57 protein-coding genes, 1 pseudogene and 1 riboswitch (2 of these 59 cut by a window edge) are annotated in these 54,266 nt (G+C 71.0%); of the genes and pseudogenes, 23 read left to right on the top strand and 35 right to left on the bottom strand.

The window, feature by feature from the left end:
• A protein-coding gene (locus tag EDF46_RS17985; RefSeq protein ID WP_158614163.1) for a LacI family DNA-binding transcriptional regulator crosses the window boundary here: on the top strand, positions 1-891 show its 3' portion. 141 nt of this gene lie to the left of the window's left edge; 891 of the gene's 1,032 nt are visible here — the last part of the coding sequence; its start codon lies off the left edge, out of view; it ends in the stop codon at positions 889-891.
• Between the two features lie 48 nt (positions 892-939).
• On the opposite strand, the gene EDF46_RS05525 is transcribed toward EDF46_RS17985, so the two are convergent.
• From EDF46_RS05525 to EDF46_RS05500, 6 genes are all read right to left on the bottom strand, one after another.
• Complete coding sequence (locus EDF46_RS05525; RefSeq protein ID WP_123505302.1) at positions 940-1,440, bottom strand: glutathione peroxidase; 501 nt, start codon at positions 1,438-1,440, stop codon at positions 940-942.
• A gap of 158 nt (positions 1,441-1,598) precedes the next feature.
• Positions 1,599-2,477, bottom strand: a complete 879-nt coding sequence (locus EDF46_RS05520) for an ABC transporter permease subunit (RefSeq protein ID WP_123505301.1) — start codon at positions 2,475-2,477, stop codon at positions 1,599-1,601.
• On the bottom strand, positions 2,474-3,430 hold the full coding sequence (locus tag EDF46_RS05515; RefSeq protein WP_123505300.1) for an ABC transporter ATP-binding protein: 957 nt from the start codon (positions 3,428-3,430) through the stop codon (positions 2,474-2,476). The genes EDF46_RS05520 and EDF46_RS05515 overlap by 4 nt, the downstream gene beginning before the upstream one ends.
• A gap of 136 nt (positions 3,431-3,566) precedes the next feature.
• Positions 3,567-5,249 carry a class I adenylate-forming enzyme family protein gene (locus EDF46_RS05510; RefSeq protein ID WP_123505299.1) on the bottom strand — a complete coding sequence of 561 codons (1,683 nt, stop codon included), beginning with the start codon at positions 5,247-5,249 and terminating at the stop codon, positions 3,567-3,569.
• A 145-nt stretch (positions 5,250-5,394) separates the two neighbouring features.
• On the bottom strand, positions 5,395-5,589 hold the full coding sequence (locus tag EDF46_RS05505) for a hypothetical protein (protein ID WP_123505298.1): 195 nt from the start codon (positions 5,587-5,589) through the stop codon (positions 5,395-5,397).
• 119 nt (positions 5,590-5,708) lie between these two features.
• Entirely contained in the window at positions 5,709-7,001 is a 1,293-nt protein-coding gene (locus EDF46_RS05500; protein ID WP_123505297.1) for a M18 family aminopeptidase, read from the bottom strand.
• Between the two features lie 34 nt (positions 7,002-7,035).
• Between EDF46_RS05500 and EDF46_RS05495 the strand changes: the two genes are divergently transcribed.
• A complete protein-coding gene (locus EDF46_RS05495) occupies positions 7,036-7,683 on the top strand; it encodes a histidine phosphatase family protein (RefSeq protein ID WP_123505296.1) in 648 nt (215 codons plus the stop codon).
• A gap of 92 nt (positions 7,684-7,775) precedes the next feature.
• On the opposite strand, the gene EDF46_RS05490 is transcribed toward EDF46_RS05495, so the two are convergent.
• Entirely contained in the window at positions 7,776-8,582 is an 807-nt protein-coding gene (locus tag EDF46_RS05490) for an alpha/beta fold hydrolase (RefSeq protein WP_158614162.1), read from the bottom strand.
• Between the two features lie 48 nt (positions 8,583-8,630).
• Here EDF46_RS05490 and EDF46_RS05485 point away from each other — a divergent pair, with 48 nt between their 5' ends.
• Complete coding sequence (locus EDF46_RS05485) at positions 8,631-9,374, top strand: NAD(P)H-hydrate epimerase (RefSeq protein ID WP_123505294.1); 744 nt, start codon at positions 8,631-8,633, stop codon at positions 9,372-9,374.
• A gap of 21 nt (positions 9,375-9,395) precedes the next feature.
• Here the strand turns inward: EDF46_RS05485 and EDF46_RS05480 are convergent, their stop codons facing one another.
• From EDF46_RS05480 to EDF46_RS05470, 3 genes are all read right to left on the bottom strand, one after another.
• A complete protein-coding gene (locus EDF46_RS05480; protein ID WP_233579890.1) occupies positions 9,396-10,841 on the bottom strand; it encodes an MFS transporter in 1,446 nt (481 codons plus the stop codon).
• 112 nt (positions 10,842-10,953) lie between these two features.
• Positions 10,954-11,247 carry a DUF4193 family protein gene (locus EDF46_RS05475; protein ID WP_199738217.1) on the bottom strand — a complete coding sequence of 98 codons (294 nt, stop codon included), beginning with the start codon at positions 11,245-11,247 and terminating at the stop codon, positions 10,954-10,956.
• Positions 11,248-11,385: 138 nt separating this feature from the next.
• Positions 11,386-12,816 (bottom strand): family 20 glycosylhydrolase, encoded by a 1,431-nt coding sequence (locus EDF46_RS05470; protein ID WP_158614161.1) that lies wholly within the window; start codon positions 12,814-12,816, stop codon positions 11,386-11,388.
• A 421-nt stretch (positions 12,817-13,237) separates the two neighbouring features.
• Between EDF46_RS05470 and EDF46_RS05465 the strand changes: the two genes are divergently transcribed.
• Both EDF46_RS05465 and EDF46_RS05460 read left to right on the top strand, forming a co-directional pair.
• On the top strand, positions 13,238-13,762 hold the full coding sequence (locus EDF46_RS05465; protein ID WP_123505292.1) for a GNAT family N-acetyltransferase: 525 nt from the start codon (positions 13,238-13,240) through the stop codon (positions 13,760-13,762).
• A gap of 29 nt (positions 13,763-13,791) precedes the next feature.
• Entirely contained in the window at positions 13,792-14,103 is a 312-nt protein-coding gene (locus tag EDF46_RS05460) for a cupin domain-containing protein (RefSeq protein ID WP_158614160.1), read from the top strand.
• Between the two features lie 76 nt (positions 14,104-14,179).
• Here EDF46_RS05460 and EDF46_RS05455 read toward each other — a convergent pair whose 3' ends face one another.
• Positions 14,180-14,542 (bottom strand): MerR family transcriptional regulator, encoded by a 363-nt coding sequence (locus EDF46_RS05455; protein ID WP_123505880.1) that lies wholly within the window; start codon positions 14,540-14,542, stop codon positions 14,180-14,182.
• A gap of 319 nt (positions 14,543-14,861) precedes the next feature.
• On the opposite strand from EDF46_RS05455, the gene EDF46_RS05450 reads away from it, so the two are divergent.
• Positions 14,862-16,379 carry a SulP family inorganic anion transporter gene (locus EDF46_RS05450; protein WP_123505290.1) on the top strand — a complete coding sequence of 506 codons (1,518 nt, stop codon included), beginning with the start codon at positions 14,862-14,864 and terminating at the stop codon, positions 16,377-16,379.
• Between the two features lie 255 nt (positions 16,380-16,634).
• Here EDF46_RS05450 and EDF46_RS05445 read toward each other — a convergent pair whose 3' ends face one another.
• On the bottom strand, positions 16,635-17,270 hold the full coding sequence (locus EDF46_RS05445; RefSeq protein ID WP_123505289.1) for a PadR family transcriptional regulator: 636 nt from the start codon (positions 17,268-17,270) through the stop codon (positions 16,635-16,637).
• Between the two features lie 163 nt (positions 17,271-17,433).
• On the opposite strand from EDF46_RS05445, the gene EDF46_RS18690 reads away from it, so the two are divergent.
• Positions 17,434-18,465, top strand: coding sequence for an alpha/beta fold hydrolase (locus EDF46_RS18690; protein WP_233579889.1), 1,032 nt, complete (start codon positions 17,434-17,436; stop codon positions 18,463-18,465).
• Here the strand turns inward: EDF46_RS18690 and EDF46_RS18685 are convergent.
• Genes EDF46_RS18685 through EDF46_RS05435 form a run of 3 tightly spaced genes read right to left on the bottom strand, consistent with a single transcriptional unit; the run spans position 18,462 to position 20,252 of the window.
• Positions 18,462-19,076, bottom strand: coding sequence for a hypothetical protein (locus EDF46_RS18685; RefSeq protein ID WP_233579888.1), 615 nt, complete (start codon positions 19,074-19,076; stop codon positions 18,462-18,464). The genes EDF46_RS18690 and EDF46_RS18685 overlap by 4 nt on opposite strands.
• Positions 19,077-19,081: 5 nt before the next feature.
• Positions 19,082-19,357, bottom strand: coding sequence for a hypothetical protein (locus EDF46_RS18680; protein WP_233579887.1), 276 nt, complete (start codon positions 19,355-19,357; stop codon positions 19,082-19,084).
• Between the two features lie 37 nt (positions 19,358-19,394).
• Positions 19,395-20,252 carry a CoA ester lyase gene (locus EDF46_RS05435; protein ID WP_123505288.1) on the bottom strand — a complete coding sequence of 286 codons (858 nt, stop codon included), beginning with the start codon at positions 20,250-20,252 and terminating at the stop codon, positions 19,395-19,397.
• Between the two features lie 203 nt (positions 20,253-20,455).
• Between EDF46_RS05435 and EDF46_RS05430 the strand changes: the two genes are divergently transcribed.
• The gene (locus tag EDF46_RS05430) at positions 20,456-22,102 is read left to right on the top strand and encodes a hypothetical protein (protein ID WP_123505287.1); all 1,647 of its coding nucleotides are present in this window, start codon (positions 20,456-20,458) and stop codon (positions 22,100-22,102) included.
• Between the two features lie 37 nt (positions 22,103-22,139).
• Here EDF46_RS05430 and EDF46_RS05425 read toward each other — a convergent pair whose 3' ends face one another.
• Positions 22,140-22,721, bottom strand: a complete 582-nt coding sequence (locus EDF46_RS05425; RefSeq protein WP_123505286.1) for a hypothetical protein — start codon at positions 22,719-22,721, stop codon at positions 22,140-22,142.
• 15 nt (positions 22,722-22,736) lie between these two features.
• The gene (locus EDF46_RS05420; RefSeq protein WP_148061149.1) at positions 22,737-22,940 is read right to left on the bottom strand and encodes a hypothetical protein; all 204 of its coding nucleotides are present in this window, start codon (positions 22,938-22,940) and stop codon (positions 22,737-22,739) included.
• A gap of 320 nt (positions 22,941-23,260) precedes the next feature.
• On the opposite strand from EDF46_RS05420, the gene EDF46_RS05415 reads away from it, so the two are divergent.
• Together EDF46_RS05415 and EDF46_RS05410 are read left to right on the top strand one after the other, a co-directional pair.
• Positions 23,261-24,922: a S53 family peptidase gene (locus tag EDF46_RS05415; protein ID WP_123505284.1), complete on the top strand. Its 1,662-nt coding sequence runs from the start codon at positions 23,261-23,263 to the stop codon at positions 24,920-24,922.
• 49 nt (positions 24,923-24,971) lie between these two features.
• Entirely contained in the window at positions 24,972-26,339 is a 1,368-nt protein-coding gene (locus tag EDF46_RS05410) for a glucose-6-phosphate dehydrogenase (protein WP_123505283.1), read from the top strand.
• 22 nt (positions 26,340-26,361) lie between these two features.
• Here the strand turns inward: EDF46_RS05410 and EDF46_RS05405 are convergent, their stop codons facing one another.
• Positions 26,362-27,168: a nucleotidyltransferase domain-containing protein gene (locus EDF46_RS05405; protein WP_123505282.1), complete on the bottom strand. Its 807-nt coding sequence runs from the start codon at positions 27,166-27,168 to the stop codon at positions 26,362-26,364.
• A gap of 111 nt (positions 27,169-27,279) precedes the next feature.
• Between EDF46_RS05405 and EDF46_RS05400 the strand changes: the two genes are divergently transcribed.
• Together EDF46_RS05400 and EDF46_RS05395 are read left to right on the top strand one after the other, a co-directional pair.
• Complete coding sequence (locus EDF46_RS05400; RefSeq protein ID WP_123505281.1) at positions 27,280-27,993, top strand: SDR family oxidoreductase; 714 nt, start codon at positions 27,280-27,282, stop codon at positions 27,991-27,993.
• 2 nt (positions 27,994-27,995) lie between these two features.
• Positions 27,996-28,607 (top strand): alpha/beta hydrolase, encoded by a 612-nt coding sequence (locus EDF46_RS05395; protein ID WP_123505280.1) that lies wholly within the window; start codon positions 27,996-27,998, stop codon positions 28,605-28,607.
• Positions 28,608-28,679: 72 nt separating this feature from the next.
• Here EDF46_RS05395 and EDF46_RS05390 read toward each other — a convergent pair whose 3' ends face one another.
• Positions 28,680-30,581, bottom strand: a complete 1,902-nt coding sequence (locus tag EDF46_RS05390; protein WP_233579946.1) for an amino acid transporter — start codon at positions 30,579-30,581, stop codon at positions 28,680-28,682.
• A 127-nt stretch (positions 30,582-30,708) separates the two neighbouring features.
• On the bottom strand, positions 30,709-31,305 hold the full coding sequence (locus EDF46_RS05385; RefSeq protein WP_123505279.1) for a DNA-3-methyladenine glycosylase I: 597 nt from the start codon (positions 31,303-31,305) through the stop codon (positions 30,709-30,711).
• Positions 31,306-31,358: 53 nt separating this feature from the next.
• Between EDF46_RS05385 and EDF46_RS05380 the strand changes: the two genes are divergently transcribed.
• Complete coding sequence (locus tag EDF46_RS05380) at positions 31,359-32,318, top strand: amidohydrolase (RefSeq protein WP_123505278.1); 960 nt, start codon at positions 31,359-31,361, stop codon at positions 32,316-32,318.
• Positions 32,319-32,336: 18 nt separating this feature from the next.
• Here the strand turns inward: EDF46_RS05380 and EDF46_RS05375 are convergent, their stop codons facing one another.
• Positions 32,337-32,618: an acylphosphatase gene (locus EDF46_RS05375; RefSeq protein WP_123505277.1), complete on the bottom strand. Its 282-nt coding sequence runs from the start codon at positions 32,616-32,618 to the stop codon at positions 32,337-32,339.
• A 142-nt stretch (positions 32,619-32,760) separates the two neighbouring features.
• Here EDF46_RS05375 and EDF46_RS05370 point away from each other — a divergent pair, with 142 nt between their 5' ends.
• Complete coding sequence (locus EDF46_RS05370; RefSeq protein WP_123505276.1) at positions 32,761-33,027, top strand: hypothetical protein; 267 nt, start codon at positions 32,761-32,763, stop codon at positions 33,025-33,027.
• A gap of 99 nt (positions 33,028-33,126) precedes the next feature.
• On the opposite strand, the gene EDF46_RS05365 is transcribed toward EDF46_RS05370, so the two are convergent.
• Together EDF46_RS05365 and EDF46_RS18525 are read right to left on the bottom strand one after the other, a co-directional pair.
• A complete protein-coding gene (locus EDF46_RS05365) occupies positions 33,127-34,572 on the bottom strand; it encodes a carboxypeptidase regulatory-like domain-containing protein (protein WP_123505275.1) in 1,446 nt (481 codons plus the stop codon).
• Between the two features lie 92 nt (positions 34,573-34,664).
• Positions 34,665-34,802 (bottom strand): hypothetical protein, encoded by a 138-nt coding sequence (locus tag EDF46_RS18525; protein WP_199738216.1) that lies wholly within the window; start codon positions 34,800-34,802, stop codon positions 34,665-34,667.
• Positions 34,803-34,941: 139 nt separating this feature from the next.
• Between EDF46_RS18525 and EDF46_RS05360 the strand changes: the two genes are divergently transcribed.
• A complete protein-coding gene (locus tag EDF46_RS05360; protein WP_123505274.1) occupies positions 34,942-35,358 on the top strand; it encodes a DNA glycosylase AlkZ-like family protein in 417 nt (138 codons plus the stop codon).
• A 128-nt stretch (positions 35,359-35,486) separates the two neighbouring features.
• On the opposite strand, the gene EDF46_RS05355 is transcribed toward EDF46_RS05360, so the two are convergent.
• Positions 35,487-37,568: an MMPL family transporter gene (locus EDF46_RS05355; RefSeq protein ID WP_233579886.1), complete on the bottom strand. Its 2,082-nt coding sequence runs from the start codon at positions 37,566-37,568 to the stop codon at positions 35,487-35,489.
• A gap of 83 nt (positions 37,569-37,651) precedes the next feature.
• Between EDF46_RS05355 and EDF46_RS05350 the strand changes: the two genes are divergently transcribed.
• Together EDF46_RS05350 and EDF46_RS05345 are read left to right on the top strand one after the other, a co-directional pair.
• A complete protein-coding gene (locus EDF46_RS05350; protein ID WP_158614159.1) occupies positions 37,652-38,137 on the top strand; it encodes a MarR family winged helix-turn-helix transcriptional regulator in 486 nt (161 codons plus the stop codon).
• Between the two features lie 73 nt (positions 38,138-38,210).
• Positions 38,211-39,566 (top strand): L-serine ammonia-lyase, encoded by a 1,356-nt coding sequence (locus EDF46_RS05345; RefSeq protein WP_123505272.1) that lies wholly within the window; start codon positions 38,211-38,213, stop codon positions 39,564-39,566.
• A gap of 36 nt (positions 39,567-39,602) precedes the next feature.
• Here the strand turns inward: EDF46_RS05345 and EDF46_RS05340 are convergent, their stop codons facing one another.
• The gene (locus tag EDF46_RS05340) at positions 39,603-40,463 is read right to left on the bottom strand and encodes an aminodeoxychorismate lyase (protein ID WP_123505271.1); all 861 of its coding nucleotides are present in this window, start codon (positions 40,461-40,463) and stop codon (positions 39,603-39,605) included.
• A 22-nt stretch (positions 40,464-40,485) separates the two neighbouring features.
• Between EDF46_RS05340 and EDF46_RS17980 the strand changes: the two genes are divergently transcribed.
• The 4 genes and pseudogenes from EDF46_RS17980 to ribH all read left to right on the top strand — a co-directional run bounded on the left by EDF46_RS17980 (position 40,486) and on the right by ribH (position 43,340).
• Positions 40,486-41,151: a pentapeptide repeat-containing protein gene (locus tag EDF46_RS17980; RefSeq protein ID WP_158614158.1), complete on the top strand. Its 666-nt coding sequence runs from the start codon at positions 40,486-40,488 to the stop codon at positions 41,149-41,151.
• 138 nt (positions 41,152-41,289) lie between these two features.
• Positions 41,290-41,439, top strand: a riboswitch (FMN riboswitch).
• Positions 41,440-41,548: 109 nt separating this feature from the next.
• Positions 41,549-42,181 carry a riboflavin synthase gene (locus tag EDF46_RS05325; protein WP_123505877.1) on the top strand — a complete coding sequence of 211 codons (633 nt, stop codon included), beginning with the start codon at positions 41,549-41,551 and terminating at the stop codon, positions 42,179-42,181.
• Positions 42,178-42,816 (top strand): annotated as a pseudogene (ribB, locus tag EDF46_RS05320) (3,4-dihydroxy-2-butanone-4-phosphate synthase); the annotation flags it as partial. The gene EDF46_RS05325 and the pseudogene ribB, both read left to right, overlap by 4 nt.
• A gap of 35 nt (positions 42,817-42,851) precedes the next feature.
• Positions 42,852-43,340, top strand: coding sequence for a 6,7-dimethyl-8-ribityllumazine synthase (ribH, locus tag EDF46_RS05315; RefSeq protein WP_123505268.1), 489 nt, complete (start codon positions 42,852-42,854; stop codon positions 43,338-43,340).
• A 43-nt stretch (positions 43,341-43,383) separates the two neighbouring features.
• On the opposite strand, the gene EDF46_RS05310 is transcribed toward ribH, so the two are convergent.
• The 3 genes from EDF46_RS05310 to EDF46_RS05300 all read right to left on the bottom strand — a co-directional run bounded on the left by EDF46_RS05310 (position 43,384) and on the right by EDF46_RS05300 (position 45,307).
• On the bottom strand, positions 43,384-44,169 hold the full coding sequence (locus EDF46_RS05310; RefSeq protein WP_123505267.1) for a dienelactone hydrolase family protein: 786 nt from the start codon (positions 44,167-44,169) through the stop codon (positions 43,384-43,386).
• Positions 44,170-44,198: 29 nt separating this feature from the next.
• Complete coding sequence (locus EDF46_RS05305; RefSeq protein ID WP_158614157.1) at positions 44,199-44,786, bottom strand: TetR/AcrR family transcriptional regulator; 588 nt, start codon at positions 44,784-44,786, stop codon at positions 44,199-44,201.
• Between the two features lie 80 nt (positions 44,787-44,866).
• Entirely contained in the window at positions 44,867-45,307 is a 441-nt protein-coding gene (locus EDF46_RS05300; protein ID WP_123505876.1) for a GNAT family N-acetyltransferase, read from the bottom strand.
• Between the two features lie 86 nt (positions 45,308-45,393).
• Here EDF46_RS05300 and EDF46_RS05295 point away from each other — a divergent pair, with 86 nt between their 5' ends.
• A complete protein-coding gene (locus EDF46_RS05295) occupies positions 45,394-46,308 on the top strand; it encodes a carbohydrate kinase family protein (RefSeq protein WP_123505265.1) in 915 nt (304 codons plus the stop codon).
• A gap of 139 nt (positions 46,309-46,447) precedes the next feature.
• Here the strand turns inward: EDF46_RS05295 and EDF46_RS05290 are convergent, their stop codons facing one another.
• The 6 genes from EDF46_RS05290 to upp all read right to left on the bottom strand — a co-directional run bounded on the left by EDF46_RS05290 (position 46,448) and on the right by upp (position 52,715).
• Positions 46,448-47,887 carry a serine hydrolase gene (locus tag EDF46_RS05290; protein ID WP_158614156.1) on the bottom strand — a complete coding sequence of 480 codons (1,440 nt, stop codon included), beginning with the start codon at positions 47,885-47,887 and terminating at the stop codon, positions 46,448-46,450.
• Complete coding sequence (locus EDF46_RS05285; RefSeq protein WP_123505263.1) at positions 47,884-49,257, bottom strand: deoxyribodipyrimidine photo-lyase; 1,374 nt, start codon at positions 49,255-49,257, stop codon at positions 47,884-47,886. The genes EDF46_RS05290 and EDF46_RS05285 overlap by 4 nt, the downstream gene beginning before the upstream one ends.
• Positions 49,258-49,836, bottom strand: coding sequence for a MarR family winged helix-turn-helix transcriptional regulator (locus EDF46_RS05280; RefSeq protein ID WP_123505262.1), 579 nt, complete (start codon positions 49,834-49,836; stop codon positions 49,258-49,260).
• Between the two features lie 76 nt (positions 49,837-49,912).
• Complete coding sequence (locus EDF46_RS05275; RefSeq protein ID WP_123505261.1) at positions 49,913-50,638, bottom strand: hypothetical protein; 726 nt, start codon at positions 50,636-50,638, stop codon at positions 49,913-49,915.
• Positions 50,639-50,913: 275 nt separating this feature from the next.
• A complete protein-coding gene (locus EDF46_RS05270) occupies positions 50,914-51,612 on the bottom strand; it encodes a winged helix-turn-helix domain-containing protein (RefSeq protein ID WP_123505260.1) in 699 nt (232 codons plus the stop codon).
• 467 nt (positions 51,613-52,079) lie between these two features.
• Positions 52,080-52,715 carry a uracil phosphoribosyltransferase gene (upp, locus tag EDF46_RS05265; protein ID WP_123505259.1) on the bottom strand — a complete coding sequence of 212 codons (636 nt, stop codon included), beginning with the start codon at positions 52,713-52,715 and terminating at the stop codon, positions 52,080-52,082.
• 72 nt (positions 52,716-52,787) lie between these two features.
• Here upp and EDF46_RS05260 point away from each other — a divergent pair, with 72 nt between their 5' ends.
• Positions 52,788-53,219, top strand: coding sequence for a nucleoside deaminase (locus EDF46_RS05260; RefSeq protein ID WP_123505875.1), 432 nt, complete (start codon positions 52,788-52,790; stop codon positions 53,217-53,219).
• 173 nt (positions 53,220-53,392) lie between these two features.
• Here the strand turns inward: EDF46_RS05260 and EDF46_RS05255 are convergent, their stop codons facing one another.
• Positions 53,393-54,266 carry the 3' portion of a cation diffusion facilitator family transporter gene (locus tag EDF46_RS05255; protein WP_123505258.1) on the bottom strand. The gene runs 89 nt beyond the window's last position, so 874 of the gene's 963 nt are visible here — the last part of the coding sequence; its start codon lies off the right edge, out of view; its stop codon occupies positions 53,393-53,395.

The following is a 54,266-nucleotide window of genomic DNA, read 5'->3' as shown; positions in this document are numbered from 1 at the left end:
CGGCTCCTCGACTACGCCCCGACGACGCGAGCGCCGGAGTCGGGCGGACGTCGTCGCATCCTCGTGCTCTTCGACACGCTCGCGAACCTGTACTCGCTGCGGATGCTCGACGCGCTGCTCGCCGGGGGCCACGCCGCCGACGTCGAGATCGTCGCCGACGTCATCGCGCCGCTCGACCCGGGGCCCGCGTCGCGCCTCGAGCCGCACCGGATCCGTGCGCTCTGGCAGCGCGGCTACGCCGGGCTCCTCGTCGTGACGACCCAGCTCTCGCGCGACGCGCTCCGGGTGTGCGCCGAGCTGGACCTCCCGGTGGTCTCGATCGACCCGCCCAACGCGCTCGATCCCGACGTCGCAAGCGTCGGCTCCAACAACTGGTCGGGAGCCATGCAGGCCACCGAGCATCTGCTGGGCCTGGGGCACCGCCGGATCGGCTTCGTCGGAGGCCTGGCCACGCACGCCGGGCTCCGCGAGCGGCGCGCCGGCTACCGGTCGGCGCTCGAGGCGGCGGGGCTCGACGAAGACTCGGCGCTCGTCTCGGAGGACGGCATGGTCAGCGCCGGGCCCGAGGCGGTGCGGATGATGGACCTCGTCGACCCGCCGACCGCGTTCTTCGTGTCGAGCGATCCGGGCGCGCTCGCCGTGATGCGCGAGCTCGCGCGCGCCGGACTCCGCGTGCCCGACGACGTCAGCGTCGTCGGCTACGACGACACGTACGCGGCCCTGCCGGCGCCGGTCCTGCTCACGACCGTGCACACGCCGCTCGACGAGATCGGCCGGACGGCCCTGTCGACGGTCCTCGCCATGATCGAGGGCTCGGCGCCGCTCTCCCACCACCTGCAGCTGGCCACGTCGCTCGTGGTGCGCGAGTCGACGGCGGCGCCCCGGGGCTAGTCTCTGCGGCGCTGGGGAGGGTCACGGCCCCGCGGGGCGGCGGCGGCTCTAGCCGACGACCGGCACTGGCAGGTTGGCCTCGACGAGGGCGACGAACTCGTCGGCGGCCGGGCTCTCCTGCGGGCGGACGCGCGCGACGACTCCGCCGCCGGGCGCGACGAGGTACTTCTCGAAGTTCCACTTCACGTCACCGGCCTCGCCCGAGGCGTCCTCGACGGCGGTGAGCTCGTCGTAGATCGCGTGCCGGTCGTCGCCGTTCACGTCGACCTTCGCGAACACCGGGAAGTCGACGCCGTAGGTGGCGACGCAGAATTCCTGGATCTCCTCGTTCGAGCCGGGCTCCTGCCCGTTGAACTGGTTGCACGGGAAGCCGACGACCTGGAGGCCCTGGTCGCGGTACTTCTCCTGGAGCTGCTGGAGGTCGCCGTACTGAGGGGTGAGGCCGCAGCGGCTGGCGACGTTGACGACGAGCAGCAGCTTGTCGCTGTACTCGGCGAGGGAGGTGGTGGTACCGGACGCGGTCTCGACGGGGATGTCGTACAAGCTCATGCGCCAGATTCTACGTCCGACAGCCGTCGTTTTGGCGGGTCGGCTCGGCGCGTGCACCCTGGGGTGTCGAGCGAGACCTCTCGGACGTACGCGAGATGGCCGCCGCCGTCGCCTCCGGGCGGGGAGGCGACGGCGGCGGCCATCTCGGGGAGCGGACGCTACGCGTCGCGGCGCTTGACCAGGATCACGGCGAGGATGCCGGTGACGACGACCCAGCCGATCATGACCAGGAACCCCAGGCCCTGGTCGAGCGAGACGATTCCGTCCGTGATGCCGGCCTTGCCAGCGCCGTAGCCGTACATGAGCCCGCCGGCGTTCGAGGGCGTGAAGGCGGCCACGTTGGCGGCCCACTTGGCGTTCGTCAGGCCGGTGAAGATCGACAGCACGATCGGGACGACGAACAGGAGTCCGATGCCGGCGGCGATGCCGCCGGCGCTCGAGCGGATGATCGCGCCCAGGAAGTACGAGATCAGCCCGGCCAGGGCGAGGAAGCCCGCGCCGCCGACGAGGGCGAGCCAGAACGTGCCGTCCGACCAGTCGATCGAGATGTTGCTCGACGAGTCGAGGAGCGGTGTCGCGACCAGCGAGGCGACGATCAGGGAGACGAGCCCGACGATGAACGTGACGACGCCGAACACCAGGGCCTTGCCGAGGAGCGCTCCGAGTCGTCGCGGGTCGGCCGTGAAGGTCGACTTGATCATCCCGGTGCCGTACTCGCCGGTGATGACGAGCGCACCGAGGACGGCGGCGATCAGGACCGTGAAGTTGATGCCGAGCGTCACGGCCGTGGTCGCCGCGCTCATGCCGGCTTCGCCCGCAGCCGCATCGGCGGGGCCCTGGGAGGCGCCGCCGGTGAGGTCCTGCGCGGCGATGAGGGCAGCGAACCCGATGTTGAGCACGAAGATCAGCGCGAAGCACCAGAACGTCGAGCGGAGGCTGCGGAGCTTGATCCACTCCGAGCGGAGGAGCCCGGCGAAGGTGAGGTGCGAGAGGCTCGCGTGGCTGGTGAGACGGGCGGGTGCGGTCGCGGTGCTCATCGGACTGCCTCCTTCTGGGTGTCGGTGGAGACGGCGGCGGCGTCAGGCACCGAGGTGTCGCGGTACTCCACCTCGTCCTGGGTGAGGCTCATGTAGGCGTCCTCGAGGGAGCCGGAGAGGGGGGTCAGCTCGTGCAGGACGACGCCGGAGGAGGCGGCGAGCTCGCCGATGCGGGAGGCCGGCAGGCCGTGGACCTCGAGGAGGTCGGCCGCGGTCCCGGTGACCGTGATGCCCTGGCCCTGGAGGAGTGGGGTGAGGGACGAGGCGTGCGGGGTGCGGACGCGGACTCCGTCGCCTTTGGCTCGGGCGAGGATCGTCTCGACCGACTCGTCGGCGATGACCCGGCCGCGGCCGAGCACGATGATGTGGTCGGCGGTCTGGGCCATCTCGCTCATCAGGTGCGACGAGAGGAAGACGGTGCGGCCCTCGCGGGCCAGGTGCCGTGCCAGGGTGCGGACCCAGACGACGCCCTCGGGGTCGAGGCCGTTGACCGGCTCGTCGAGGATCAGCGTGGCCGGGTCGCCGAGCAGGGCGGCGGCGATTCCGAGGCGCTGGCCCATGCCGAGCGAGAAGCCGCCGACGCGCTTCTTCGCGACCGACTCGAGGCCGGTGAGGGCGATGACCTCCTTGACGCGCTTGGCGCCGATGCCGTGGGTGGCGCCCATGGCGAGGAGGTGGTCGTAGGCGCTGCGGCCGCGGTGCACGGCCTTCGCGTCGAGGAGCACGCCGACCTCGCGGAGCGGGGCGCGGTGATCGGCGTAGCGCTTGCCGTTGACCGTGACGCCCCCCTCGGAGGCGCGGTCGAGACCGACGATGAGACGCATCGTGGTCGACTTGCCGGCGCCGTTCGGCCCGAGGAAGCCGGTCACCATGCCGGGCTGGACTTCGAACGACACGTGGTCGAGAGCCACGCGCTCGCCGTACCGCTTGGTGAGGCCGTCTGCGATGATCATGCTGTCTTCTCCGTGCTCTCTGATTCCATGCTCACGAAGCTACGCAGAGCCCGGCCGCCCGGCATCGTCCCGGGGTACCACGGGGGTACGCCGGGAGGACTCACCTGGGCCACGCCCGGACGGCACCGGGGGAGCGCTACCGCTTCGGCTTGGTGAACTCGCCGTCGGCGAAGTCGCGCGTCGAGCGGTCCTGCATCACGAAGTGCTGCTTCTTGCCGGTGGCGGTGTACGGCAGCTCGTCGACGAACGCGTAGAAGCGCGGGCGCTTGAAGTCGGCGAGCTCGGCCGACGCGCGGCAGTACGCCTCGAGCTCATCGGCAGCGGCCTGGTCGTCGGCGGGGAGGCCGTCTCGGCGGACGACGTAGGCCACGACGATCTGGCCCCACTCGGTGTCGGGCAGGCCGCAGACGATCGAGTCGGCGACGCCGCCGTGCTGCGCGAGGAGCTCCTCGACCTGCACCGGGTGGACGTTCTCGCCGCCCGAGATGATCATGTCGTCTTTGCGGCCGACGACGGTGATCACCTCGTCGTCGTTCCAGGTGGCGAGGTCGCCGGCGAAGAACCAGCCGTCGCGGAACTTCTTGGCGTCCTCCTCGGGGTTGTTTCGGTAGGCGTAGCCCGACTTCACGCTCCGGACGGCGACCTCCCCGATCTCCTTGCCGTCGGTCGCGACCTGGTCGGCCGGGTCGCCGAGCCCGGTGCTGCGGACGGCCACGACCACGACGTCGTCGTCGATCGACGCGCGACCGGCGGCGCCCGCGTAGGTGGTCAGCTCGTCGCCCGGCAGGAAGGTGTTCCAGAACGCCTCGGTCGTGCCGTAGCCGTTCGAGATGTTCGGCGTCAGAACCTTCTGGTAGCGGAGGGCGGCGTTCCGCTCGAAGGGGGCGCCCATCGTGACGATCCCCTTGAGGGTCGAGAGATCGCGGGGCATGGCCTCCTGCTCGTCGGCGAGCCGCTCGAGGTTGGTGGGGGCGCCGATCACGTACGTGACGCCCTGCTGCTCGACGAGGTCCATGACCAGCCCGGCATCGAAGCGCGGCAGCGTCACGGCCTCGGCGCCCACGTAGAAGACCGTGTTCGGGCCAGCGCAGTAGGTGCCGCCGCGGTGGAACCATGGCGACATGTTCATCGTCTTGTCCTTGGGCGTCAGCGACATGTTGATGATCACGTCGTGCGCCGTCAGCACCTCGTTGAGGCTCGACAGCGGGACGGCCTTCGGGCGGCCGGTCGTGCCCGACGTGTAGAGGCGGGTGGTCTCGTCCCAGGTCGAGCCGTCGGCGGGGGCGGTGAACGACGGCGCCCCCTCGACGAGCAGCTCGTCGAAGCCGATCGCGCCCTCGACCGCGCTGACGTCGGCGTCGCCCACGGCGACCAGCACGCTCGGCCGGTGCGAGGCGAGCTCGAGCGCCTGCGCGATGAGTGCGGCGTCGGCCGCCTCGAACACGAAGACCAGCGGCTTCGAGTCGTCGAGGATGAAGGCGGTCTCGCCCGGGGCGAGCCGGAAGTTCATGGGCGACCCGACCGCCCGGAGGCCCTGCGTCGCGACGTACAGGAAGGCGAACTCGGGCCGGTTCATGAGCTGGTAGCAGACCACGTCGCCCGTGCCGACGCCGCGGTCCGCGAGGCCCGCGGCGAGCTGGCCGGTGACCTCGCCGAGCTCGGCGTAGGTCCAGCTCTGCCCCGTCTCGGAGTCGGTGAGAGCCGTGCGGCTCGCATAGCGGTGTACGTTGCGCTCGACACCCGCTGCGTACGTGAACCGGCTCTCGAACACCCCCTTCAGGACGGAGGGGTCGTAGTCGCTGTTCGACGTCGTGGTCATGGCGTGCCTTTCTGTGCGGGCGCCACCCGGCGCGGCCGCCTCGCTCGATGCCGACATCGTGTTGCGTCGTGCACCGACATGTCTACCCTGGCCTACCGTCGAGGGCCCGTCGAGGGCTCAGCCGGTCTTGCTCAGCCGGTCGTGCTCAGCCGGTCCTGTCGGGGACTTCGCCGCCGGTGTCGTCAGGCTCGAGGAAGTCCTCGTAGCTGGGCCCCGGATCGGGAGCCGGCGCCGCAGTGGGCAGGCCGACCGGTCCGTGAGGCGTCGACCGATGGTGCTTGCCGAGATGCTCGACACGCACGGGCGGGACGCGGGGATCACTCGAGTAGCTGCTGGTCATGAGCGTTCCGAACCGATCCCCCGAGGGTTCTCGTAGCGCTTCATACCAGGCATAGTGGCAGACCGACCCGTCCATGCCAAGTCGGAGGCGCGGGGATTGACCGGCGGCGGTGGGAGCCGCTAGACGCTGCGCGGGTGGAGGAACGCACCCGCAGCGAGCGAGAGCGAGAGGAGGTCGTCGACCCCGGCCAGCTCGCGAGCCGAGTGCATCGACAGCAGGGGAGCGCCGACGTCGATCGTGCGGATGCCCAGGAGGGTCGCGGTGAGCGGTCCGATGGTCGACCCGCAGGGCACGGCGTTGTTCGAGACGAACGGCTGGAACGGCACGCCCGCCTGCTCGCAGGCCCGCGCCCACTCGGCCGAGCCGACGCCGTCGGTCGCGTAGCGCTGCTTCGCGTTGATCTTGAGCAGCGGCCCGCCGTTCGGCACCGGCAGGTTGCCGGGGTCGTGTCGCTCCGGGTAGTTCGGGTGCACCGCGTGGCCGGCGTCGCTCGACAGGCACCACGACGCCGAGAACGCGCGGAAGCGATCGCTGTCGGTCGCACCGAGGCCGGCGGAGATGCGCGTGAGCACGTCGGCCAGGATCGGGCCGCTCGCACCGCTCGTGCTGGCCGACCCCACCTCCTCGTGGTCGAAGGCGGCCAGGACGGAGATGGAGGCGGCGGCGGCGAGTTCCTGCGCCCCCTCGATCAGGGCGGTCAGCCCCGCGTGCACGCTCGAGAGGTTGTCCATGCGGCCGGCCGCGAGCAGCTCGCCGTCGAAGCCGATGCGCGCCGGTGCCGCCGTGTCGGCGACGAGCACGTCGTGGCCCAGCACCTCGTCGGCCCGGACCCCCGCGATGTCGGCGAGGGCGCCGAGGATGTCGCCGCCGCGCCCGCCCGACGAGTCGAGGCCGACGATCGGGTGCAGGTGACGCTGCGGGTCGAGCTTCAGCCCGTCGTTGACCCCGCGGTCGAGATGGATCGCCAGCTGCGGGAAGCGCAGGACCGGCCCCGTGCGCACCAGGTGGACGGCGCCGTCGCGGGTGACGAGGCGGCCGGCGAACTCCAGGTCTCGGTCGAGCCACGAGTTCGAGAGCGGACCGCCGTAGACCTCCACGCCCGCCTGCTGCCAGCCGAAGCTGCCCGTGTCGGGGTTCGGCTTGAGCTTGAACGAGGGCGAGTCGGTGTGCGCGCCGACGATCCGGAACGGCGTCGTCGCGGTCGCCCCCTCCGGCTGCACCCAGGCGATCACGGCGCCGTCGCGCACGACGAAGCGCCGACCGGCCGACGTCGGCCAGGCGTCGCCCTCGGCCAGACGCTCGAAGCCGGCCGCCGTGAGACGCGCCGCGGCCTCCTCGGCCGCGTGGTACGACGACGGCGATGCCGAGATGAACGCGGAGAACGAGTCGATGTGGTCGGTGAGAGAAGTCATCCCGACCAGAATGCCGCATCGTAGGCTGAGAGGCATGCGCCTGCTCCTCATCCGCCACGGTCAGACCACTGCGAACGTCGGGGGGATCCTCGACACGAAGGCGCCCGGGCCGAGCCTGACCGAGCTGGGGCGCGAGCAGGCGGCGGCGCTCCCGTCGGCGCTTCAGGACGCCGGCATCGAGGCGCTCTTCGTGTCGACTCTCGTGCGCACCCACGAGACGATGGCGCCGTTGGCCGCCGCCCTCGGCATCCAGCCGATGCCGCTCGACGGACTCCGCGAGGTCGAGGCCGGCGACCTCGAAGACCGAGCCGACCAGGAGGCGTACGAGGGCTACATCGACCCGGTCCACCGCTGGGCGGAGGGCCATCTCGACGTGCGGCTGCCCGGCGGTCCGAGCGGACACGAGTTCTTCGCCCGGTACGACGACGCCGTGGCCGAGATCGCCGCGAGCGGCGTCGCCGTCGCGGCCGCCGTCAGCCACGGTGCCGCCATCCGCGTGTGGGCGACGACGCGAGGGCTGTCGGAAGACGGCTCCTTCTTGCGCGGGCACGAGCTCGGCAACACCGGCGTCGTCACGCTCGACGGCTCGCCCGACGCGGGCTGGACCCTGGTCTCGTGGGCCGGATCGCCCGTCGGCGGCGTCGGCGCTGGCGTGGCCGCCGACCCCACCGGCCGCGGCTGAGCTGCGGCTTCAGAGCGGCCTGATCGGCCGCCGCCGTCCCGGGCCGTGCCGATGACGTGCGCATCGGGCTTCGACGCCGGTCGGCGTCGGCCCTAGGGCACCTGCGACCGCTGCACCTCGACGTACGTGCGGATCAGGTCCGAGACCTCGTCGACCGGCAGCAGCGACGAGCTGTGATCCTGCTCGACCAGGTCGAAGAACGCGGCGCTCGGCATGCGCTTCGCCGCCGCCTGCGACTGCTCGTAGCGGGGGTGGTCGTGCGTGCCGGCGATCAGGAGGCTCGGCACCGTGATCCGCTCAGTCTCGACGTCGGTGATCTCGGGCTGCTCCTCGACGGCCTCGAAGAAGGCGCGCAGCGCCAGCGGGTCGTTGGCCCGGAACGCCTGAGCCGTCGCCGGGTCGACCTCGCGCCCGCGGAACGCGCCCCACCGCCTCAGGAACTCGTCCATCCCTCCGCTGTCGAGCGCATCGCGCCACGTCGGGAAGAACGTCGACGAGATGCGACCGTGCATGTCGCCGAACGAGCCGCCGATGGTGGTCAGAGTCAGGAAGCGCGCCGGCTCGTCGAGCGCGAGCCGCAGGCCGATGCGCGCGCCGATGGAGTAGCCGACGTAGTGCACCGGTCCGAGCGCGGCCGCGTCGAGCACCGCGTCGACGTCCGAGGCGAACGCCGCCGGCACGTACGCGCTCGCGTCGTGCGGCTTGCCGCTGCGGCCGTGGCCCCGCAGGTCGAGCGCGATCACCGTGAAGTCGCTCTCGAGGTCGCGCAGGTAGCCGAGGCCCCGCCACGTGCCTTTCGAGAGCCCTGACCCGTGCACGAGCAGGAGCGGCTCGCCCGCCCCCGAGACCTCGTAGGCGATCTCGGTGCCGTCGAAGGGGCTCGGAGTCGTTGCGCGCATCCGGCCATTCTCGCAACTCCCGAGGGTCCGCCGTGCCACCATGGCCGCATGACGACTCCGGGATACAGCGCCGAGCAGGTCCGTCGGGCCGAGGCGCCCCTGCTCGAGGCGGGCGAACCCCTGATGAGGCGTGCCGCTGCCGCGCTCGCCGACGAGGTGCGCGCCGTCCTGAGCACCCGCGGATCCGTACCCGGCGTGGTCCTGGTGCTCGCAGGAACGGGAGACAACGGCGGCGATGCGCTCTTCGCCGCGGCGTCCATCGCTGCCGACGGCACGGACGTGCGGATCCTGACCACGGGCTCGCGCGTCCACGACGCCGGGCTCGCCGCCGCCGTCGCTGCGGGCGCGTCGGCCGACGCGCGCGGGGCCGTGCCCGGCTCGGCCGAGTTCGACGGGCTGCTCGAGGGGGTGGACGTCGTGGTGGACGGGATCCTCGGCATCGGGTCCGGAGGAGATCCTGCGCTCCGTGGTCGGGCCGAGGAGGTCGTCGAGGCTGTGCGCCCGCGCGTGATCACGCGGATGATGGGCGCGCCGTCGGTCGTCGCGGTGGATCTGCCCTCGGGCGTCGGGTGCGACGACGGGTCGGTGCCCGAGCCCGGAGCCGTGCTTCCTGCGCTGGTGACCGTGACGTTCGGCGCCGTGAAGGCCGGGCTGCTGCTGGCGCCCGCGTCGGGCCTCGCCGGGCGGGTCGTGCTCGTCGACCTCGGCCTCGACCTCGCGGGAGAGACGCCGCTGGTGACGGCTCAGGCCCGCGAAAACGGCTCAGCCCCCCAGGAACTCCCGAGGGGCTGAGCCGAAGCGGCGGGTTCGGCGCTACTTGCGCACCACGGACAGGGGCTCGGTGATCGACTCCAGGCCCTGTCGCTCGGCGTTGACCCCGAAGATCAGGGCGATGACGCCTCCGATGATCATGATGGCCGCGCCCAGGTAGTAGCCCGCGGTGAGCGGCCCGCGGTCGGTGCCGTCGCCGACGAGCACGCCGTAGATGAGCGGCGCAAGGGCGCCGAAGATCTGGGCGAGCGCGAAGAAGTACGAGATCGCCTGGCTGCGGATCTCGAGGGGGAAGATCTCGGACACGGTCAGGTACGCGCTGGACGCCCCGGCGGACGCGAAGAAGAACGCCACGCACCAGAAGATCGTCTGCGTCGTCGCGGTCAGGAGGTCGGCGCTGAAGAGGGCCGCCGACACCGCGAGCACTGCTCCAGAGATCACGTACGTGCTGAAGATCATCTTGCGGCGGCCGATGGTGTCGAAGAGCGGCCCGAGCACGAGGGGCCCGACCAGGTTGCCGATCGCGAACGGGAAGAAGTAGACCTGGGCGCCGCTGTCGCTGAGGCCGTAGAAGTTCGTGAGCACGAGCGCGTAGGTGAAGAAGATCGCGTTGTAGAGGAACGACTGCGTGATCATCATGGTCGCGCCGACGAGCGTGCGGGTCGGGTACTGCTTGAACAGGACCCGAGCGATCGTCCGGAACGGGATGCTGCCCGTCGCCTTGACCTCCATCGCGAGCTTCGGGTCGACGTCTTCGAGGTGGCCGCCCTCGTGCTTCACCCGCGACTCGATGTCGTCGACCGTCGCCTCGGCCTCTTTCTGGAAGCCGTGAGTCATCAGCCACCGGGGGCTCTCGGGGATGTTGCGGCGGAGGAAGATGATCAGGATTCCGAGGACCGGCCCGATGAAGAACGCCAGGCGCCAGCCGACATTGACCGCGAAGATGTCGTGGTTCAGGAAGAAGTAGTTGGTCGCCGCTCCGAGAGCCGCACCGCCCCAGTAGGTGCCGTTGATGGCGATGTCGACGCGACCGCGGTACTTGGCCGGGATCAGCTCGTCGATCGCCGAGTTGATGGCGGCGTACTCGCCGCCGATGCCGAGGCCGGCGACGAATCGGAAGACGAACAGGAACCAGACGGCGGGCGAGAGGCCCGCGACACCCGATCCGACCAGGTAGATCACCAGCGTCAGGATGAAGAGCTTCTTGCGCCCCAGGCGGTCGGAGAGCCGGCCGAAGACGATGGCTCCGACGACCTGGCCGATCAGGTACGTCGTACCGAGTGCGCCGACCTGCCCGGAGGACATGTTGAATTCCTGGGCGAAGCCGTTCGACGCCACGATCTGGATCTCGAGACCGTCGAGCACCCACGAGATGCCGAGGCCGACGATGATCGACCAGTGGAACCTGGTCCAGGGGAGACGGTCCATCCGGGCGGCGACGAGGCTCGTCACCGGACCCTTGCTCTGGCTTGCCGTCGTGCTCGACATGTGTGCTCCTTCGCGCATTGCACCTCGGATGTTGCGTGGAGCAACGCGGTGCACGGTAGACCCGCGGAGGCGTCGTGTCCGCCCGGGGTGAAAAGGGCGTCGGTTTGTCGATCTAGAGCGCGGCGCACTCCATGCACACCGGTCCGAGCTTCGTCTCGTGGTCGAGCTGGATGCGCGGACGGACGAGGAAGCACTCGACGCAGGTGAACTCGTGCTCCTGGATCGGCAGCACGATGACGTCGAGCGCCTCGTCGACGATGGAGGCCTCGAGCTCGAAGCCGTCGGCCGAGTCGCCGTCGTCGAGGTCGGCCGTCAGGCCGGTCGGCTTGGTCGCTCGGGCGTCGATGGAGACGACGTTGTCGTCGGTGTCGGGGGCGTTGCGTGGGGCGTCGTAGTCGGCAGCCATCGGGATCTCCTGTGGGTCTGGGGGAAGCGGTCGGGCGGTCAGCCCGCCGCTACTATAGGCGGCGTCAGCTGGTTGTCGCGCCATGTTCGCCGACGGCTGGCGTGCATGTCGGCGATCGGCTCTCGACGACGAGAAGAATCAGGAGCGCGCGGTGTCGATCATCGCGACCACGTGCGGCGTGCTCCAGCGCAGGAGAGCGTCCGAGGGCGGGTTCTCGAGGTCCTCTCCCCAGATCGCCACGGCCGCACCCGACATCGGAGCAGGAAGAAGCGAACCGGAGTCGCCGTCCCACGTCCGGAGCGACCAGTTCGTGCGGAGATCGGCGACGGTGTACGCGCTGTCGGCCTCGTCGAGATCGCTCGGCACCTCGTAGAGGTAGTACGAGTTGTAGTTGAGCAGGTCGATCCCCGCCGCGGAGAGGTCGTTCGCGCTCGCCCGGTGCTTTCTCCGTTGAAGGCGCTCCGCCTCGTCTTCGGTATCTCCATCGAAGCTCCAGTAGGTGACGCGGACGCGCGGATCCAATCGCTTCACCGCCGTCCGGTCGATCCCGTCGTTCCACGCCCACACCTGACGATTGCCGACAGCGGCCGCCATCGCATTCAGCCATCTGACGCGTTGATCGGCGGTGACGCCGCCTCCCCATTCGTCGCCGCCGATGTGCACGGTGCGACTGGACGGGAAGGTCCGCGTCACCTCCGTGTACAGCTCGGTCGCGAGCGCCAGACTTCCCGGAACCGAGGTGTCGAGCTCGCTTTCATCCGCACGTATGCGATCGACCCACTTGGTGCCGTGTCGAGCCTCGAGAAGGGCGAATGCGGCAGCCATGTGACCGGGAGTGTCGATCTCGGGCACCAGCGCGATGCCTCGCTTCGCTGAGTAGTCGGAGATCTCGCGCGCCTGCGCGGCGCTCAGAAAGGGACGGCCGGTCACTCGACTCGTGTAGACGCCGTCGTCGAGATCGGCATTCGCGAGGGTCTGGCCGAGGACTCTGCTCTCGATTCCGACGTTCTGGTCGTCGGTGAGGTGCAGGTGCAGAAAGCGGCCGCCGTTCGCGGCGAGGAGGTCGATGTACTTCTTGATCAGCGCCACCGGGTAGTAGGCCCGAGCGACATCGAGCATCACACCCGTGTCGGGACGTGCCCGGGTCGCGGGCGAGGTCCTGACACTGGCCGCCGACGCGCGGCAGTTCTGCGTCGAGTACACGCCAGTGCAGGCGAGGACCGCGTACTTCCCTTTCGCCGCGCGGGCAGGAGCACGGTGGATCGCGCGGACCGTCGTGTTCGCGCCCCCCGCGAGTGACTTCACGGTGACCTGGCCGAGCGTGTACTTCTCGGTGCCTGCGGCCAGGTAGAGCCAGGCGTGGAGAGCCGGCTTCCGCACGGAGGAGCTGTTCGTGATCTTCAGGGTGGTGCGCACGGACGTGCCGGTCGAGGTGGCGGTGACCTTGGTGATCTTCAGCGGTGACACCTTCGAGCTGAGGGCGGCGAGCGTCACGGCAGAGGCGTCAGGCGTCGCGGTCTTCGCTGATCCTGCGAATGCGCCGATGCCGACCAGCGCTGCAGCCGACATCGAAATCGCCACTCCGGCAGCGATGATCCGTCGGGCGTGACGAGGCGCAGGCGCTCCGTCCGCTACGAATCGATCTCTCTTCCGACGCACCACGACGCTCCCCCTCAGCATGACCATCGTTCGCCCGAGCCGCGACATTCCCCTCAGAGAGATCGAGACACCGCGCGCGACGGACCGAATTCCCATCGTAGAGCTGTCCCATCGTCAGTCGGCATCAGCACACGAAGCTGCGATCGCGACGTGGCGTGCGCGCGCCGCGCTCCGCCTGGCAGCACGACTGAACGAGAGCGCCTCTGCGGATCGCCGCCATCATCTCGATTCCACCGTGCGGCCACTCCGCGTCGCCTGAGTGCGACTGCGGTCACGATCGCGCTGCCGCCTTCGCTCGTGCCCTCGTCCATCGGAGCCCTAGGCTCCTGCCATGGTCATGATCGAGCCCGTTTCCCCCGATGCGCCTGCGGCATCGACGATCGTGCGGGCCTACATGCTCGACGTCGCGTCTCGATGGTTCAATCGGCCGGCAACGGCTCGGGAGGTCGATCAAGCCCTGCTCGACGAGCCCTGCGACGACCTCGACGGAGACGCGGGGGTGCTCTTCCTCGCTACTGAGGACGACCAGCCGATCGGCTGTGTCGGCGTGCAGTTCACGGCCGGAGTGGCGGAATTGACGAAGGTCTTCACGCTGCCGGCTCACCGGGGGAGAGGAGTCGGCTCACGTCTCCTGCGAGCTGCCGAGGAGGCGTGCAGGGAACGGGGGATAAGCACTGTCCGGCTCGATACCCGCGCCGAACTCGGAGAGGCGTGCGCCCTGTACGAACGCCTCGGCTTCGAGTCCGTCGACGCGTTCAACGACGAGCCGTACTCCGACCGTTGGTACAGCAAAGGCTCTCGACCGTGGGGCACGTCAGTCGATGACCGAGCAGCCCGTGGCAGGCTACGGCCATGACTGACTCGCCTGTCTCCCGATCGACGCTGATGGAACAGGACCTCGGTTCTGTGATGAGCGTCTCGCGCGTCGAGGTGCGACGCATATCGATCGAGGCCTTCACTGCCGGCGGAGCTCACATGCATAACGGGCCGGTCTTCGGCACGATCGAGAGCGGCTCTGTCACCTTCCAGATCGGTTCCGAGCCGGAGTCGGTCCTGCGGGCCGGCGATGTCTTCTACGAACCCGCCGGGACCGTGGTCTCGAAGTTCGACACCCGGAACGAGCCCGTGGTGTTCCTGGGCTACTTCCTGCTTGCCGACGGCATTGCGCCTGAGATCGAATTCGTCTCGCAGAGCTGACCCTCAGTCGATCCGATGAGCAGCTCGGAGATGACCGGCTGACACGCAGTCGCGGCAATCGCCACGCCGATCGGCGTCAGTGCCGCTCCAGGATGGCCAGGAACTCGTCTGCCCATTCGAGGTTTCGCTGGAGATTGGCCCGTCGGAGTCTCGTATCGGCGATGTAGGCATCGAGCTCAGCCTGAATCGCCGCTCGTGTCTCCGGTGTCCGTGCGGCGGTGATCCGATCGATGACGTCGAGAACGTCCGCCATCTCCTCGAGTGCGAACCCGAGGGGTTTCATGCGCCGGATGATCAGGAGCCGCTCGAGGTCGTCGGCGGTGTAGAGCCGGAATCCTCCGTCGCTGCGGCCCGTGGGATGGAGCAGGCCGACATCGTCGTAGTGACGGACCGTCCTCGTGGAGAGGCCGGTGCGTTCGGCGAGTTCGCCGATGTGCATCGTCGAACCGGCGTCGGCGTCGTCCACATGTCCTCCTCTGCACCGTGCGGTCGTGCGGGACTGATCGTAGTTCCCCCGAGTTCCCGTGCACTGCTCGGTCGACTCGCTGCGACCTCGACCCGGTGGACACCAACCTTTCCGCGACGGTAGGGTTGGCCGCAGACCAACCCTACCGCCGCGGAAGGGTTGCACGCCGGCTGCTTGAGGCCGGTCTCTGAGTTTCCGCACCCCTCGGTGCGGGGTGCGCGTAGACGCGCGCCACGCGAACGACACCATCGCGGGCGCAGCGCCCGCACCCCATCGCAAGGAGAGACTCCCTTTGACCACGACCGCGTCCGTGCCTGTGCCCGTGCACACCAGCCCCAGCGTCCTCAGCGCGTTGAAGAATCCGCGTCTTCTGACACGCGAAGCCCTGGCGGGTCTCGTCGTCGCCCTGGCCTTGATCCCGGAGGCGATCTCGTTCTCGATCATCGCGGGCGTCGATCCGCGCGTGGGGTTGTTCTCCGCGTTCGTGATGGCGGTCGTCATCTCGATCGTCGGCGGGCGCGCCGCCATGATCTCCGGCGCCACGGGAGCGATCGCCCTCGTCGTCGCCCCGGTGATGAACCACCACGGTCTGGACTACCTCATCGCGACGGTCATCCTGGGCGGCGTCTTCCAACTCGTCCTCGGCGGCGTGGGAGCAGCAAAGCTCATGCGCTTCGTACCGCGCTCCGTGATGGTCGGATTCGTCAATGCGCTGGCCATCCTCATCTTCACCGCGCAGCTTCCGAACATCATCGGAGTGTCGTGGATCGTGTGGCCGATGACCGCCGCCGGGATCGCGGTCATCGTTCTCCTGCCCCGCCTGACGAAGGCGATCCCCGCGCCGCTGGTCGCGATCGTCCTCGTTACCGTCGTCACGGTTCTCGGATCGATCGCGATCCCGCGCGTGGGCGATGAGGGGAAGCTCCCGGACAGTCTCCCGACCCTGTTCGTCCCGCACGTCCCCCTCACCTTCGAGACGTTGACGATCATCGCCCCCTACGCGTTCGCGATGGCACTCGTGGGGCTCCTCGAATCGCTGATGACCGCGAAACTCGTCGACGAGGTCACCGACACGGGATCCCGGAAGACCCGTGAAGCACTCGGGCAGGGCATCGCGAACATCTGCTCAGGATTCCTGGGCGGAATGGGCGGCTGCGCGATGATCGGCCAGACGATGATCAACGTCAAGGCCTCGGGTGCCCGCACCCGCATCTCCACCTTCCTCGCCGGCGTCTTCCTCCTGGTTCTCGTCGTCGGATTGGGTGACGTCGTTGCCGTCATTCCGATGGCCGCTCTGGTCGCCGTCATGGTGATGGTCTCGGTCGGCACCTTCGACTGGCACAGCGTGAAGCCGTCGACCCTGAGGCGGATGCCCGTCGGCGAGACCATCGTCATGGTCCTCACGGTGGTGGTCGTCGTCGCCACCGACAACCTCGCGATCGGCGTCATCGTCGGGGTGATCGCAGCCATGGTCGTCTTCGCGAAACGGGTCTCGCGCTTCGCGAGCGTCACCCGCAGCATCGAGACTCACGCCGACGGCACCCGGCGCGCCATCTACACCGTCGACGGGGAGCTCTTCTTCGCCTCCAGCAACGACCTCACGACCCAGTTCGACTACGACGGGGATCCAGACGGGATCGTCATCGACATGGCCCGTTCTCACGTGTGGGACGCCTCCACCGTCGCTGCCCTCGACGCCATCGAGACCAAGTACCGGGCGCACGCGAAGACGGTCGAGATCCGCGGTATGAACGACGCCTCCCGGGCGTTCCACGGTCGCCTTGCCGGCAACCTCGGCGCCGGCCACTGACCCCCTCCTGCGCAGGAACTCCCGTGCAGCCCAACCGCCGTCCAAGCAATCACCCCCGACGCCGCATGGCCCCTGCGGCGGAGCCGCCAGAGGGCACCACTTGTTCCGCCGACGCCGCATGGCCCCCGCGCGGAACACGAGGGCCATCCGGTGAGAGACGGAGCCCGCGGCGCAGCCGCCATAAGGCACCACTAGCTCCGCCGACGCCGCATGGCCCCCGCGCGGAGCACGAGGGCCATCCGGTGAGAGACGGAGCTAGTCGGCCAGAATCGAATAGAGCGCCCGGCGCAGCTCGTCGAGCTTGTCCTTGCCGGCACTGCGCTGCTCGGGGGTGGCGTCGAAGGCGAACTGCTTGATGACGCCGGCGAGCTTGATGGCCGAGCCGATGAACTCGTCGTGGCGGGGGTCGGCCTCGGTGGCCTCGCCCCACGCCTTGGCGATCTCGTCGCCGTGCTCGGCGACGTAGGCGGTGCCTTCGTCGGTGAGCTGGTACATCGACTGACGGCCTTCGCCGGTGACGGCGATGAGGCCCTCGTCGACGAGCTGCTGCAGGGTCGGGTAGACCGAGCCCGGGCTGGGACGCCAGGCGCCTTCGGTGCGCTCGGCGATGGACTTCATCAGTCCGTAGCCGTTCGCGGGGGCGTCACCGAGGAGCGACAGGATCGCGAGCCGGACGTCGCCCTTGCGAGCGCGGCCGCGGCCGCCTCGGCCCGGGCCGAAGCCCATGCCGGGGCCGCCGAACGGGAAGCCGGGGCCCATGGCGCCGGCTGCGGCACCGAAGCCGCCCATGCCGGGACCGAAGCCGCGGCCGCGGCCTCGGAAGGGGCCGAACTCGGGACGCTCGTGGTGGGTACGGGTTGTGTCTTTCTCAAAGAAATCGTGCGTGTTCATGGAGTACTTCTTTCGGTAGGTGCAGAGGGCGACGCTGTCGGGCTCTGCAAGTTCGGTGGACCGCCGGGCGTTCCTGCCGGGCGATAGCTCAAAGATATATCGTGATAGTTCGTTAAGCAAGCCCCGACTGAAACTTTCTTCCCGGCGCTGGCAGACTGGCCCGATGGTCAAGGGATCCGACACCACCGTCAGCGTCAAGCGCGTCCAAGCCGGCGACGTCTACGTGCGCGTGTCGTCGATCGGCGACAAGGGGGTCCGGCCGTTCGTGCTGGTCCCGGGTATCGGCGTCGCGAGCAACTACTTCGAGAGGCTCGCCCCGAACCTGAACGAGTTCGGCCCTGTCTACGCGGTCGACCTTCCGGGATTCGCGGGCGTTCCGCACCCGGAAGACGCCATGACGATCCGCCAGTACGCCGACCTCGTCGGAAAGGTCATCGACGAGCTCGAGCTCGTCGATCCGGTGATCGTGGGCCACTCCATGGGCACGCAGGTGGTGACCGATCTCGTCGCGAGGCGTCCTGAGATCTCGACCGTCGTCCTGATCGGGCCGGTCATCAACCCGGCTGAGCGCGTCCTCCTCAAGCAGGGCCTCCGATTCACCCAGGCCGCTGTCCACGAGCCCGGCCGCGTGAAGGCGCTCGCGTTCTCGGCCTACCTGTTCTGCGGCATGAAGTGGTTCTCGCGGATCCTGCCGAAGATGATGACATTCCCGATGGAGCGCGCGCTCCCGCACGTGAAGGCCGACACGCTCGTGATCCGCGGCGAGTTCGACGCGGTCGCTCCGAGCGACTGGGTGCGCCGGGTCGGCGAGCTCCTGCCGTCGTCGCGTCTGTGGGAGATCCCCGGGGCCGCCCACTCGGTCATGTACGCCCACGCCGAGGAGGTCGCGAAGCTGTGCGTGGAGCACGCCGAGCAGCCCATCGAGTACGACGAGGGCGGCGTGCTCCGGGTGTTCCGTCATGAAGGCGAAGGCGAGGCCGGCGAGATGTTCGATCCCTCGGCCGCCGACGTGGTCGCGTCGGTCCGAGGCCGTGTGCGCGAGTCGATCGGCATGGTGACCGGCGACGACGATCTGATCGCCGAGGGCAAGACGGAGCACGGCGAGGCGATGCAGCGCGCGCACGCTCGCGCCGAGGGCGAGCACGACGCAGAGGACGGCGCGAAGGACGCCGCCGGGGCGGGGGAGCCCGCCTAGCGGTAGTTGCCCGGCCAGTCGAAGGCCGGAGCGGGCTGCGCGCGAGTTCCTGCCGCGTGGATGACGAGGTCGATGTCGTCGAGGTTCCGCAGCACGATCGACGAGGGATCGCCGGCCCGCCGATGGCCGTCGACGAACACCGTCAGGATCTCGCCGATGTCGCCGCCCTCGGAGCCGATGTGGCGGGCGTCGAGCCGGACGTCCCACTCGGTGAAGAACTGACCGAGGGTGAAGTCGCGGCGCTCTGGCGACTCGACGTGGATGATGCCCGACGTGTCGTGCGTGTGGAGCGACGTCGCGTAGCCGTGGCTCTCGTCGAGCCCGATCTGCGCGGCGACGGCCTGGGGCACGCCGTCGACGGTGATCGTGAGGTGCGTGTGGACGTGCTCGGCCAGCTTCGCGCCGTAGACGTTCGGCAGGTCGGCGGCGGCGCTCAATTTTTGCTGGCGATCACCCGTCGGGGCCGGCCACGGCGGCGAGCTCGCGGCCCCGTGCGACAGCTGCGTCGACGTGGCCCGGTCGTGCGTGACGCCGATGGCGGCGACGATGCCGACCACCGCGAGGATCACGAGCAGGAACTCGAGGCGGTACAGCGGGCGGGCCGGTGCCACTCCGATCAGCTCCCCACGACGAGCGGGACGAGGAGTCCGGCGATCCACGCCGCGAAGAAGACGGCCACTCCGACGAACAGGAAGGCGAAGCGGCGGCGCGACGGGTGGCCCGGGCCAGAACCCCAGATCGCCGCGCGCTGCATGACCCGGTGCGCCTCGTAGACGACCTTGTCGACGGCGGGCTCGCTCCGGTCGAGCGTGCCGTCGCGGTCGAGGGCGACGATGCGCTCGGCCTCATCGAGCGTCATGCGGGTGACGCTGCGGCGGGGGCGGGAGGGCATGGGTCAAGCGTGCCACCTGCGGGGCTCGCTGGGGCGCCTAGTTCGGCTGCACTCCGAAAGCACGCGCGAGCCGGTCGATCTTCTGGGCGCGGCCGAGGCGGGGCAGGTCGCTGCCGTCGCGGATGATCCGGCCCCGGGCCTCGAAGTCGGCGAGGAAGTCGCGGGCCCACGCCGTGTCGGACGGCGTCGGCGAGATCACCTCGTTGATGACCGGGAGCTGGTCGACGTCGAGGCACAGCTTGCCCGTCAGGCCGAGGTTGACCGCGATGGTCGACTGCTCGCGGAGCACGCCGTGGCTGGAGCCGACCGTGGGGCCGTCGATGGGGCCGGGCAGGTTGCCGATGCGCGATGCCACGACGAGGCGGGAGCGCGGGTAGGCCATGGCCATGTCGTCGGCGCTGGTGCCGGTGTCACGGCGGTAGTCGCCCGAGCCGAACGCCAGGCGGAACGCGCCGCGCGCGCTGGCGATGCTCGGCGAGAGCTCGATGCCGAGGGCCGACTCGACCAGCGCCAGCACCGGTGTGACGCCGTGCAGGCGGTCGAAGGTCTCGGTGACGTGCTCGCCGGCCTCGGTCTTGGCGAGCATCACGCCCTGCAGGCCGGGGAGCCCGACCAGGGCGTCGACGTCGTCCGACCAGAAGTCGCTCGACCGGTCGTTGATCCGCACCCAGGCGCGACCGCCGTTCGACAGCCAGGCGACCACGTCGTCGCGGGCGGCCGGCTTGCGCTTCGGGTCGACGGCGTCCTCGATGTCGAGCACGATCTGGTCGGCGCGCGACGAGCCGGCGGAATCGAACGACTCCGGCCGCGTTCCCGGCACGAGCAGCCAGGAGCGGGCGATCTCGGGGTCGGGGCGCGAGCGGCCCGTCGCGGGCTGCGAAGTCGTGTCGGTCATGGTGCCTCGTCGTTCGTCGTCGATCGGTGCCCCCACGCTAGCGGGCGGCGGCGGCATCGGCCGGTTCGTGACGCGGGCGCGCGGGAAAGGGCCGGGGCGGCCCGGGACGGCGCCGGCGCGGGTTCGGCGGCGGGCGGCGGGGGAGAGCGGCGGGCGGCGCGGGGCGGGGTAGCGTCCCCGGAGACCGATCACGAGGAGCGATCATGACGGATCCGAACACGCCGGCCGGCGCCCCGCACGGCGAGGCCGAAGAGCAGAGCAGGACAGCGCAGGGCGGTGCCCCTTCGCAGGACGATGCCTCCGCGCAGGACGGTGCTCTCACGCAGGACGGTGCCCTCGCGCAGGAACGTAGCGCCGACCCCGACGACACGTCCTTCGCCGCGCCCGCCCCCGCGTGGACCGCCACCCGCGCCCCGGAGGCCTCCGCCGAGACGGAGCGGCCCGCCGCCGAGCAGTCGGCAGCCGAGGCGGAGTCCGAGCCCGTCGGTCCGAGCCAGTCGGAGCCCGCCGGCGAGCAGCCCGCGTCCGAGCAGCCCGCGTCCGAGCAGCCGGTGGATGAACCGGTGCACGCTGCCGAGCAGCCGGTCGACGAGCCCGTGCGCACCCCTGAGCAGCCCGTCGACGAGCCCGCCCGTTCCGCCGACGAGGCCGTTTCCGAGCCCATCGCCGTCGGCTCCGCGCCCGGCCCGGAGCCGGACTCGTCGCCGGAGCCTGCCGCAGCCGAGCGAGCCTCGACGCCCGAGCCTGCCTCGACGCCCGAGCCCACCTCGACCCGCGAGCCCGCCTCGACGCCTGAGCCGGACGCCGCTCCCGCGGCGCCGAGCGTGCCGCCGCTCGCGCAGCCGACGTCGGCGGCTCCCGCCGCAGCCTCGGCCACCGGCGCGCTGCACGACGACAGCGCGCTCCGGGCCGCCGAGGCGGCCCGCTCGGGGGAGGCCGGAGTTCCTGCGCCCGCATCATCGGCATCCGCCCCCGCAGGCGCCGATGCGAACGACGACCTCGACGACACGCGCATCACGGCGCCGAACGGCACCCGCGCCTCGTCGTGGACCCCGCCGCCCGCGCCCGTCTCGCCGTCGGAGGGCGCCGCTCCCGCGCCGGTGACGACGCCGACGCCGTACGCGCCGCCGACCCAGACGGTTCCGGCCGTGACCAGCACCACGCCGATCTCGAGCCTCGGCACCTCGCCGGCCGAGAGCCTCGGGTTCGCCGACGGGATCGCCTCGGACGACGACTTCACCCCCGAGGAGCTCGCGCAGCGGCGCGCGTTCCACGGCGAGATGGTGTTCCGGCAGAAGCAGGAGTTCTCGGGCTTCAACTTCGGCGCCGCGTTCTTCGGATGGCTCGCCGCGACGGGCCTGGCAGTCCTGCTCGGCGGGATCGCCGGCGGCATCGCGCAGGCCTCGGGCTTCGTGCAGAAGTCGCTCCTCGACGGAAGCGTCGACACGATCTCGTCGTCGGGCACGACCCTGAGCGTCCAGACGCTGCAGATCGTCGCGCTCGGGATCGCGCTGTTCGTGATGCTGATCTCGTACTTCGTCGGCGGTTTCGTCGCAGCGCGGATGGCCCGGTTCTCGGGCATCAAGCAGGGCTTCGCGGTGTGGCTGTGGGGCGTGTTCCTCGCCATCATCTTCTCGGTCGTGGCCGTCGTGATCGGCAGCCAGAACTCGATGATCGCCGACTACCGCGACCAGCTCGGACCGCTGACCATCGACGACTTCATCACCGTGCCGGCACTGATCGTCGAAGGTCTCATCATCGTGCTGTCGATCGGCGGCGCCCTGCTGGGCGGCCTGACCGGCACCGTGTTCCACCGCCGGGTCGACCGGTTCGGCATCGAAGAGGTCTGACGCCCGCAGGGCTGGATCAGACGGACAGGACTACGGACTAGAGGTACGTGATGCTGGCGGGTGCGTCGAGGCCCGCCAGCAGGTGCACGTGCGCCTGCCACAGGTCGTCGAACAGCAGCTCGCGGAAGATGTGCTGGTCGTACGTCTGAGCGGCGTCGCCCGTCTCGAACGGCTCGCCGACCCGTGTGCCCACATGCACGGACACGACGTGCGAGCTCGGCGTCGTCGTCCGCGGCAGGCTCGTGTCGCGACCGCCGGCCGCGTCGGCGACGGCGCGCTCGGCCGACCCGCGGATCAGGTCGCGGTGCGAGTGCAGCAGGAAGGCCGCGTCGCGCATCCAGGTCTCGAGCCGGGCCAGCTCGGCGGAGTCGAATGCGTCGGCGGGGAACGACGTGGCCGAGAAGATCCCGATCTCAGGAAGCGTCTCCCACTCGAGCAGGAGCCTCGTGAAGGTCCCCGCGCGCGGCATCAGGAGAAGGCGGCTCGACTCGGCCGTCGCGGTGTAGTGGAGATCGGGCTCGACCAGGAGGCCGTCGATGTCGATCGCGGCGCCGAAGGCCGCATCGGGCAGCGACAGCCCGACCGTCAGGTCGCGCCAGAGCGGGGTGGCCGCCGTCACGCTGAGCCCCGCACGTCAGGCCCGCAGGATCGCAGGCAGCACGAACACGGCGAAGATCAGGAAGGCTGCCGAAGCCCCGAACACGATCCACGTGGTGGCGGGAAGGCTCGCCTGACCGGCGTCGGCCCGCTTCTGCAGGCGGCGGTGGCGCGCGACGCTCTGCACCACGATGAGGAGCACGATGCAGGCGACGAGGAGCGAGACGATCAGGACGGTCACGCCGACCATTGTCCCAGGTGTCGCCTGAGGGAAGCACCGGGATCGAGGCGGCTCACCCCAGATCGGGAGGCATTCCGAGACAAAAGACACCCGTGGCACCGAGGAGTTCGCTATGGTGTCCAAGCGACTCGGCTGGTTACCGGGCGCCCAGCGTCGATGGGGACGGTGCGCTCGTCCTTCTCCTGATCCGAGTGGCGGCCGCGCCGAGCATTCCCTTCGACCTCCGTGTGCCCTCGGCTTCGTGCCGGGGGCACACGTGCGTCCGGAGTCCTCTCGTCCATCCCGGCTGCCATGTCGGTGGCTCGGAGTACACCGGACCCATGACCGACGCGACCGATCCACTCGCCCACCTCGACCTCGTCACCCTGCCCGGCAGCGAGCGCGCCCCCGCGCCCGGCGTCCAGCCGGCGGCCGCGACCCTCGACGACTCGGCGCTCGTCGAGGCCACGCTCATCCTGCGGCGGGCCAACCCCGTCGATCCCGCTGTCGTCGAGGCCGGCGCCGTCGATCGAGACGCGTACCTGCGCGACCACGGCGCCGCCCCGGCCGACGTCGACCTGCTGCGAAGCACCCTCGAGTCGCTCGGCGTCACGGTCATCGCCGTCGACGCGGCGAGCCGACGGGTCCGGGTCTCGGGGAGCGTGCGGGTGATGTCGGCCGTCTTCGGCACCTCGCTCGACGAGGTCGCGAGCGAGGCGCCGGTCGCAGGTGATGGCCCGGTCGCGGGTGACGGCCCGGTCGGAGGTGACGCGCCGGTCGGAGGTGACGCGCCGGTCACGGACGACGCCGGGCCCGACAGCGCCTCGCCTCGCGCCGTCCACCGGCACCGCACCGGAACACTCAGCGTTCCGAGCGCCCTCGACGGCGTCGTCACCGCCGTCCTCGGGCTGGACGACCGCCCCCAGGCGCGCGCCCAGTTTCGGGTAGCCCCCGCGACGGCGGGGGCCGCCTCCTTCACGCCCGTCGAGCTCGGCGAGCTCTACGCGTTCCCGGCGGGCACCGACGGCGAGGGCCAGACCATCGCCATCGTCGAGCTCGGCGGCGGCTTCGGGCAGGCCGATCTCGACGCGTACTTCGGCGGGCTGGGCATCGCGACGCCGTCCGTGACTGCGGTCGGCGTCGACGGCGGCTCCAACGCGCCGGGCGCTGACCCGTCGGGCGCCGACGGCGAGGTGCTGCTCGACATCGAGGTGGTCGGCGCGCTGGCGCCCGAGGCCGCGATAGTCGTCTACTTCGCGCCCAACACCGATGACGGCTTCGTCGACGCTGTCGCGACGGCGGCGCACGCGACGCCGACTCCGGCGGCGATCAGCATCAGCTGGGGTCAGAGCGAAGACCGCTGGACCGCACAGGCGCGCTCGTCGTTCGACGACGCCCTCGTCGATGCGGCCGCGCTCGGAGTCACGGTCACGGCTGCGGCGGGCGACAACGGCTCGAGCGACGGGCAGACCGACGGCGCCGACCACGTCGACTTCCCCGCGTCGAGCCCGAACGTGCTCGCGTGCGGGGGCACGCGCGTGAGAGCGACCGGCGGCGCCATCGCCGCCGAGACCGTCTGGAACAACGGCGCCGGCCGCGGCGCCACCGGCGGCGGGGTCAGCCGTGCCTTCGCGCGGCCCGGCTACCAGTCGTCGAGCGGCGTGCCCGCGTCGACCCAGCCCGGCGGCGGCCGCGGCGTCCCCGACGTCTCGGGCAACGCCGACCCGGCCACGGGCTACGAGGTGCTGGTCGACGGCACGCGCTCGGTCATCGGCGGCACCAGCGCCGTGGCTCCGCTGTGGGCGGCGCTGGCCGCGAGGCTCACGCAGGCGCTCGGGGCACCGCTCGGGCTCGCCCAGCCGAAGCTGTACGCAGCGGCCTCCGCGTTCCGCGACGTGACCGAGGGCGACAACGGCAGCTTCTCGGCCGGTCCGGGGTGGGACGCCTGCACCGGCCTCGGGTCGCCGAACGGCGAGGCGCTACTCGCGGCACTCCGCGGCTGAGCCGGGTCTCCCCGGGCGCCGGTCGTCCTGCACGTCTAGCATCCGAGGCATGGCCCCCTCGAAGACCTCGACCCTCCTCATCCTCGGCGCCTCGGGCGACCTCGCTGCACGGCTCCTCATGCCCGGCCTCGGGACGCTCCTGACGCACGACCGCGACCGCCGCGTGCAGCTGATCGGCTCGGGCGTCGAAGACCTCAGCCCCGAGGAGTGGAAGCAGCGGGTCGCCGACTCCTTCGCGAGCGAGGGGGCGAAGGGGGCCGCCGTGCAGGCGGCGCTGCGCTCGACGACGTACATCAAGGCGGATGTCACTTCGGAGGAGGGGCTGGCGGGGCTGCTGAGTTCCTGCGCCTCACCGCCCGCGATCTACTTCGCCCTCCCGCCGGCGATCACCGAGAAGGCCTGCGCGGCGCTCCAGAAGATGGGGGTGCCCGAGGGCACGTCGCTCGCGCTCGAGAAGCCGTTCGGCACCGATGAGCGGTCGGCGAAGAAGCTGAACGCGCAGCTGCTGAAGATCGTGCCCGAGAACCGGATCCACCGGGTCGATCACTTCCTCGGCCGGTCGACGGTGCTGAACCTGCTGGGACTCCGGTTCGCGAACCGCCTGATCGAGCCGATGCTGTCGAGCCGCGATGTCGAGAGCATCGAGATCGTCTACGACGAGCAGCTCGGCCTCGAGAACCGCGCGCGCTACTACGACCACGCCGGGGCGCTCGTCGACATGATCCAGAGCCACCTGCTGCAGGTGATGGCCGTCCTCGTGATGGAGGCGCCCGCCACTCTCGGGGCGGCCGACGTGCGCGACCAGAAGCAGCTCGTGCTCCGGGCCACGCACCTGTGGAACGACGACGCGACCACCAGCCGCCGAGCGCGGTACGGCACGGGCACGATCGAGGGGCGCAAGCTGCCCGCCTACAAGAAGGAGCCCGGGGTCGACCCCGATCTCGGGACGGAGACGCTCGCCGAGATGACCGTCGAGGTGCGCAACATGCGGTGGGCCGGCGTGCCGATCCTGCTGCGCTCGGGCAAGGCCCTCCTGACTCACCGGCGCGAGATCATGATCACGTTCAAGGCGCCGACGCACGTGCCGCCGGAGTTCCACACCCGCACCACCGCCGATCGCCTCCGCATCGCGATCTCGCCCGACACGATGAGCCTCGAGCTGAACGTCAACGGGCCCGGCGACCCCTACACGATCGACCGTGCCAGCCTCGAAGTCGACTTCGGCGAGGGCGACCTGCCGGCCTACGGCGAGGTGCTGCAGGGGATCCTCGACGGCGACGCGGCCCTGTCGGTGCGTGGCGACGCGGCGGTCGAGGGCTGGCGGATCGTCGAGCCGGTGCTCAAGGCCTGGCGCGCCGGGAAGGTGCCGCTCGACGAGTACCCGGCGGGCACCGACGGGCCGAGGAGCTGGCGCTGAGCGGCGCCGCGCCGGAGCCGCGTCAGCCCTGGTAGCGCTCGAGCACGCGGCGGAAGAATGCGTCGGAGGCCGTCTGCTTGACGACCGACGGCACCAGCTCGGCGGTCTCGTACAGCTCGGTGGCGCGCTCGAACTCGCCGGTGATGAAAGCGGCGACGGCTCCGGGCGGGCGGCCGACCCCGGGTTCCCGCGTCGTGCGCTTCTTTTCGAGCAGCTCGGCGGTCTCGGCCAGCACGTCGGCGGGCGGGTCGCTCTCGGCGAGCAGGGTCGGGAGGTCCATCGGCGCCACAGCCGAGTCGGGGTTCGACACGAGCCACCGCAGGGTCGTCGCGGCGCGGAGCGAGTAGAAGATGCGCTTCAGCTTCATCGGGGCGTCGGTGTCGGGCCAGTGGTTGATGCCGGTGTGCAGGTAGTGGCGCCCGGTCAGCGCGCGGTCGGCCACCTCGGAGGCCAGGTGCAGGAACTCCTCCCGGAACCACTCGTCGCCCCGGTACACGATCGGCGACCTCAGCCACTCGACGACCACCGCGTTTCCGCGGGCCAGGAGCCGCACGGCCTTGGCGAGGTCCCAGCCGTTCACGTCGAAGACCTCGTCGAGCGGCGTCTCGATCACGTCGCGCTCGGGCCAGAGCGACAGGTAGCGGTCGCGACCGCGCACGAAGAAGAACCGGCAGTCGTAGTCGCTGTCGGGTGAGGGGAAGCCCCACGCCCGGCTGCCGCTCTCGATGGCCCAGGGCACGACGACGTCGTGGTCGGCGATGACCGCGTCGAGTCGGGAGTCGATCTCAGAGACGACGTCGAGGTCGAGGGAATCGGGCACGCTGCGCATCCGTGCACGCTACCGGAGGCGGGTCCTCGACACGCTACGGGTGGCGCCGAGTTGCCTTCAGATGGCAGGAACTCCCCGCCGCCGCCCCTCCCGGCCCGCCAGAATGGAGCCATGACCACGACGCCCCGCCCCATCGCCCTCGTTACCGGTGCCTCGCGCGGAATCGGGCGCGCCATCGCCGTCGACCTCGGCCGCACCCACCACGTCATCGTGCAGGGCCGCGATCAGGGGGCTCTCGACGCCCTGGCCGCCGAGCTGCCGTCGGCCACGACCTGGGCGGCCGAGCTGACCGGCGACGGTGCGCTCGACGGATTCCTGGCCGCCGGGCCTGACGGTTCGCTCACGACGCTCGACGTGCTGGTGCACTCGGCCGGTGTCATCGGCGGGTCGACCGTCGAGGCCACGTCGCGCGACGAGTGGCGCCGAGTGCTCGAGGTGAACGTCGTGGCCGTCGCCGAGATCACGCGTGTCGCCCTCCCCGCCCTCCGTGCGGCACGGGGCACCGTCATCGTCATCAACTCGGGTGCGGGATTCACCTCTCGGGGCGACGGCGGCGTCTACGCCGCCAGCAAGTTCGCCGTCCGGGCCTTCGCCGACGCCCTCCGACAGGAGGAGCGCGCCCACGGCGTCCGCGTGAGCTCGGTCCACCCCGGGCAGGTCGACACCGACATGCAGCGCGAGATCCAGGATTCCAGGGGCAACGCCTACCAGGCCGACAAGTACCTCGGGGCGAGCGACATCGCGGATGCCGTCCGCATGGTCGTCGACCTGCCGCCGCGGGCCGTCGCGGAGGTCGTCTCCGTCCGCCCCCTGGCGCTCGGCTGACGATGGACGTCCCGACGCCCTCGAGCTTCCTGATCCTCCACGGCTATGAGAACCATCGGCCGCCCGGGCACTGGCAGCGGTATCTCGCGGAAGAGCTCACAGTCCGCGGACACGACGTCCGCTACCCGCAGCTGCCGGATCCCGACGCCCCCGACGAAGCCGCCTGGCTCGAGGTCGCGCTCGCGAACCTGGCGACGCTCACCGAGGGGCCGGTCACGGTCGTCGCCCACAGCGCCTCAGCGGTGATGTGGCTCCGAGCCTGTTCGCGAGCGGATGCCGAAGGCATAGAGGTGCCCCGGGTGGCTCGCGTGGCGGTGGTCTCGCCGCCCGAGGCCGACGTCATGCTCGCGATCCCCGCGGTGGCGGCGTTCGCCTGGCGACCGACGGGCGAGCCGCTCGACCTCCGCGCCGACGAGGCGCTCGTCGTGATCGGCGGCGGCGACGAGTTCGCGCCGCACGGCGCGGCCGGGATCGCCCCGCACGTAGCGGCCCCTGTGGTCGAGGTTCCGGGCGCGGGTCACATCACGCCGTCCTCCGGCTACGGCGAGTGGCCGGCGATGCTCGACTGGTGCCTCGGCCTGCCCGCCTTCCATCCCTCGCACTCACCCGGCTGAGGAGTCGCTGGTTGCTCAGCCAGACCCCGGCGAGAGCAAGCAGCGACCCCTCACCACCGCTAGATCGAGCATTCAGCTCACGTGCACGTCGGGGCGACGAGAGCGCTCCTTCTCCGCGCGCCGCAGCACCTCGCGGGTCACGGGCGCCACCTCGCCGACGCCGGTCACCAAGAAGCGCAGCATGTTCGAGATCGGGCTGCCTTCCGTCCACTCGAAGTAGATGTCGGGCACGACGCCCGTCACATCGCGGATCTCGAGCAGGATCGTCGCGATCGTGTTCGGCACGTTGCCGCTGCGGACCTTCAGCACGCGGTACCCGTGCACCGAGTACCCGCACACCTCGAGGTCCTCCTCGAAGTTGGAGGAGTCGTCGGGGTAGACCTCGAGGAACATGATCGGCGACCGCATGGGAATGCCGCTGGCCTTGCGCTCGTCGGCGAGCTTGGTCTTGTACTCGAGCCGTGAGCCGTCGTCGGGCTCGTTCGACACGATGCGGACGGCTCCGTACTCGTCGGCGTCCTCCTGCACGAATGCCAGGGCGGCGGCGTCGAGCGAGACCGAGGTGGCCCGGAGCTGGAACGAACGGCGCACGCGCGACAGGATCGAGACGACGACGATCCCGGCGATGAAGAGGGCCGCGATGCGCACGCCCTCGGGGCGCTCGATCACGTTCAGCACCGTCGTGTAGCCGAAGACGGCGACTGCGACGCCGAAGCCGATGGTGCGCTTCTGCTGGCGCTTGTGCAGGGCGGACAGGAAGACGGCGACCGAGGCCGACGTGATGAGCACGAGCACGCCGGTCGCGTAGGCGCCGCCCTGCGCGTCGACGTTTGCGTCGAAGGCGAGAGTGATGATGAAGGCGATCGCGGTGAAGACCAGCACGAGCGGGCGGACCGCGGCGGCCCAGTGCGGGGCCATGCCGTAGCGGGGCAGGTAGCGCGGCACCAGGTTGAGGAGGCCGGCCAGGGCCGAGGCGCCGGCGAACCAGAGGATCGTGATGGTCGAGATGTCGTAGACCGTGCCGAATCCATTGCCCAGGAACTGGTGGGCGAGGTAGGCCAGCGCCCGCCCGTTGGCCTGTCCGCCCGCCTGGAACTCCTTCTGCGGGATCAGCAGCGTGGTCGCGATGCTCGACGTGATCAGGAAGCAGCTCATGACGATCGCGGCCGTGGCCAGCAGGCGCTTGGCGCCGCGGATGCGGCCGAGCGGACGCTCGGGGGTGTCGTCCTTGTCGCCGGTGATCTGAGGCATGACGGCGACCCCGGTCTCGAAGCCGGAGAGACCCAGTGCGAGCTTGGGGAACACCAGCAGCGAGATCCCGACGATCGCGAGCGGATTGGAGTGCTGGGTGGTGAGCGCCTGCCACCAGTTCCCGATCACCTGCGTGTTCTCGCCGACGTGCACGAAGGCGACGACGATGACGACGGCGTTCAGCACCAGGTAGAGGCCGACCAGCACGACCGCGATGCCGATCGCCTCCTTGAAGCCGCGGAGGAAGACGACGGCGAGCAGCGCGATCAGGAAGAGCGTGAGCGGTACCTGCGCCCCGTGGAACCAGCCGGGCGCGTACGGGTTCTCGATCGCATGGGCCGTCGCGTCGGCCGCCGACAGGGTGACCGTGATCATGAAGTCGGTGGCCGCGAAGCCGAGCAGGATCAGCACGAACAGCTTGCCGCCCCACCACGGCAGCAGCCGTTCGAGCATCGCGATCGAGCCGGAGCCCTTGAAGCTCTCGCGGGCGACCCGGCGGTAGACGGGGAGCGCGCCGAGCAGGGTCAGAAGAACGAGCACGATGGTCGCGAACGGCGACAGCAGGCCCGCGGCGACGGCCGCGATCGCCGGCTGGTAGCCCAGCGTCGAGAAGTAGTCGACGCCGGTGAGGCACATGACGCGCCACCACGAGTGGGTCTTCTCGGGTGCCTCGGCGTGGGGGCCGGGGTGCACCCCGGAGCGGTCGCTCAGGCCGTCGAGCATCCAGGCCCGGAGGGAGTTCCTGCGCAGGGCCTTGATCTGACCCTGCTCGAGGGCGTCTGTCTGACCGGTTCGGTCGGTGGTGGTCACGGTGCAGTTCTACTCGCCGAAAGTGAATCCGGAGGGGAGGCTAGGCCCAGACGCCCGAGGTTCCGCGTCGGTGGCTGCCCAGCAGGTGGGTGTCGACGATGCCCGTCGCCTCCATCAGCGCGAACATCGTGGTCGGGCCGACGAAGCGGAAGCCCTTCTTCTTGAGGGCCTTCGACAGGGCGACCGACTCGGGCGACGTCGTCGGGATGTCGGCGAGGGTCAGGGGCTCGGGCGTGACCTCGGGACGGAACGACCACACGAGGTCGACGAGCCCGCCCTCGTCGCGAAGCGCGATCACGGCCCGGGCGTTGTCGATGGTGGCGTCGACCTTGAGCCGGTTGCGCACGATGCCGGCGTCGGCCATCAGCCGTGCGCGGTCGTCGTCGTCGAAGGCCGCGACGACCTCGGGGTCGAAGTCGCGGAACGCCGCACGGAAGTTCTCGCGCTTCTTCAGGATCGTCGCCCACGAGAGGCCCGACTGGAACGCCTCGAGGCTCAGCCGCTCGAACAGGCCGCGCTCGTCGCGCACGGGCATGCCCCACTCGGTGTCGTAGTAGGCCTGGAGCACGGGGTCGGTCGAGGCCCAGATCGGGCGGGAGAGGCCGTCGGGGCCGACGACGAGGGGTTCCGGGGGCATACTCCAAGCCTAGGAGGGGCCTCCGACGTTCCTGCGCCCGGTATTCTGGGGCAATGCGTCTGGCGAGTGTCCCCGAGACGACTGCGCCTCTCACGAGTGCTGTAAGGCCTGCGTCGACGCGGGTCGACCTGCACCAGCACCTGCTGCCGGTCGAGTTCCTCGACGCTCTCCGCTCGCGCTCGGCTCTGCCGCGCATCGTCGACGACTGGACCCTGCTGACTGAGGGCGAGTCGCCCTACTCGGTGAACCCGACGGCGCACGACGTCGAGAGCCGCCGCTTCCGCGAGCTGGCCGAGGGCAAGGGCGACGTGCTTCTGTCGCTGCCGGGCAACCTCCGCGTCGAGGAGCTCCCGTTCGACGACGCCCGCGAGCTCATCGCCGTCTGGCACCGGTCGGCGCTCGAGCTCGGCGAGCCGTTCCGCGTCTGGGCGGCCACCCCGATGAACGAGTTCGACCTCGACGGCGTCGCCGCGATCCTCGCCCACGACCGGGTCGTCGGGCTGCAGGTGCCCGCGACCAGCCTGGCGTCGGCGGCCGATCTCGAGCGCCTCGAGCCGGTCTTCTCGATCGTCGAGCGCGCAGGCAAGCCCGTGCTCTTCCACCCGCGCCACGTCGTCGCGGCCCCGAACCACGGTGTCGCCACAAGCGACACCCTGCCGCGGGCCGAGCAGCTCAAGACCGCCTGGAACACCTGGGCCGACGGCGGCCGCGACCGGCACCCCGCCCTGCGCGTGGCGTTCATCGCGCTAGCCGGGCTCGCGCCGCTGGCGCACGCCGCAGCCTCGGCACGGGGCGGACGCGTGCCGAAGAGCGATCCCAACGTCTTCTACGAGACCAGCGCCTACGACGAGCGCGCGATCGACGCGATGGCGCGCATCGTCGGCGTCGCTCCGCTCGTGCACGGCTCCGACCGGCCGTTCCGCCAGCCCCGCGACCCCGAGCTCGGCCGCCGCTTCAACCACGCCGTCTTCTCGCAGAACCCGCGCGCGCTCCTCGCCGGCCCGCCCTCGTAGGTGCCCCGGGCGCAGGAACTAGCGGGCCGTCGTGAACCCGCCCTCGCCCCGTACCGGCACGTCGCCCACCTCCACGCCGTCGACGCGTGCGGCGGCCGGCCCGCCGTCCCGAACCCACGCGAGCAGCTCGGCCACCCGGTCGGGCGTACCCTCCGCCTCGATCTCGACGCGGCCGTCCTCGCGGTTGCGCACGAACCCCGCCACCCCGATGCGGTTCGCCTCGTGCTCGGTCCAGTAGCGGAATCCGACGCCCTGGACGACGCCGTCGACCAGCAGGCGGCGGCGGATGAGGTCGGTCACGCCTGCACCCTACCCACGCGGAGCACGGAGCGTCCTCCGATGCGTGCCGCGTAAGCTCACCGCCAGTGGGTGCTCGACGAGCACCTTGACACACGGGGGCCGCGACGGAGCGGCCCCGACCTTCGAATGAAGGAGTCGCACCATGTCCGACACCGCTTCCATCCGTCTCCCGCGCACCGCTTCGGTCCGCACCCGTCCGGCCAAGGCGGCTCGCGCCGCTCGTCCGGCTCGCACCATGGCCTCGCCCCGCGCGGCCTACCCCGCCGGCACGTACGTCGTGGTCGACGCGGAGTACGCGGCACGCCCCGCCGGCACCTTCACCGGTGCTCCTGCGGTCGGCCGCGCCGACGGCACGTTCGTGTCGGTCGATGCGCTCGGCGCTCGCGGCGCCGGGTCGTACGTCGACTGAGCTCGCACCCTTCGGCGTTCGCGACGACGGAGATCCTCTACCCCAGCCCCGCCGATCGGCGTCGGGGGAGGCCGGCGGCGAGGATCTCCGTCGCGCGGCCTACGGGCGGCGTCGCGTCCGGACCCTCGCGGCGACCATCAGGGCCACGCCCGCGGCGAGCAGCAGCCCGCCGGCGGCGAACGGCAGCTGCGGGGCCGAGCCGGTCATGGCCAGTTCAGCCGGGTCGTCTGCGGCACCCGCGATGACCGGGGTGGGAGAAGGGGCCGGAGAGCCTGAGACCGGAGGCGCGGGCGGGGCCGGCGGAGCAGGCGCCGCGGGCTGGGCCAGCGGTCTCGCGAGGGCGCCCGATGTCGTGGGCGTCGTGAACTCGATCGGCTGGTCGTCAGCCCCGTCGACGACGATCGTGTACGGCTGGCCGGGCAGCAGCTCGGCCGTGAATCCGCCGTCGGCGTCGGTCGTCGTGGTGGCGGTCGGCGCGTCGTCGCCGTCGCGGGTGATCACGATCGGGGTGTCGGCCGCAGGCTCTCCGCTGGGCGTGACGATGGTGGCGGTGACCTCGACCGGCGGGATCGTGAAGTCGAAGTCCAGGCCGGGGGTGTCGGCGTCGAGCGTGTCGAATGTGATCGGATCGGCGGCCGCTGCCTGCGGGGGAGTGGCCACGGAGACCGTGTATCCGCTCGTCGAGACCAGGCCGGGCACGCTCCAGGTGCCGTCGCCCGCCGTCGTGGTCGTCGCGACCGCCGTGCCGGAGGCGTCGCGGATCGTCAGCTTCGCGCCGCCGTAGGCGGCACCGTTCACGCGGACGGCGCCGGACGCAGCGAACGTCTTCGTGGCGAACCAGGTCTGGTAGACGGGGAAGCCCGAGCGCCACTGGTAGGTGATCGTCAGGGTCTCGAGGGGCACGGACGGGCTGAACCAGCCCGAGGCGCCCTCGGTGTCGGTGGCCGTGGCGTTTCCGGTGAGCGTGGCCCTAGCCGGGTCCCAGGTCGGGAGGTCGTGGGCCTTGGAGGCGTCGCACGAGGGGCCGCCCGCGCGGTCGCAGTAGTTGTAGGCGCCCTGGAACCCGAGCGCGTCGACCGGGACGGCGTCGCCGTTCACATCGGTCGCGGTGATGGTCGCGGCATCGGCGTCGATGTCCCCGACGACGAACGACCAGCCCGAGGCGGGGGTCGGACTCGCGAACGTGTAGGTGGTGACCGCGGGCGACGCGGCGTTGTTCGCGTTCGGTCGCTGGTTCAGGTAGGGCTTGCCGCGGCTGGTGCCGTAGACCTCGCCCACCGGGGTCACGTTCGCCTGCCACGTGGACACTCCGCTCGGGGTCGTGGCCGCGCTCGACGTGCTCGTGAAGGTCGTCTCGGGGAAGCCGCCCGGGAGAGACATCGTGCCGGTGTACGCCTTGCTGGAGCCGGCCACGGTGAAGGTGCCCCACGCGCCGGCCTCGGCCGCGCTGGCCGGGGCGGCGCTCACGAGGGCGAGCGCCCCGACCGCGGCGGCGGCGACCACCACGGCACCGACGCGAGAACGAATGGACGAGACGGTGATCATGGCGTGCGCCTTCCCCTGGCAACAGTGACTCTGCGGGGTGAGCCTAAATCACACCCGCCACGTCTGTCACCCGGGGGTGTACCCCGTTGCCGCTACCTCTTCTTGACCTTCGAGACGACGTCCTCGTTGAACGAGGTCCTGGCCGCCTTCTCCTTCTTGTCGAGGCGCTTCTCCTTGAGGGAGCGGGCGGCGGGTTTCGCGGTGTCCTTGCGGGCGGATTTGTCGGCCATGGTGGTGCCTCCGTTCAGAACCTGTGCGGTTCCGTGGCCCCCGAGGCTACGGCGCTTGCAGCGCGTTCCGACCCGGGGCAGGCGGATTGGCAGGTTCACGGCCGAGCGCCCGGTCGGCGGCCAGTGACAAGCTGTGGCCATGACCGAGGTCGCTCGACGCCGCCTGCGCGCTCAGGGTGTCGCCGGGCGCGGATTCTCGAGCGTCCCCGAGGCGGCGTCGGGCTTGCTGGCCCTCCAGGCGCAGGATCTCCATGCGGTCAAATGGGCCCTGGCGCTCCGCTCGACCGGTTCGCTCGCCGACGTCGATGCGGCCCTCGACTCGGGCGCCATCGTGCGCTCCTGGCCGATGCGCGGCACCCTCATGTTCGCCGCCCGCGACGACCTGCGCTGGCTCACCGAGCTGCTCGGGCGGCCTCGCTCGGCGGCGTGGCCGTCGACGGCGGCGACCTCGAGCCCCCGGGTGGCACGGCGTCGCCGGTTCGTCGCGGCGACGTGCGGCTGCTCGGGGCGTTCGACGAGTTCCTGCTCGGGTACGCCGATCGCACGGCCTCGCTGAGGCCGGAGCGCTTCGCCCGGGTCGTGGCCGGGGTCGAGCGGCGGGCGGCCGACTTCGCCCGGTACCTCGGGCGAGAGCTCGACCTGTCGGTCGGCGCCGCCTGACGTCGATCGGCGTCCGTCCGCCTCTCAGCGCATGTGCGCCCCGTGGTGCGGCCGCGACGGCCACCAGAACGCGTTGCCGGTGACGAAGACGAGCGCGGGCACGAGCACGGTCCGCACCACGAGGGTGTCGAGCAGCACGCCGATGCAGACGATGATCCCGACCTGGGTCAGGGCGACGACCGGCAGCACTCCGAGCACGGCGAAGACGGCGGCCAGCAGCACGCCGGCGCTCGTGATCACGGCCCCGGTCGACGAGAGGGCGCGGATCATCCCGGGGCGGGTGCCGTGCAGGGCGGACTCCTCGCGCGCCCGCGTCGTCAGGAAGATGTTGTAGTCGACGCCGAGCGCCACCAGGAAGAGGAATGCGAACAGCGTCACCGACGAGTCGAGCGCGTCGAAGCCGAAGACGTGCGTGAACAGGAACGTCGAGGCGCCGAGGCTGGCGAAGAACGTGGCCAGGACGCTCGCGATCAGGAGGATCGGCGCGACGAGCGACCGCAGGAGCAGGAGCAGCACCACGAAGACGATGGCCAGGATGATCGGGATGACGAGGTCCTGGTCGTGGTTCGCGGCGTTCTGGGTGTCGAGGGCGGTCGCATCGGTCCCGCCGACGAGAGTCTGCGCCAGAGAGCCGTCGCCGTCGGCATAGCCGTCGCGCAGCCGCTCGATGGTGCGGAACGCGGCGTCGCTCTCGGGCTCGGCCGTGAGCGAGACGCTGATCTCGGTGCGTCCGGCGTGGGCGTCGCCGGCCGCCGCGCTCGAGACGCCGGTCGTGCCCTTCGCCAGCTCCGTGGCGTCATCGGCGACCGAGGTCGGAGCGAGGACGGTCGTGCGGCTGGTCAGGCCCGCCGAGAACGAGCGGTCGATGACCTTCTGCGCTGTCACGCTGGCCGGGTCGCCGAGCAGCTGCGCCGTCTGCGAGAGGCCGACGGCGTATCCCGACAGTCCGAGCGCCAGGACCCCGAGGCCGACGACGGCCACGACGGAGACGACGACGGGTCGATGCGAGACGCGGGTGCCGAGACCGGCCCAGAATCCGCGCGGAGTATCGCCCGTCTCGGGAGCCGTGTCGGCGACGCGGGGGATGAACGGCCAGAACAGGCGACGTCCGCAGATCACCAGGGCCGCGGGGAGGGCGACGAGGGCGAACAGGATCGCGACGACCACGCCGACGGCGCAGGCGAAGCCGAGAGCGCGGTTGGTCGACAGGGTGGCGAGCAGCAGGGTCAGGAGGCTGAGCGCCACCGTCCCCCCGCTGGCGGCGATGGCCGGCCCCGCGCTCGTCACGGCAGTGCGCATCGCGGCGAAGCGGTCGGGGGTGCGGGTGAGCTCCTCGCGGTACCGGGCGACGAGCAGAAGGGCATAGTTGGTGCCCGCCCCGAAGACGAGGACCGACAGGATGCCCGAGATCGAGGCGTCGACGGTGAGGCCGAGCGGCTCGGCGAGGGCCTTGACGACCACCCCGGCGAGCCCGTCGGCAGTGCCGACGACGGCGAGCGGCACGATCCAGAGCACCGGGCTGCGGTAGGTGATGATCAGGAGGGCGGCGACCACCAGCACCGTCACGAGAAGCAGCCGGAAGTCGGCGCCGGCGAACGAGTTGCTGACGTCGTCCTGGAACCCCACCGGGCCGGTGAGCTGAGCCGTCAGGCCGGACGGGAGCGACTTGGCGGCCGCGGTGCGGAGGTCGGCCGCGGGCGTGCCGACGTCGTCGGACGACGAGACGGGCACCGCGACCAGGGCTGCCGAGCCATCGTCGCTGAACTGCGGGCGGACGGCCTCGGGTGTGGTCGAGAGCGTCGCGAGGGCGGTGGCGCGCTCGGCGATCGCGGTGCGGTCGGCAGCGGTCAGATCGTCGCCGCCACGGTCGTAGACCACGATTCCGACGGTCGTGTCGGCGGAGGGGAACGCCGCGAGCAGGGCCGACACCTTCGCCGACTCGGCGCTGGAGGGCAGGCCCGACGGCGGGTACGAGTCGGAGGCCGGCTTCGGCAGGAAGGCGAAGAGCAGGGCGACGGCGATGGCGGTCAGCCCCAGGACGAGCCAGGAGCTGCGGCGGGAGCGGAAGACGGCGGAGAAACGGCGAATGATGAGATCCTTCAGCAAATCGATGTCTTAGTCACTGAGAAGTCTAGATGCTAAGACTTCTACTCCGTTCCGGTAGATTCTGCAACGAGGAGGTTCTCCCGATGAACCCGAGCACACGACCCGACTCCGGTCGGCGCGCCGAGATCGTCATGCGCCTGCAGGTGCTCATGACCGAGTCGCGTCACGTCGCCACCGCGTTCTCGACACAGCACGGACTCTCGTCGAGCGACCTCGACGCACTCCTCTACGTGATGCACCAGCAGGACGCCGGCTCGCCGGCCACGCCCGGCGGCATCGCCGAGGCGCTCGACCTGACCTCCGGGGCGGCGACCGGCATCATCGACCGGCTCGCCAAGGCGGGGCACGTCGTGAGAACGCGCGATGAGCAGGATCGGCGGATCGTGCGCGTCCATTTCGCCGAGCCCGCCCGCGACGTGGCACGCGGCTTCTTCGCCCCGCTCGGACGCCTCACCGACGACGTCATGGCCAGCTACTCGCCCGACGAGCTCGACGCGGTGACGCGGTTCCTGGGCGAGATGGGCGACGCGATGCGCGAGCACGGGCGCGGGGGAGCGGCGGCGGGGTAGTTCCTGCGCTCCGCTTCGGCCGTCCCGCCGCCCCGCCCGAAAACCTGCCGCGCGGCAAGGGTAGCCTCGGAGCATGTCTTCGACGTATGTCTCGGCGCTCGACTTATTCTCCGTCGGTATCGGCCCCTCCTCGTCGCACACGGTGGGGCCGATGCGCGCGGGGCGGAGGTTCGCCGGCGAGGTGGCGGGTTCCTGCGCCCCGGGCTCCGTGGAGGCGCTCGAGGTGACGCTGTACGGATCGCTCGCGGCGACCGGGATCGGCCACGGCACGCCCGACGCGGTGATCGGCGGGCTGATGGGGCTCGATCCCGAGACGTGCGACCCGGCGGCCGTGCGCGGGCTGGCCGAGCGGACCACCGGCACGCTGCCTCTCGACGGCGTCGGCGAGGTGGGGTTCGCCGGTGTGCGTCTCGCACCCCTCACGCGCCTGCCGGCGCACCCCAACGCGCTCTCGTTCGAGGTGCGCTCGACGACGGGCGAGACGGTGCGCCGCGACGTCTACTACTCGGTCGGCGGCGGGTTCGTCGTCAGGGAGGGCGAGCCCGACCAGGCGCTTCCCGACCGCGAGGCCCCTCTCGGCTTCGACACGGCCGCCGAGCTGCTGGCGCTCTGCGACGAGCACGACGCCCCGATCGCCGACATCGCCTGGCGCAACGAGGTCGCCCTGCACGGGGCCGACGCCGTGGTCGCCGGGCTCGAAGCGCGCTGGGCGGCGATGGAGGCGTGCATCGACGCCGGCTTGACCGCGACCGGCGTGCTCCCCGGCTGGATGAAGGTGCCCCGGCGAGCCGCCGACGTGGCCGCGCGCCTGTCCGAGGTGTCGGCGACCGACCTCGATGCCCCGGCTCGCTGGCTGCAGGCGTTCGCGCTCGCCGTCAACGAGGAGAACGCGGGCGGCGGCCGGGTCGTGACGGCACCCACCAACGGAGCCGCCGGGATCATCCCCGCCGTCGGCCTCTACGCGATCCGCTTCCTCGGCATCGAGCGCGCCGCCGTCGTGCGCGACTACCTCCTGACCGCCGCCGTGATCGGCTCGCTCTACAAGCGCAACGCCTCCATCTCAGGAGCCGAGGCCGGCTGCCAGGGCGAGGTCGGGTCGGCGTCGTCGATGGCCGCCGCCGGCCTGACCGCGGTGCTCGGCGGCTCGTGGCGCCAGATCGAGAACGCGGCCGAGATCGCCATGGAGCATCACCTCGGCCTGACCTGCGACCCGGTCGGCGGGTTCGTGCAGGTGCCCTGCATCGAGCGCAATGCGATCGCGGCAGGAACGGCGGTCTCCGCCGCCCGGCTCGCCCTCCTCGGCGACGGGTCGCACTTCGTCAGCCTCGACACCGTCGTCGAGACCATGCGCCAGACCGGGCGCGACATGTCGGCGAACTACAAGGAGACCTCGGCGGCCGGCCTCGCCGTCAACATCATCGAGTGCTGACCCGCTCGAAATGGCGGGGCGGGGAGAGGGACGGGGCTAGCGGGCCAGGAGAGCCTCGACCCCGGCGGCGGTGAGTGCCGGTTCCTGCGCCACCGGCTCGCCGTCGAGGGTGGCCACCGGGGCGATCTGGCGTCCTGACGAGGCGAGCCACAGGGCGGTCGCGGCGTGGAGCTCGTCGACGGTGATGGCGCGGTAGGCGGTCGAGCCGCCCCGTGACTCGACGTCGGCGAAGAACGCCGCCTGCGTGGTGCCCTCGAGCACGCCGAGCGAGTCGGGCGTGGTCACGTAGACCCCGTCGAGGAGTGCGATGACCGTCGAGTTCGGCCCCTCGAGCACGATGCCGTCGGTCGACACGAAGATCACGTCGTCGGCCCCGCGGCGGGCGGCCTCGCGGAGCGCCGCCTTGTTGACGGCGTACGAGAGCGTCTTCGCGCCCTGCAGCAGCCACGGCGAGGTGTCGCGGACGTCGCTCCGGTAGCCGCGGTCGAGGGTGACGACGGCGATCCCCGCCGTGCGCTCCTCATCGAAGCCACCCGCCTCGAACAGGTGCACCCAGCCGGTGGGCGCCGCTGACGCCGACCCCTCGATGCCGCGGGTGTAGACGAGCTTGACGAGCAGCTCGGGCGCGGTGTCGTCGGCCAGCTCGATGCTCCGCAGCACGGCCTCGCGCCAGACGTCGAGGTCGGGCACCGGGAGGTCGAGCATCGCCGCCGACCTCGCGAGGCGCGTCAGGTGCGGCTCGAGGGCCTGGGCTCGGCCGCCGACGACGCCGATGCTCTCGAAGACGCCGTCCCCGCGCGTCACGCCCAGGTCGAGGACCGACACCTGCGGGGCGTCGGGGTCGGCGGTCGCGATGGTTCCGGCGGGGTCGATGATCAGCAGCACTGGCGATGTCATACCCCGACGCTACCCTTCTGGCATGGCCAGCAAGAAGAAGACCGAGTTCGAGGCGCCGCGTCTCGACGAACCCGATCCGCAGGGTCTCGACGACTCCGCGGCCGAAGAGCTGGGCTCACGCGAGTCGCACGACGCCGAGCGGTTCACCGGCGGCGACCTCACCGAGTACGACCTCGAGGGCTCGCGGTTCAGCGAGTGCGTGTTCGAGCAGCTGACGCTGACCGGCGCCCGGCTGCGCGGCAGCCGCTTCACCGAGTCGGTGCTCGTCGAGTCGTTCGCGCCCGAGCTGAAGGCGTCACGCACCTACTGGCGGGCCGTGCGGTTCGACCGTCCGCGCTGGGGGTCTGCCGAGCTGTTCGACTCCGAGCTCGAGTCGGTGCGGATCTCAGGCGGCAAGATCGACTACCTCAACCTGCGGTCGTCCAAGCTGACCGACGTCGTCATCGAGAACTGCTCGATCACCGAGCTCGATCTCGGCGGCGTCTCTGCGACGCGGGTCGCCCTGCTCGACTGCCGCATCGGCACCCTCGACGTGACCGGCGCCCGGTTGTCGTCGGTCGACCTGCGCGGCGCGACCTTCGACCGGATCGACGGGGTCGACGACCTCGGCGGCGCCGTCATCGACGACCTCCAGCTCCAGCTGCTCGCCCCGATCCTCGCAGCGAGAATCGGCGTGCTGGTTCGGTGATCCCGTGTCCCGCGGGCGCATTGCCGGCGTCGGCCGCGGGGATCCGGGCTCTGGCGAATCCGCCGCGGCGGCGCAATGTCGACGGACGTAACGCGTAAGGCGAACGAAACATGGCGGTGATACCTTGTGGATCACAAGCAACGCGCTCCGGGGTCAGTGAGATTCTGAACCGGCGGTATAGTCCGCGACCCGCACCGCACGGCGATCATGACGATCGCACGGCGAGGCGGCTGAACTGGTGTGATTCCAGTACCGACGGTGAAAGTCCGGATAGGAGGCAGCGCGTGCCCGTGCGCGTCATCCTGCGCGCGGGCGGCGGCCGTCGGCCGACCCATCCCCGGAGCTCTGACAAGAGCCACCCCGCCCCGAAGGCGGAATGCAGACCGGAGAAGAACACGTGTTCACGGGAATCATCGAGGAGCTGGGCCGGGTCGTCCGCATCGACGACAACGGCGACTCCGTCCGGCTGACCGTCCACGGCCCCCTGGCCGTCGACGGAGTCCACCACGGCGACTCCATCGCCGTCTCGGGAGTCTGCCTCACGGTCGTGGAGTCGACGGCCGACAGCTTCACCGCCGACGTCATGAGGCAGACCCTCGTCATGAGCACCACGGGCGATCTGGAGGCCGGCTCGTCGGTCAACCTCGAGCGGGCGGCCCGCGTCGGCGATCGTCTCGGCGGCCACATCGTTCAGGGTCACGTCGACGGCACCGCCACCCTCGTCGAGCTCGAGCCGGGCGACGCCTGGCGCCGCCTCCGCTTCAGCCTGAGCGACGAGCTGTCGCCGCTCCTCGTCGACAAGGGGTCCGTCACGCTCGAGGGCGTCAGCCTCACGGTCAGTGCGATCAGCGACCCAGGAACTCCGGACGCGTGGTTCGAGGTCTCCCTCATCCCCGAGACCCTCGCCGCCACCACCCTCGGCAACAAGGCCGTCGGCGACCGGGTCAACGTCGAGACCGACGTGCTGGCCCGCCACGTCCGCCGCATGCTCAAGCTCGACGAGCTGTCCGAGACGGCGGCCGCGCTGTGACCACCGCCGCCACGCTCGACACGATCGACACGGCGCTCGAGCACCTGCGCCTGGGGCGGCCGATCATCGTCGCCGACGACGAGTCGCGCGAGAACGAGGGCGACATCGTGCTCTCGGCCGAGCTCGCCTCGCAGGAGTGGCTGGCCTGGCTGGTCCGCTACTCGTCGGGCTTCGTCTGCGCGCCGATGAGCGCCGAGATCGCCGACCGGCTCGACCTGCCGCCGATGGTGGCGCGGAACGAAGACGAGCGGGGCACCGCGTACACGGTGTCCGTCGACTCGGCGAGGGGCGTGACGACGGGGATCAGCGCGCACGACCGCGCCCACACGCTGCGAGTGCTCGCGGATCCTGCGTCCGTGCGAGACGACCTGCACCGGCCCGGGCACATCCTGCCCCTCCGCGCCGTCGCCGGCGGCGTCCGCGCCCGCAACGGGCACACCGAGGCCGCCGTCGACCTGATGATCGCCGCAGGGCTGCGCCCGGTCGGGGTCATCAGCGAGATCGTCGCCGACGACGGCGAGATGATGCGCCTGCCGGCCCTCCACGAGTTCGGCGCCGCCCAGGGCGTGCCCGTCATCACGATCGCCGGGCTCATCGAGTGGCTCGACGCCCGCGAACCCCGCCAGACCCCCACCGCGGCGACTGCCGCTGCTACAGAAGGAGCGACCGCATGAGCGGCGAAGGAGCACCCACCACCACCGACATCGACGGCACCGGCGTCCGCGTCACCGTCGTCTCGGGCACCTGGCACACGAAGATCGCCGAGGGGCTGCTGAGCGGTGCGCTTCGCGCCCTCGAGGCCATGAACGCCACCGTCACCGTCGTGCGCGTGCCGGGCAGCTTCGAGCTCCCCGTCGTCGCGAAGGCCGCGCTCGAGAACGGCGCCGACGCGGTCGTCGCCCTCGGCGTCATCATCCGGGGCGGCACTCCGCACTTCGAGTACGTGTCGGACGCCGCCACCTCGGGCCTCACCCGCGTCGCCATCGACGCCGGCAAGCCGGTCGGATTCGGCCTGCTGACGCTGGACGACGAGCAGCAGGGCATCGACCGAGCCGGCTACCCGGAGTCGAAGGAGGACAAGGGCGCGGAGGCCGCGACGGCCGCCGTCGAGACGGTGCTCACGCTGCGCGCGATCGCGGCGCCCGCCCTGGTCTCCTAGCTCGACGGGGCCGGACCCTCGAATCGGCCGCTCAGCGAACGGGCTACGCGAGGACCTCGCCGAAGAACGTCTCCATCGCCGCCCACGAGCGCGTGTTCGCCCGCTCCTGGAACGCGGCGCCGTGGTCGGGCGCGTCGGTGCCGGGCACCGCGAACGCGTGCAGCGCGCCCGAGTACGACACGATCTGCCAGTCGTCGGCGCCCGCGCTGGTCATCTCGTCTTCGAAGGCCTCGACGGCGGCCGGCGGGACGATGGGGTCGGCCGCACCCGTCAGCACGAGCACGGGCGCCGTCACGGAGCCGGACGCGGCGGGGGACTGCGTGCTGAGGTTGCCGTGGAATGACACGACCCCGGCGACGTCGGCCCCGGCGCGGGCGGCCTCGAGCGCGCCCGAGCCCCCGAAGCAGTAGCCCATGACGGCGATGCGCGACTGATCGACGCCCGGCGTCGCCTTGAGGGTGTCGAGGTTGGCGAGCACGCGCTCGCGGAACAGGTCGACGTCGCCGTAGAACCTCCCGGCGAGGGCGCCCGCCTCGTCGCCGTCCGCCGGCTGGCTGTCCGCGCCGTAGATGTCGCCCGCGAGGGCGATGTAGCCGAGGCGCGCGAGCATCTCGGCGCGCACCTTCACATGGTCGGTCAGGCCGAACCAGTCGTGAAGCACGAGGACGGCCGGCGAGAGATCGTCGGCATCCGCGGGAGTAGCGAGATAGCCGCCGAGCGCGGTACCGGCGGAGTCGTGCTGCACGTCTGTGGCGGTGACGGCGGCCTCGGGCACGGAGCCCAGGAGGTCGCGGAGTTCGGGGGTCAGGGCTGAGGCATCGAGGGTCATTGTCCCGACGCTACTCGCAGGAGACTGCGCTACTCGCCGACGGCGACCGGGATGGGGGCGACGGACAGCATGCGGTCGACTGCCTCGCGGACGACGATCGCGCGCCGTTCGGTGTCTTCGCGGTGGAGGTTCGTCGTCGACGGGGTGACGAACCACGAGAGCACGAGGCCGAACGACATCGTGAAGACCTCGTCGACGCGCCACTCCGAGTCGATAAGGCCGCCGGCCTGCGCCTCCCGCACGCGCTCCCGGCGCGCCTCGAGCTCCTCGTGATCGACGATGCCGGGGCTCGACAGGCTGACGCCCTCGATCTGACCCCAGAGGATCATCCGGGCGTCGTCGACATGGGCGGAGAAGTGCAGGTAGAGCCGGGACGCCCAGCCGGGCATGTCGTTCGCGTCGAGCGGCACTGCCTCGAGCCAGCGGTCGATCGACGAGCCGAGCGCGGCGTCGAAGAGGTCGCGCTTGGTCTTGAAGTGCGCGTACAAGCGCTCCTTGCTTGCTTCCGCGTTCCGCGCGATGGTGTCGATCCGGGCCCCGGCGAGGCCTCGCTCGGCGAATTCCGTGTGCGCGGACGCCAGGATCCTCTCGCGAGGAGGGGTCTCTCTGCGTGCCATTTTTCGAGTGTATGTCCGGAGCGGCATCCCCGGGCCAGAAATCCGGAACAGAACGTTCGGTGTGTCGGCGAGAAGCCTCGTCAGCCTGCCGGGCGCGTCATCGGAACATGCACGATCTCGTCGTCCAGGAAGTCGTCGCCCGAGCGCACGAAGCCGAAGCGCGCGTACCAGCCCTCGAGGCGGGCCTGCGCGTCGAGGCGGGTGAGCCGGCCTTCGGCGGCATCGACGGCGCGCTGCATCAGGACGCCGGCGTAGCCGTGCCCGCGGGCGGGGAGGGCGGTGGCGACCCGGCCGATCCTGCGATCCTCTCCGTCGTGCAGGAGGCGCAGCGTCGCCAGCACGTCGCCGCTCGCGTCGGCAGTCCAGAACTGGCGTGTGTCGGGCTCGAGGTCGCGGCCGTCGAGCTCGGGATAGGCGCACGCCTGCTCCACGACGAACACGTCGACGCGCAGCCGCATGATCCGGTAGAGCACCGTCGGGTCGAGGCGGGCGGTGAGGGCGTCGTCGTGCGTGACCGTCATCATCCGAGCGTACGGGGTGATCGAGGGGGTGATTCGCCAGGCGGGCGAGACGCTCGGGCACCGAACGTGGTGTCGTAAGAGGAACCATGCCCCGCACCGCGCCCGCGTCCGCGTCGCCGAGCGGGCGCGTGCTCGTCGTGGGCGACGTGCTCGACGACGTCATCGTCGCCCCGTCGAAGCGGCCGGTCCAGAACACCGACGTCGGCGCGCGGATCCAGCACCGGGCGGGCGGGTCGGCGGCGAACACCGCGGCATGGCTGGGCACGCAGGGGGTCAGGGTCGAGTTCCTGGGCCGGGTCGGAGTCGGCGATGTGCAGCGGCACGCGCAGCTCCTCGCGAACGCCGGGGTCGTGCCGCATCTGGAGTACGCGCCCGACGGCCACACCGGAACCGTCGTCATCACGCTCGACGGCACCAACCGCACCATGCTCTCCGATCGCGGCGCCAGCGCGGGTCTCGACCTCGACGGCGTCTCGGACGAGCTGATCGGCGGCACCGCGATCGTGCACACCACCGGCTACACGGTCGTCGCGTCGCGCACGCCGGTCTCGTTCCGGCGCCTGGTGACGCGCGTCCGCAGCGCCGGTGCCCTGGTCAGCGTCGACCCCGCCACTTCGGGGTTCATCGAGGACTTCGGCGCGGCGGAGTTCCTCGACGTGACCGGCGGCGCCGACCTGTTCTTCCCGAGCCTCGACGAGGGCCGCCTGCTCACCGGCCTCCGCGCGCCCGACGAGGTGCTGCGGGCGCTGCTGCCCCGCTACGGGGTCGTCGCGATGTTTCTGCCCGACGGATCGGCGATCGCGGGCCGCACGGGCTCGAAGCTGGTGCACTCGCCGCGGGTCGCGACGCGCCTGGTCGACCCGGTCGGCGCGGGCGACGCGTTCAGGGCGGGGTTCCTCGGCGGCTGGCTGCACTCGCCGAGCCTCGCCCTGTCGACGCGGAAGGGCGTGAAGGTGTCGGCGCAGGCGCTCGCGGTCGTCGGCGGCCGCCCCTCCCGCTGATCGGTCGGCCGCCGCTGCTGTCTCCGAAATTCAAGGAGTTTTTCACCCCAGCCGCCGATCATCACCGATCGCGGGCCGCCGCGCCGAAAATCTCCTTGAATTTCTGAGACGCGCAGGAACTCTCCGCCCGCCGCCGCTCTCAGCGCTCGACGCGCACGCCCAGCGTCTGCACCCGCGGCGCCGCCTCCGGGGTCAGGCGGATCTCGACCCGCAGCCGGCCGTGCGCGCCGGGGATCCGCCACACCAGGTGCGAGGGCGCCGACGACTCCTCGTCGGGCCCGGCCTCGGGGCCCGCCGGGCGCGGCTGCTCGGCGAGCCCGCCCACGGCGTCGATCGCCTCGGCCCAGGCCGTGCGGCGGTGGCCGAGGGGCACGTCGAGATCGACGTTCTCGCTCAGGAGGCCCGCGGGCACGTCGGCCCCGCGCACGACGGCATCGACAGCCGCCTGGGCGACGCGCGTCTCGGGCCACACGGTGGCGCGCGGCGCGGCGTCGACGTCGTGGAGCAGCGCGTGCAGTGTCGAGGCGGTCGGGACCGACACCTGCGCGTAGGTCGCGTTCTCGAACGCCACCATGCCGATGCCGGAGGCGGCGTGCCAGCGCATGTGCGCCGAGAAGCCGGGGTAGCCGCCGGAGTGCGACACGACCGTTCCGAGGTCGACCTGGTCTTCGACGAACAGCCCGAATCCGTACGCGGTCGGCTCGCCGCTCGACTTCGACACCGCGGGCACGTACCGGTGCATCTGCTGGAGCTCGCGCCGCGACGCCCGCGAGAGGATCCCGTCGCGGTCGCCGTCGCGGCCGTCGGCCCATGCCGACGACAGCCAGCGTGCCCAGCGCGACAGATCGGCGACGGTGCTGAACAGCCCGCCGATCGGCGAGAAGCCGCCCGGGCCCGAGAAGGGGAGCGGCTGCCATTCGCCGTCGAGCCTCCGGTGGCCCACGGCGAGTCGGTCGTCGGCGTCGTCGGGCCGCACGAACCCGGTCGACGCGAGCCCGAGGGGCTCGAGGATCGTCCGGGTGACGACGTCGCGGTAGGGGGTGCCGCTGGCGACCGCGACGACCCGGCCGAGCAGGGCGTAGCCGAGGTTGGAGTAGGCGAATCGGGTGCCGGGCACGCTGTCGAACGACAGCCCCGAGGTGAGCAGCTCGTCGAGGGCCTCGTCGGTGATCGACTCCTGCCGGTCGCCCCACGGGTCGTCGGTGGGAAGGCCCGCCGACATCGTGAGCAGCATCCGGATCGTGGGCACGGGCGCGTCGGCCGACGGCAGTCGGACGGCATCGAAGGCGGGGACGTACGCCGTCACCGGGTCGTCGAGGTGGAGCGACCCCGCGTCGCGGAGGGCGAGGAGGGCGGTGGCCGTGAAGCTCTTGGTGCACGACGCGATCCGGTAGACGGTGTCGGCGGTGGGCCGCGTTCCTGCGACCGTTCCCGTGGAGCCGGTGTGCACCAGGCCCTCGGGCGTGAACACCCCGTACGAGGCGCTCGGGGCATGAACCTCGCCGGCTCGCTGATCGTCGCCGGCTCGCTGGGCGAAGAGCCTGTCGACGCCGCGCACGGCCTCCGCGAGCGACGTCACTTCAGACCGGCCTTCCGTCGCATGTGGTCGTAGGCGTCGAGGGCCTCCTGCCGCGACCGCTTCAGGTCGACCATCGGCTCGGGGTAGTCGTCGGTGCCGTACTCGGGCACCCACTGCCTCACGTAGTCGCCCTGCCTGTCGAACTTGTCGCCCTGCAGCACCGGATTGAAGACGCGGAAGTACGGCGCCGCATCGGCGCCCGACCCGGCCACCCACTGCCAGTTGCCGGGGTTGTTGGCCTCGTCGGCGTCGACGAGGGTGTCCCAGAACCAGGCCTCGCCCACTCGCCAGTCGACGAGCATGTTCTTGATCAGGAAGCTGGCGGCGATCATGCGCACGCGGTTGTGCATGACGCCGGTCTGCCAGAGCTCGCGCATCCCGGCGTCGACCATGGGGATGCCGGTGCGGCCCTGCTGCCACGCTTCGAGGTCGGCCTCGTGCGGCTCCGCCCACTCGAAGGCGTCGAACTCGGGGCGGTAGTTCGCCGTCGCGAGGTCGGGGTTGGCGAAGAGGACCGTGTAGTTGAACTCGCGCCAGACGACCTCGCGCAAGAAGCCCGCCGCCTGCTTCTTCGCGGCCGGCGACAGGTCTCCGCGGAGGCGGTGCCACACCTGGAACGGACTGATCTCTCCGAACTTCAAGAACGGCGAGAGGTGGCTCTGGGTGTCCTCGCCGGGGAAGTCGCGCCGGTCGTAGTCGGCGAGGTCGTCGGCGATGAACTGCTCGAGACGACGATGAGCGCCGGCCTCGCCGGGCTCCCACCGGTCGCGCAGGCCACCCGCCCAGTCGGGCTTCTCGGGCAGCAGCGACCAGGAACTCAGGCGGTCGCCCTTCGGCGCGGGGGTCAGGCCGTCGAGGTGCTTCGGCCCGGGATACGGGTGGCGGGGCTCCGGCTGGTCGAGGCACGCGCGGTAGAACGGCGTGAAGACCTTGAACGGGGTGCCCGAGCCGGTCTTGATCGTCCACGGCTCGAAGAGGAGGCTGCCCTGGAAGCTGTGCGCCTCGATGCCGGCGTCGGTCAGGGCCTCTTTGATGCCCGCGTCGACCTCGCGGGCCCGACCGCCGTAGCGGCGGTTCCAGACGACGGCACCGGCGTCGATCTCGGCGGCGAGGGCGGGGATCACGTCGGACACCGGGCCGCGGCGGAGCGTCAGCGCAGCCCCGCGGTCGTCGAGGTCGGCGGCTAGCGACTCGAGGCTGTGGTGCAGCCACCAGCGGGAGGCGGCGCCGATCGGCCGGATACCGGCCGTCTCGTCGTCGAGGACGAACACGACGACGATCGGCTCGCCGCGTTGGACGGCCTGGTGGAGGGCGGGATTGTCGGCGACCCGGAGGTCGTCACGGAGCCAGACGAGGGTGGGGGAGGCCACTCAGCTGCCGACCCCGACCGGGGCGGTGACGCCTTCGCTCGACTCGGCAGCCGCCACTGGCTCATCCGGCACGCTCGCCGCGTCGCCCGGGAGGCTGGGATCGTCTGGGAAGCACAGCCGGTCTTCGTTCGGCGTGTCCGCGATCTTCGGACCCAGGCGCAGCTTGAGGCAGAGCGCCATCAGCTGCTCGAGCTCGTCGCGGTCGAGAGTCCCGCCGACCCGGCGCGCGATGGCATCGGCGTGGCGGACGGCTGTCGACCGGAAGACCTCGCTGCCGAGGGAAGTGAGTGCCACGATTATGCCGCGACCGTCGCCGGGGTCGCTGAGCTTCTCCACGATGCCCTTCGCGGTGAGGCGGTCGACGAGGCGGCTGATCGAGGGCTGAGTCAGCAGCAGGTGCTGGGTCAGGTCTTTGATGCGAGCGCGCTTGTCGGTCTGGTTCGACAGATTGAAGAGCACGTCGTACTCGTTGAACGAGATCTCGTTGGTGGGAAAGCACGCAGTCAGCTCGCGCATGATCGTGACCTGCGCCCGGAACAGGGCCTCCCAGGCCCCCACGGCCGCGCTCTTGTCGCTCATCGCTACTCCCTCAAACAGTTCCATCAGTGTACGGAGTACCGCCGACAAAAGACCGGGGAGGCGAGGTGCCGACGGGCTACTCGGTCGGCTCCGCGACCTCGAAGCCGTAGTAGCCGCAGGCCTCGGTGAGGAAGAGCCCCGGGAACTGCGTGACGACCGCCGTCCAGGCGCGAGCGCCGTCGAGGCCGAGGTCTTTCACGGCCTCCGGGTCGAGCTCGGCGTCCTCGGCATCCGTCTCGAGCAGGACGGTGGCGATGTAGCCGCCGTCGATGTTCTCGTTGTCGCCGAACGGCATCGAGATGGTGAAGCCGTGCGCGATGTCGTCCTCGACGCGCTCGGCGGTGAGCTCGATGTGCGGCTGGAGCCGGCGGGCCAGATCGATGGTCGAGTCGATCCAGGTGCGCGCCTCGGCGGCCTGCTCGGACGACCATCCCATCTCGGCCCGCGCCTCGTCGAAGCCGTCCAGCCTGACCGGGCCGTCGTCCGACCAGGTCGCCGTGATGTCGGTCGTCGACGTGTCGATCGACGGCGTCACGACGAGCTCCGACGGCAGATCGTCGACGCCGTACGCGAGCCAGAGGCCCAGCTCCGGCAGCGCGGAGTCGAGCAGGTCGCTCGTCGGGCGGACGTTGCCGGGCACGACGAAGCTCACCTCGAACTCGGAGCCGACGCGAACCGGCTGGACGACGCCGAGGGGCGACCGGCCCGAAGCATCGACCCAGTCGACGTCGTCCGGGTCGTAGAGGAGGACGCCGTGGGGGCGCTGGTCGGAGGAGATCCAGCGGAGGTCTGCGAGAGTCACGCGCCCAGTCTGGCATCCCCGGGGCGCAGCACCGGTCGACAGACCGAAGGCCAGCTACCGAGGCGGGTAGCTGGCCTTCTCCCTTGCACCAAGAGTGTCCTGCAATCACATTCCACTGACGTTGCCACAGCAAACAACTTCAGTGACATCAATGTATAACGGCGAGGTAACGACGTCTAGTTACCGAATCGTTATTTTGCTGGGAAGTCACCCAGTGGCCGCTGACGGCCGGGGTACGCGATGTCGGCGGGCCGGGGGACAACGGCGAGGGCGGCTCAGAAGACGTCGGGGCTGGGCGTCGAGGCCTGACGAATCGACACGTCGGCGTGACGGTCGAAGCGGTAGCCGACGCCGCGGACGGTGCGCACGATGTCCTCGAACGCGCCGAGCTTCGAGCGCAGGCGACGCACGTGCACGTCGATGGTGCGCTCGTTCGGCACCTCGTCGTCAGCCGCCGACCAGAGGCTCGAGATGAGCTCCGCGCGGTCGATGGTGCGGCCCTCGCGCAGGACGAGGTACTGCAGGAGCTCGAACTCCTTGTAGGTGAGGGGGGCAACGTCGCCGTCGAGAAGGACGCGCTTGCGCGAGATGTCGACCACGACGCCGCCGCGGGCGCCGGGCTCCTCGTCGACATCGGTGTGGCGGTGCTTCGCGAGGGCGGCAGGATCCTGCAGCGCGAGTCGCACCACATCCACGTCGCGCCCCCCGGCGCCTTCGGGGGCGAGCGCCACGGCGGCGTGCGTCTCGGCGGCCGGGGCCAGCTGCTGCGTCAGGGCGCGCAGCTGCGAGACGATCTCGCCGAGGCTCGTGCCGGCCTCCAGGGCCTTGAGCTCGTCGATGCCCACATAGAGGACGAAGCCTCGGGCTTCGCTCCCCTCGGGGACGGCGCGAAGGCGGGGGGCGGGGGAGTCCGTGACGGCCGTGAGGTGGCGCTGGGTGGTCTGGACGGGGGTGGTATCGAGTGCGAGTGACATGGGTGAGCTGAGTCCTCTGGGACGTCGAAGGCGCCCGTTCGTCCGCTGTCGCGACCCTCGTGGAGCGGGAGGGGCGTGCGGAGAAGGAACGCGATGCCTTCTGTGTGTGCCGCGTGGCTCCCTGCTGAGCGGAATGAGGCTCGAAGCGGGTAGCAAGTGGGGATGCGCCGCCGGGTGGGCGGATGTGCATCCGGAGTCGGCCTCGCGAGTGGGTGTGCTCGCACTGAGGGTGCGGGTCGCAGACAGCGGTATCAGGTCTGCGGACCTGCGGAGACTCGGCGGGTCGGACGCCTTTAGGCGTGCATTCGACAACACATGACTGCCGTGACCGACATCATGCCGGCCGACGCCTTGAGACCTCGGGGAGCGGGGGCTCCCTGGGTGATCGGGGCGAACGAGTGTGCAGTCATGGCCCCGATTGTTTCGCACGGCGACGCCCGGTGTCAACCGGACGTGCCGCCCGTGTCCTACTCGGCCAGCCCGTACAGGCGGTCGCCGGCGTCGCCGAGTCCGGGCACGATGTAGCCGTTCTCGTTGAGGCGCTCGTCGACGGCGCCGAGCACGATCGACACCTCGCGGCCGTGCATGGCCTTCTCGACGGCGGCCAGTCCCTCGGGCGAGGCGAGGATGCAGACGGCGGTGACGTCGACGGCTCCGCGCGCGAGCAGGAAGTCGATCGCGGCGATCAGCGAGCCGCCGGTGGCGAGCATGGGGTCGAGCACGAAGCACTGGCGGTTCGACAGGTCGTCGGGGAGGCGCTCGGCGTAGGTGACCGGCTGCAGGGTCTCCTCGTCGCGCATCATGCCCAGGAACCCCACCTCGGCGCTCGGCACGAGCTTCGTCATGCCCTCGAGCATGCCGAGGCCGGCGCGCAGGATCGGCACCACCAGCGGCCGCGGCTTCGAGATCGCGAGGCCGATGGTCGTCGCGACCGGCGTCTCGATCTCGACGGGCTCGGTGCGGACGGTGCGCGTGGCCTCGTAGGCCAGCAGCGTCACGAGCTCCTCGGTGAGGGCCCGGAACGTCGGCGACTTGGTCCGCCGGTCGCGGAGCACGGTCAGCTTGTGGGTGATGAGGGGGTGGTCGGCCACGTGCACTCGCATAGGCTCGAGGCTAGCGGAGTCGAACGACGGAGGTGGCCGGTGCCCGCGATGCCGACGGAGTTCGCCGCGTGGATGGGCGACGCCCTCGACGAGGCCGCCCTCTGCGCCGCGACGGGCGACGTCCCGGTCGGGGCCGTCGTGGTCGACGCCGCCGGGCGCATCATCGGCTCGGGCCGCAACGAGCGCGAGGGGGCGCAGGATCCCACCGCCCACGCCGAGGTCCTCGCTCTGCGGGCCGCGGCCCGTGCCACCGGCGACTGGCACCTCACCGGCTGCACCCTCGTCGTCACCCTCGAGCCGTGCCCGATGTGCGCCGGGGCGATTCTGGCGGCGCGGGTTCCGCGGGTCGTGTTCGGCGCCTGGGACGACAAGGCCGGTGCCGCCGGAAGCCTCTACGACATCCTGCGCGACCGGCGCCTGCCGCACCGGGCCGAGGTGTACGCCGGCGTGCGAGAGGCCGAGTGCGCCGCCGTCCTGCTCGACTTCTTCGCCGCCCGCCGCTGACGAGGCCCCGCTCCGCCCCGCCGTTTCGGCGCAAACCCACCGTCTATCCCGCGGGCCCGCGCCGCTCCGGCGGGCTGGCGGACGCCGCGCCGAAGGCGCCAGAAGGCATTAATTAGCCGGCCGCCGCGGCCGAGGACCAGGCGAAGCCCGGCCCGAGACCATCAGGCGACCGGCTAATCGGCGGCGCGGAGGATGATCGCGTCGGTCGGCGGCGCGACGGCGTCGGGCGCCGCGTAGACGTCCGGCTCGACGTAGATCACGCGTGCTACGGGAACGGCCGCGCGGATCCGCGCCTCGACGGCGTTGATCGACGACGCGACGTCGGCGAGCAGCATGCGCCCGCTCAACGCCACCTTGACGCCGACGAGCAGCTCGTCGGGCCCGAGATAGAGGGTCTTCATGTGGATGATCGACTCGACCTCGGCGCCCTCGGTGATGGCCGAGCGGATCGCGGCGACGTCGGTGGACGACGCGCCCTCGCCGACGAGCAGGCTCTTCGTCTCGATGCCGAGCACGATCGCGACGAGGATGAGCAGCGCGCCGATCAGGACCGTGCCGAGCGCGTCGAACAGGCTGTTGCCGGTGACCCAGGTGAGGCCGACGCCGAAGAACGCGAACACCAGGCCGGTCAGGGCCGCGGTGTCTTCGAGCAGCAGCACGGGGAGCTCGGGGGCCTTCGCCCGGCGGACGAACTGCACCCACGATCCGGTGCCCTTGTGCGGCCGCGCCTCGCCGAGCGCCGTCCTGAGCGAGAAGCCCTCGAGGCCGATCGCGATCACGAGCACGATCATCGGCAGCCACGGCACCTCGAGCTCGTGGGGGTGCTGCAGCTTCTCGATGCCCTCGTAGAGCGAGAAGACGCCGCCGACCGAGAACAGGATGATCGACACGACGAACGCGTAGACGTACCGCTCGCGGCCGTGGCCGAACGGGTGCTCCTCGTCGGCGGCCTTCTTCGCCTGACGGCCGCCGATCAGCAGCAGGAACTGGTTGGCCGAATCGGCGATGGAGTGGATGCCCTCTGCCAGCATCGACGCCGACCCCGAC

This window comes from Frondihabitans sp. PhB188 (assembly GCF_003752365.1).
Lineage (GTDB): Bacteria > Actinomycetota > Actinomycetes > Actinomycetales > Microbacteriaceae > Frondihabitans.
Note: the sequence above shows the minus strand (reverse complement) of the source record. Positions and strands in the feature narration are given on the sequence as shown.

Excerpts from the sequence above, each read along its gene's own strand:
- EDF46_RS05525 (WP_123505302.1), bottom strand. The coding sequence starts at position 1,440 with ATGAGCTTGTACGACATCCCCGTCGAGACCGCGTCCGGTACCACCACC.
- EDF46_RS05520 (WP_123505301.1), bottom strand. The coding sequence starts at position 2,477 with ATGAGCACCGCGACCGCACCCGCCCGTCTCACCAGCCACGCGAGCCTC.
- EDF46_RS05515 (WP_123505300.1), bottom strand. The coding sequence starts at position 3,430 with ATGATCATCGCAGACGGCCTCACCAAGCGGTACGGCGAGCGCGTGGCT.
- EDF46_RS05510 (WP_123505299.1), bottom strand. The coding sequence starts at position 5,249 with ATGACCACGACGTCGAACAGCGACTACGACCCCTCCGTCCTGAAGGGG.
- EDF46_RS05505 (WP_123505298.1), bottom strand. The coding sequence starts at position 5,589 with ATGACCAGCAGCTACTCGAGTGATCCCCGCGTCCCGCCCGTGCGTGTC.
- EDF46_RS05500 (WP_123505297.1), bottom strand. The coding sequence starts at position 7,001 with ATGACTTCTCTCACCGACCACATCGACTCGTTCTCCGCGTTCATCTCG.
- EDF46_RS05495 (WP_123505296.1), top strand. The coding sequence starts at position 7,036 with ATGCGCCTGCTCCTCATCCGCCACGGTCAGACCACTGCGAACGTCGGG.
- EDF46_RS05490 (WP_158614162.1), bottom strand. The coding sequence starts at position 8,582 with ATGCGCGCAACGACTCCGAGCCCCTTCGACGGCACCGAGATCGCCTAC.
- EDF46_RS05485 (WP_123505294.1), top strand. The coding sequence starts at position 8,631 with ATGACGACTCCGGGATACAGCGCCGAGCAGGTCCGTCGGGCCGAGGCG.
- EDF46_RS05480 (WP_233579890.1), bottom strand. The coding sequence starts at position 10,841 with ATGTCGAGCACGACGGCAAGCCAGAGCAAGGGTCCGGTGACGAGCCTC.
- EDF46_RS05475 (WP_199738217.1), bottom strand. The coding sequence starts at position 11,247 with ATGGCTGCCGACTACGACGCCCCACGCAACGCCCCCGACACCGACGAC.
- EDF46_RS05470 (WP_158614161.1), bottom strand. The coding sequence starts at position 12,816 with ATGTCGGCTGCAGCGCTGGTCGGCATCGGCGCATTCGCAGGATCAGCG.
- EDF46_RS05465 (WP_123505292.1), top strand. The coding sequence starts at position 13,238 with ATGGTCATGATCGAGCCCGTTTCCCCCGATGCGCCTGCGGCATCGACG.
- EDF46_RS05460 (WP_158614160.1), top strand. The coding sequence starts at position 13,792 with ATGGAACAGGACCTCGGTTCTGTGATGAGCGTCTCGCGCGTCGAGGTG.
- EDF46_RS05455 (WP_123505880.1), bottom strand. The coding sequence starts at position 14,542 with ATGCACATCGGCGAACTCGCCGAACGCACCGGCCTCTCCACGAGGACG.
- EDF46_RS05445 (WP_123505289.1), bottom strand. The coding sequence starts at position 17,270 with ATGAACACGCACGATTTCTTTGAGAAAGACACAACCCGTACCCACCAC.
- EDF46_RS18690 (WP_233579889.1), top strand. The coding sequence starts at position 17,434 with ATGGTCAAGGGATCCGACACCACCGTCAGCGTCAAGCGCGTCCAAGCC.
- EDF46_RS18680 (WP_233579887.1), bottom strand. The coding sequence starts at position 19,357 with ATGCCCTCCCGCCCCCGCCGCAGCGTCACCCGCATGACGCTCGATGAG.
- EDF46_RS05435 (WP_123505288.1), bottom strand. The coding sequence starts at position 20,252 with ATGACCGACACGACTTCGCAGCCCGCGACGGGCCGCTCGCGCCCCGAC.
- EDF46_RS05430 (WP_123505287.1), top strand. The coding sequence starts at position 20,456 with ATGACGGATCCGAACACGCCGGCCGGCGCCCCGCACGGCGAGGCCGAA.
- EDF46_RS05415 (WP_123505284.1), top strand. The coding sequence starts at position 23,261 with ATGACCGACGCGACCGATCCACTCGCCCACCTCGACCTCGTCACCCTG.
- EDF46_RS05410 (WP_123505283.1), top strand. The coding sequence starts at position 24,972 with ATGGCCCCCTCGAAGACCTCGACCCTCCTCATCCTCGGCGCCTCGGGC.
- EDF46_RS05405 (WP_123505282.1), bottom strand. The coding sequence starts at position 27,168 with ATGCGCAGCGTGCCCGATTCCCTCGACCTCGACGTCGTCTCTGAGATC.
- EDF46_RS05400 (WP_123505281.1), top strand. The coding sequence starts at position 27,280 with ATGACCACGACGCCCCGCCCCATCGCCCTCGTTACCGGTGCCTCGCGC.
- EDF46_RS05395 (WP_123505280.1), top strand. The coding sequence starts at position 27,996 with ATGGACGTCCCGACGCCCTCGAGCTTCCTGATCCTCCACGGCTATGAG.
- EDF46_RS05390 (WP_233579946.1), bottom strand. The coding sequence starts at position 30,581 with ATGCTCGACGGCCTGAGCGACCGCTCCGGGGTGCACCCCGGCCCCCAC.
- EDF46_RS05385 (WP_123505279.1), bottom strand. The coding sequence starts at position 31,305 with ATGCCCCCGGAACCCCTCGTCGTCGGCCCCGACGGCCTCTCCCGCCCG.
- EDF46_RS05380 (WP_123505278.1), top strand. The coding sequence starts at position 31,359 with ATGCGTCTGGCGAGTGTCCCCGAGACGACTGCGCCTCTCACGAGTGCT.
- EDF46_RS05370 (WP_123505276.1), top strand. The coding sequence starts at position 32,761 with ATGTCCGACACCGCTTCCATCCGTCTCCCGCGCACCGCTTCGGTCCGC.
- EDF46_RS05365 (WP_123505275.1), bottom strand. The coding sequence starts at position 34,572 with ATGATCACCGTCTCGTCCATTCGTTCTCGCGTCGGTGCCGTGGTGGTC.
- EDF46_RS18525 (WP_199738216.1), bottom strand. The coding sequence starts at position 34,802 with ATGGCCGACAAATCCGCCCGCAAGGACACCGCGAAACCCGCCGCCCGC.
- EDF46_RS05360 (WP_123505274.1), top strand. The coding sequence starts at position 34,942 with ATGACCGAGGTCGCTCGACGCCGCCTGCGCGCTCAGGGTGTCGCCGGG.
- EDF46_RS05350 (WP_158614159.1), top strand. The coding sequence starts at position 37,652 with ATGAACCCGAGCACACGACCCGACTCCGGTCGGCGCGCCGAGATCGTC.
- EDF46_RS05345 (WP_123505272.1), top strand. The coding sequence starts at position 38,211 with ATGTCTTCGACGTATGTCTCGGCGCTCGACTTATTCTCCGTCGGTATC.
- EDF46_RS05340 (WP_123505271.1), bottom strand. The coding sequence starts at position 40,463 with ATGACATCGCCAGTGCTGCTGATCATCGACCCCGCCGGAACCATCGCG.
- EDF46_RS17980 (WP_158614158.1), top strand. The coding sequence starts at position 40,486 with ATGGCCAGCAAGAAGAAGACCGAGTTCGAGGCGCCGCGTCTCGACGAA.
- ribH (WP_123505268.1), top strand. The coding sequence starts at position 42,852 with ATGAGCGGCGAAGGAGCACCCACCACCACCGACATCGACGGCACCGGC.
- EDF46_RS05310 (WP_123505267.1), bottom strand. The coding sequence starts at position 44,169 with ATGACCCTCGATGCCTCAGCCCTGACCCCCGAACTCCGCGACCTCCTG.
- EDF46_RS05305 (WP_158614157.1), bottom strand. The coding sequence starts at position 44,786 with ATGGCACGCAGAGAGACCCCTCCTCGCGAGAGGATCCTGGCGTCCGCG.
- EDF46_RS05300 (WP_123505876.1), bottom strand. The coding sequence starts at position 45,307 with ATGACGGTCACGCACGACGACGCCCTCACCGCCCGCCTCGACCCGACG.
- EDF46_RS05295 (WP_123505265.1), top strand. The coding sequence starts at position 45,394 with ATGCCCCGCACCGCGCCCGCGTCCGCGTCGCCGAGCGGGCGCGTGCTC.
- EDF46_RS05280 (WP_123505262.1), bottom strand. The coding sequence starts at position 49,836 with ATGAGCGACAAGAGCGCGGCCGTGGGGGCCTGGGAGGCCCTGTTCCGG.
- EDF46_RS05270 (WP_123505260.1), bottom strand. The coding sequence starts at position 51,612 with ATGTCACTCGCACTCGATACCACCCCCGTCCAGACCACCCAGCGCCAC.
- upp (WP_123505259.1), bottom strand. The coding sequence starts at position 52,715 with ATGCGAGTGCACGTGGCCGACCACCCCCTCATCACCCACAAGCTGACC.
- EDF46_RS05260 (WP_123505875.1), top strand. The coding sequence starts at position 52,788 with ATGGGCGACGCCCTCGACGAGGCCGCCCTCTGCGCCGCGACGGGCGAC.